Raw genomic sequence first — 50,639 nt, 5'->3', positions numbered from 1 at the left:
CTGCACTGGTCACGCTACCGACGGCGCAGCCAGGCCCGAGCCCGCCGATCCCACTACAAACGCCGAGGCCACACCCTCCAGATGCGGTTGCAGTACTAGGGCGCGTCCGTCTTCCTCGTGTGCAACTGCCGTGCCACCTCGGCGATCGAGCCCGAAAGGGACGGATACACGGTGAAGGCGTTCGCGATCTGTTCGACCGTCAGATTGTTGTCGACGGCGATCGAGATGGGGTGGATGAGTTCCGAGGCGCGCGGCGCGACGACGACTCCGCCGACGACGATCCCCGTGCCCGGCCGACAGAAGATCTTGACGAATCCGTCGCGGATGCCCTGCATCTTGGCGCGCGGATTGCGCAGCAGCGGCAGCTTGACGACCCTCGCGTCGATCTTGCCCGAGTCGACGTCGGCCTGCGTGTAGCCGACGGTGGCGATCTCGGGGTCGGTGAAGACGTTGGAGGAGACGGTCTTGAGGTTCAGCGGGGCCACCGCGTCGCCGAGGAAGTGGTACATGGCGATGCGCCCCTGCATGGCGGCGACGGAGGCGAGCGCGAACACGCCGGTCACGTCACCGGCGGCGTAGACGCCCGGAGCCGTGGTGCGGGACACCTTGTCGGTCCAGATGTGCCCGGAGTCGCGGACCTTGACGCCCGCCTCCTCCAGTCCGAGGCCCTCGCTGTTGGGGATGGCGCCGACGGCCATCAGGCAGTGCGTGCCGGTGATGACCCGCCCGTCGGCGAGGGTGACCTCGACGCCGTCGCCGACCCGCTTGGCGGACTGGGCGCGGGAGCGGGCCATGACGTTCATGCCGCGGCGCCGGAAGACGTCCTCGAGGACGGCGGCGGCGTCGGGGTCCTCGCCCGGCAGCACACGGTCCCGGGAGGAGACGAGGGTGACCTTGGACCCGAGCGCCTGGTACGCGCCGGCGAACTCGGCACCGGTCACGCCCGAGCCGACCACGATGAGCTCCTCGGGCAGCTCACGCAGGTCGTAGACCTGGGTCCAGTTGAGGATGCGCTCGCCGTCGGGCTGGGCGTCGGGCAGCTCGCGGGGGTGACCGCCGGTGGCGATGAGCACGGCGTCCGCGACGAGGGTCTCCTCGCTGCCGTCGGCCGCCCGCACCACGACCTTGCGCGAACCGTCGAGGGCCTGCATGCCCTCCAGCCGGCCGCGGCCGCGCAGGACGCGGGCGCCCGCGCGCGTGACGGAGGCGGTGATGTCGTGCGACTGCGCGAGCGCGAGCCGCTTCACCCGCCGGTTGACCTTGTCGAGGTCCACGCCGACGACCCGGGCCGACTGCTCCAGCGGCGGGGTGTCGTCGGCGACGATGATCCCCAGCTCCTCGTAGGAGGAGTCGAAGGTGGTCATCACCTCGGCCGTGGCGATGAGAGTCTTCGACGGCACGCAGTCGGTCAGCACCGACGCCCCACCCAGACCGTCGGAGTCGACGACGGTCACCTCCGCGCCGAGCTGAGCGGCCACCAGCGCCGCTTCGTAGCCGCCGGGTCCGCCACCGATGATCACGATCCGAGTCACGTACTCCATTGTCCCGCACGCTCCGGTGCCGTACGTCGCCGGGGGGCCGGGCGGCGGTACGCCCGGTGCCGCGGGGGCGGTGGACGACGCGAGGGACGTGCGCGGGGGGCTGCCGTACCCTCGTCGCATGTCGCTCTACGCCGCGTACGCCGGCAACCTCGACGCGCGGCTGATGACCCGCCGCGCCCCGCACTCGCCGCTGCGCGCGACCGGCTGGCTGAACGGCTGGCGGCTGACCTTCGGCGGGGAGCAGCTGGGCTGGGAGGGCGCCCTGGCGACGATCGTGGAGGACCCCACCGCCCAGGTCTTCGTCGCGCTGTACGACCTCGCCCCCATGGACGAGGAGCCGCTGGACCGGTGGGAGGGCGTGGGCCTAGGCATCTACCGACGGCTCCGGATCCGCGTCCACACCCTGGACGGCGAGGAGCGCGGCTGGACGTACGTCCTGAACGGCTACGAGGGCGGTCTGCCGTCCGCCCGCTATCTGGGCGAGGTCGCCGACGCCGCCGAGTCCGCGGGCGCGCCCCACGACTACGTGATGGAGCTGCGGAAACGGCCGTGCTGACGAGCGCGTGAGGCCCTCGCCTCGAGAGGCCCTCACCTCGTACGTCCCGCCCTCGCGTACGGCACCGTTGGAAACGACAAGACAACGATCGCCGTCCCGTGGGCTCCGTCATCTACGCGCGTAGGCCCTGACCGGCTACGCTCGTCCGCGTGAACGCATCTCTTCTCCCGGACGACATCCAGGGCGACCCCTACGCCGCCGCCGACGCGGCCGCCACGCGCCTGCGCGAACTCACCGGCGCCGAGACCCACGACGTCGCCCTCGTGATGGGCTCCGGCTGGGCGCCGGCCGTCGACGCGCTGGGCGCGCCCGACGCCGAGTTCCACGTGACCGAGCTGCCCGGGTTCCCGCCGCCGGTGGTCGAGGGGCACGGCGGCAGGATCCGCTCGTACCGCATCGGTGACAAGCGCGCGCTGGTCTTCCTGGGCCGTACGCACTACTACGAGGGCCGTGGCGTGGCCGCCGTCGCGCACGGCATCCGTACCGCGGTCGCGGCCGGCAGCAAGACGATCGTGCTGACCAACGGCTGCGGCGGTCTGCGCGAGGGCATGCGTCCCGGACAGCCGGTCCTGATCAGCGACCACATCAACCTCACGGCGGCCTCCCCGATCGTCGGCGCGAACTTCGTCGACCTCACCGACCTGTACTCGCCGCGGCTGCGGGCGCTGTGCAAGGAGATCGACGCCACGCTGGAGGAGGGCGTCTACGCCCAGTTCCCCGGCCCGCACTACGAGACGCCGGCCGAGATCCGCATGGCGCGGGTCATCGGGGCGGACCTGGTGGGCATGTCGACCGTCCTGGAGGCGATCGCCGCGCGCGAGGCGGGCGCGGAGGTCCTGGGCATCTCCCTGGTGACGAACCTGGCGGCCGGTATGACGGGCGAGCCCCTCAGCCACGAGGAGGTCCTCCAGGCCGGCCGCGACAGCGCGGCCCGGATGGGGTCCCTGCTGGCGCGGGTGCTGGACCGGCTGTAAGGGGCCCGCGCCTTCGGCCCCGCCGGGGACGGGGAAGGGCAGGGGTGGTGGGGGCGAGGAGACGCCCGGCACCCGCACCGCACGCACACTCTGAGAGGTTGACCCACGTGCACGACGACGATCTGACCGCTCGCGCCCACGCCTGGCTCGCCGAGGACCCAGACCCGGACACCCGCGGGGAACTCGCCGCGCTCCTCGCCGCCGGCGACCGCGCCGAGCTCGCCGCCCGGTTCGGCGGCACCCTCCAGTTCGGCACCGCCGGTCTGCGCGGCGCGCTCGGCGCCGGCCCGACGCGCATGAACCGGGCCGTCGTCATCCGCGCCGCCGCGGGCCTCGCCGCGTACCTCGTGGCGAAGGGCCGGCGTGACGGCCTCGTCGTCATCGGCTACGACGCCCGCCACAAGTCCGCCGAGTTCGCCCGGGACACCGCCGCCGTGATGACGGGCGCCGGACTGCGCGCGGCCGTCCTGCCCCGCCCGCTGCCCACCCCCGTCCTCGCCTTCGCCGTACGGCACCTGGGCGCGGTCGCCGGCGTCGAGGTCACCGCCAGCCACAACCCGCCCCGCGACAACGGCTACAAGGTGTACCTGGGCGACGGCTCGCAGATCGTCCCGCCCGCCGACGCGGAGATCGCGGCCGAGATCGCCGCCGTCCGCTCGCTGGCCGACGTCCCCCGCCCGGACTCCGGCTGGGAGACCCTCGACGACACCGTCCTCGACGCCTACCTGGCCCGCACGGACGCCGTCCTCTCCCCCGGCTCCCCCCGCACCGCCCGTACCGTCTACACGGCGATGCACGGCGTCGGCAAGGACGTCCTGCTGGCCGCCTTCGCACGGGCCGGGTTCCCCGCGCCCGACCTCGTCGCCGAGCAGGCCGAGCCCGACCCGGACTTCCCGACGGTCGCCTTCCCCAATCCGGAGGAGCCCGGCGCCATGGACCTGGCCTTCGCCAAGGCCCGTGAGACCGGCCCCGACCTGGTCGTCGCCAACGACCCGGATGCCGACCGCTGCGCCGTGGCGGTGCGCGACGGCGACGCGTGGCGCATGCTGCGCGGCGACGAGGTCGGCGTGCTCCTCGCCGCCCACCTGGTGGACCGCGGCGCCCGCGGCACCTTCGCCGAGTCGATCGTCTCCTCGTCCCTGCTGGGCCGGATCGCGGAGAAGGCCGGGCTGCCGTACGAGGAGACCCTCACCGGCTTCAAGTGGATCGCCCGCGCCGACGGCCTGCGCTACGGCTACGAGGAGGCCCTCGGCTACTGCGTCGACCCCGAGGGCGTGCGCGACAAGGACGGCATCACGGCCGCCCTGCTCGTCACCGAGCTGGCCTCCGTCCTGAAGGAACGCGGCCGCACCCTGCTCGACCTCCTCGACGACCTCGCCGTCGAGCACGGTCTGCACGCCACCGACCAGCTCTCGGTGCGGGTGGAGGACCTGGCGGTGATCGCCCGCGCCATGGAGCGACTGCGCGAGCGGCCCCCGACCGGGCTCGCCGGCCTGCCGGTCGTCCGCGCCGAGGACCTCACACGGGGCACGGACGGACTCCCGCCGACGGATGGCCTGCGCTACACGCTCGACGGCGCCCGTGTGATCGTCCGGCCCAGCGGCACGGAGCCGAAGCTGAAGTGCTACCTGGAGGTCGTGGTCCCGGTCGCGAAGCACGCCGACCTCCCCGCGGCCCGCGCCGAGGCGAACAAGCTGCTCACGGCCGTCAAGCGGGACCTGTCGGCCGCGGCCGGCATCTGACCCGCGCCCGCGCTCCCGGTCCGCACCCGCTGGTGCGCGGGTGGGGGCGGCGGTCGCGTGACCGGCGTGCTTCGGCTCCCGCGTGGCCCCTCTGTGGCCGAGCGGTCCTGGTTCACGGGGAGTTGGTGTGCCGCATGCTTCTCGGCTGCCCGGCTCGCGCCCGCGCGTCCCACCCTGGACGGGAGTGCGGATGTGCTCCTTCCCCCCTTGGACGCCTCCGCCTCGCCGGCGTCCCGCGCCCCCCTGCCCGGCGCAGGCGGGACACCGGGCAACGGCCCGGCACGGGGTTCAGCCCGCCGCGGACAGCTGAACCCGGTGCCGGGTTCGCCCCCGGCGGGCGGGCCGGCTCACACGCGCATGAGGTAGCTGAAGCCCGTGTCCGGGCCGACGCAGGACTGCAGCGTGAGGTCGCCCCAGTAGAGCCCGTGGGACGGGGTGCCCCGGCCGGGGCTGACGTAGGTGGCGTACACCCGGTACCGGAGCGTGCCGCGCGGTGTCGTGGCCGACACGATCGTGCCCACGGGGAGCCGGGCGAAGCGTGCGAAGCCGCAGTGGTCGTGGCCGACGACGACGGCGGTGCGCAGCGCGTAGCCGTCCTCCGTGCCCAGGTCGGGCCCCGCCCACTGGACGGCGTCGCGGCACGCGTCCACCGCGTCCTGCCCGCCGCGGACGACCCGCGCCGACCAGGAGCCGATGTGCAGGGTGGTCGAACCGTCCCCGCCGCGCCCGCCGGACGTCTCCGAGCCGGTCGTGGCGGACGCCTCGGGCGTCGGCTCCGGCGACGGCCGGGCCGGCCCGTCGGTGGGGCCCGGCGACACCGACGCGGGTGCCGTACGCGGCGGGCCCGTCGGCGCGCCCCCGGGTGACGCGGCGGCCGTGTCAGGGGACGGCGGACGCGCGGGGGCGAGGCCGTCGGCCGGGGTCGTGGGGGTGCGCTCGGGTGGGACGGTGCGGGCCGGTGTCCCGGGGGGAGCGGTTCCGGGCGGAGCGGTTCCCGTCGGGCCCCGAGTGCCCGGTACGGCGGGTGGGGCGGAGGGGGCGGCCGCGGGCGGCCCCGCCGACCGCTCGGCACCCGCGCCGGGGACGGCACAGCCCGCCAGGGCCACGGACACGACGACGCCCAGGGTGGCGGCGGCCGTCGCCCGGCGGCGGCGCACGATGCCTGTCATCCGGTGCCCCTACCCGAAGCGCCCGGTGACGTAGTCCGTCGTGCGCGGGTCCTGGGGACTGTGGAACATGGCGGCCGTGGGGCCGTGCTCGACGATGGCACCGGGGGTGCCCTGCTCGGCGAGGAAGAACGCGCACTGGTCGGAGACGCGGGCCGCCTGCTGCATGTTGTGGGTGACGATCACGATGGTGACCTCTTCGGAGAGTTCGTGGATCGTCTCCTCGATGCGCCGCGTCGAGGTCGGGTCCAGGGCCGAGCACGGTTCGTCCATGAGCAGCACCCGCGGTCGTACGGCCAGCGAACGCGCGATGCACAGACGCTGCTGCTGACCGCCGGAGAGCGCGCCGCCGGGCTGCCGCAGCCGGTCGCGGACCTCCTTCCACAGACCCGCCTTCGTCAGGCACTCCTCGACGAGTCGGTCCTTGTCCTCGCGGCCCGCCTTGATGCCGCCCAGCTTCAGACCGGCGGTGACGTTGTCGTAGATCGACATCGCCGGGAAGGGGTTCGGCTTCTGGAAGACCATGCCGATCTGGCGGCGGGCGTGGGTGATGCGGCGGCCGCGGTCGTAGATGTCTTCGCCGTCGAGCAGCACCCGGCCCGCGAGGGAGGCGGAGCCGATGAGTTCGTGCATGCGGTTGAGGATCCGCAGGAAGGTGGACTTGCCGCAGCCGGACGGGCCGATGAGTGCGGTGACCTGGCGGGCGGGCATGGTGAGCGACACGCGTTCCAGGACCTTGTGGTCACCGAACCAGGCGGAGAGGGAGTCGGCTTCCAGGGTGGCGGGGTCGCCCTGGCCGGCTCCGGCGAGCGGGCCCGCCGTCACGCGGTCCAGCTTGATCGTGGGGTCGGGGGCCGCGTCGACGAGCGTGTCGGTCGTGTCGGACATGATGGGGTGAACTCCTCGTCGGTCATCATCGGTCATCGTCGGTCAGAGCAGGTTGGGCAGCAGACGGGTGACGGCGCCGGAGACGGCGAGGCCGAGGGCGGCCAGTACGGGGACACCGACGATCCACGTCTGCCAGCGGCCCCAGGCGCGGGAGGCGGCCATGGTGAGCAGGGCCGCGCCGAGCAGTGCCTGCGACCAGAGGAAGACGGGGAGCCATGCGGCGCTCTCGGTGCCCATGGCCTGCTCGGAGTCGTCGATCCAGCCCGCGGCCAGCGGCCTCGGGGGGCTGGGCTGCGCGTCGCTCGTCAGGGTCGCGTCGACCCGGACGGTGCCGGAGGGGGTGTAGGGGCCGCCGTCGGCGGTGATGAGCGTGAGCCGGCCCTGGCCCTGCTGGAGCGTGGCCGGCAGGGGGTCGCCCTCGCGCCGGATGCCGGAGACCCTGTAGGTGGCGGTGCCCTGACCGGTCGTCACGCGGATCTCGGCGCCGACGGGGAGTCGGTGCAGATCGTTGAACGGGCTGCCGTACCCCCACTGGCGGCCCATGATCACGCTGGTGCCGGACTGTCCCGGCAGCGGGGTGTCCCGGCGGTGGCCGGGGCCGGACATCAGCACCCCGGAGGCGGTGCCCTCCCCGACGACCTCCCGCAGGCCGAGGGCCGGAATGCGCAGCAGGGCGACGGGCGCGCCCGGCTCCAGCATCTCCCCCTCGTACGTCCGCTGGCCCACGGGTGCGATGCCCAGGGCGAGCTGACGGCGCAGTTCGTCGTAGGAGGTCTGCTGGTCGCGCGCGTGCTGGAGGTGGCCCACGACGGTGAGGTCGGCGGCGAAGCCGAGCAGCAGGGCGGCGAGCACGCACAGCGCGGTCCCGGCGAACGCGAAGCCGGGGCGCTCCGCCCGCGGTGGCCGCGAGACGGGTTCGGGCCCGGGTGAGGGCACCGGCACCGGTGGCGCCTCGGCCGGCGGGGGCGGGGTCAGCACGGTCACGGGGAGCGCTCCTGTGAAGAGGTGTGGGGTGGTGGAACGGAGGCGCGGGCGGCGGGGTGCAGACCGCCGCCCGCGCTCCCGACCGTCACGCGCGGGGTTCGCCGAAGGTCAGCAGTCCGTTGCGGCGGCCGAACCGTACGAAGCCGACGCCCGCGGCGAAGAGGACGACGGCGCCGATGCCGGAGAACAGCGCGATCTGGCTGCCGGTGGCGGCGAGGCCGCCCTGGGCGGAGGTCCCGCCGGAGCCGGTCGCGGAGCCGGTGTCGCCCGCGGTGGTGCCGGACGTGGTGCCGGTGGAGTCGCCCGAGGCGTCGTCGGTCGGATCGGCGGAGGCCTCGTCCGTGGGGTCGTCCGTGGGGTCGTCGGTGGGGTCGTCCGTCGGGTCGTCGCTCGTGGTCGGTGACGGCGAACCGGTCGACGGTTCGGGGACGGTGAAGGCGGCCGTGGTGAAGTTCGCTCCCGTGCCGCCGTTCACCTGGCAGTCGTTGCCGGCCGCGGTGAACGTCCAGGCCGCCCGGCCGGCGACCGCGTCGTCGGGCACGGTGAGGGACGGCCAGGTCACCACTCCGCTCGCGTCCGCCGTGGCGGCCGGGAAGGCGGCGTCGTTGCCGCTCATCGTCAGCGCGTACGACGTGGCGGGCGTGCATCCCCGGACGATCAGCTTGACCGTCTGGCCCCGCTGGAGCTCCGGTTCGGCGGGGAGCCGCTGGTCGGAGGCGTCGCGGATCTCGTAGTCGGCGGGGTACACGAGCACGGTGGCGGCCTCGGACTCCGATGCGCCCCACTCGGCGGTGTCGGCGGGGGTGAAGCGGGCCGTGACGTCGTGCCGCCCCTCGGCCAGGGTCGCGGTGGTGAACTCGGCCTCGCCGTCGGCGACGGTGGCCTGGCCGAGCGTCGTCCCGCCCTCCAGGAAGGTGACGGTGCCGGCCGCCTCGGCCGGCGAGACGGTCGCCGTGAGCGTGACCTCCTGACCGGGCTCGGCGTCGGCGGGGACCGCCGCCACGGTGAGGCCGGTGGCGCTCGCGCCCTCACCGACCACCCAGGTGTCGCCGGTCACGGTGATCTTCTGGGACCAGTACGGATCGCCCGGGACGATCGACTCGGGCGGTACGGCCCAGTCGAAGTTGTCCACGCACCGGACGCGCAGTTCGTAGGTGCCGTCGCCCGTGACGACGTTCGCCAGGCTGTTCACCGACAGTCCCGGGTTGTCCGCCGCGGCCAGGGAGATCGCCGAGGTCGGCGCGGTGTAGGGCCCCTGGTGGGTGATCCCGCTCAGCGCCGTCGCCTCGCTGCCGTCGGCCTTGACCACGTACAGGTTGAGGACGCTGTTCCAGTTGATCTCCTCGAGGGTGACGTCGGGGCACGTGCCGGGGATCGCGAGGGAGCCGCCCAGGGGCTGCGGGTCGCTCAGTCGGCCGGTGCCGGGTGTCAGGGTGAACTCGCCGACGGAGGCCGCCCGGGCGGGCTGGGGCCGGGACACGGCCAGGGCCAGCAGGCCCACGACGAGCAGGGCGCAGGCGGCCAGGACGGCGGCCGTTCTTCGGAAGGGATGGAGCACTGTCATTTCGCGGCCCCCCGGGGTCGGTTGACGGGTCTACAGGGACAGCGCGTGGGGCCGGGCACCCCTGGAGGTGCCCGGCCGTTGCGCGGGGATCAGACGGCGGTCACGGACTACCGCTCGCCGGTCAGGGTCGTGGCACCGCAGTTGCTCACGGTGCCGAAGCCGTAGTTGGTGATGGTGGAGGTGGCGGCGCAGACCTTCGAGGCGGAGCCGACGAAGGTCTCGGCGATCACCGAGTTGCCGAGCTTCGTGGTCGGCACGACGTTGTAGACGTCACGGAGGAAGTCGGTGGCGAAACCCGTGTTGAGCGCGAGGGCCGTGCCCGAGCCGGTGGTGGGGGCCAGGCCGTTGACGCTGCGCAGACGCGACTCGCCACGGCGGTTCGGGACGTCCGAGAAGCCCTTGCCCTGGGCGATCCACTGGGCGATCGAGTACGGCATCAGCTGGCTGCCGTTGGCGATGGCCGTGCCGTCGTGCTCCTGGATGCCCTGGGTGACGCAGGAGCCGACCTGGGCCTCGGTGATGCCGATGGCCGACAGCCAGAAGGTCCGGGTGCCCGAGCCGGTCTGCGGCAGCAGCGGCTGCACCGTGACCGTGGCGCCCGAGGCGTCGGTGTAGGTGCAGTTGGTGTAGATGCTCGCCAGCTGCGCCTTCGTCAGGTTCGTGGGCACCGTGCTGCCCAGGTCGGTGGCGTAGGTGACACCGTCCTTGGCGTAGGGGATGAAGGTGAGGTCCGCGGTGCTGGTGTCGGCCGGGCCGCGCGAGGAGCGGGCGAAGTCGACGCAGTTGGTGCCGGCGGTGAGGTCGTTGTTGAGCGCGGTGATGCCGGCCGAGGAGCCGTTCGGGCGGTTGATCGTGCAGTTCGGGGACGTCGCCGGGTCCTTGGTGGTGATCGTGGTGGAGCCGGTGGCGTTGTAGGACGCGATGATCTTGCCGTTGGCGTTCGTGACGACGTCGCCCAGGCCGTTCAGGACGTACTGCGTGGTGTCGGAACCCACACCCGCCAGCTGACGGTATTCGGTGGTCGAGCCCGGGTCCGCGGAAGCCGGAGCGGCCAGGATGCCGAGACCGAGAGCCGCGGCACCGAATGCGGCGCCGACCTTGACGCGGGACATGACGCTCATTTCTGAACCCCTCGTTCTTGTTTTCGAAGACTGGATGTTCAGGCTGAATCCGGATTGTCTTGCCGCCGACCCGTCGATCGGCCACCGATTACATTTCCAGGATTTCCGCACGATGACCAACGAATTGCCCATGAGGGAAAGGTTAAGGGGAGATTTCCTGGGTGCCCCCTAGAGAGACCGCCGTTGGGCGAGGTGCAGCATCACCGGACCGGAAAGTCCGGCCGATCCACCCAGGAACAGAACGATGAGAAGAACCCAGCGGATGATTCCCAGAATCTCTCCCGGGGTGGTTCCGCTTCCGGAATTCGCGACGTTCTGCCCGGGTCCAGGGGAGGCTGGGGAGGAGCCGTCCGAGGGGGCGGACGCCGGTGTGGTGGAGCCGGCGTCGCCGCCCGCCGCGCCGTCGGACACCTCCGCGGCGCCGGCGCCGGAGGACGCTGCCCCGGCGGCGGCTCCGGAGCCGGATCCCCCGGTGCCGTCCGGGTCCGACGCGTCGGACGACGGGTCGGTACCGGTGCCGCCGCGTTCCAGGGCGAGGGCCGCGGTCTCGGCCTGCTCACGCTGCTCCGCCGGCAGCGGCGCGTATCCCGGGGGCAGTTCGCCCGCGGACAGGCCCGGTGTCTGGCCCGCGCCGGCGGCGTACCTGATGAACTCCGCGTAGGCCTCGCGCGCCTCGGCGTCCTGGTTCACCGAGGCCGCGGCGTAGGCCACGGCGGTCAGCGGGTACGCCTGCCCCTCGGCCAGCGCCGGATCGGGTTCGAGCACCGACGCGTCCACGGACGACGGCCGCATGGTGCCGACGGCGGCCGTCAGCGTGCCGGTCGAGGGCCGTACGAAGGTGCCGTCCGCGTTGCGCAGGGCCGCCGTCCGCAGTCCGTAGCGTTCCGCTGAGGCGGTGTCGACGATCGCCATCACGGCGTGCCGGCCCGACCAGGGCACCTCGTTGACGAGCTTGGGCGGGGCGTTGTTCCCCGGCTCCCACTTGACGACGTTGTTGTTGTTCCCCCGGCGGGTGCGCAGCGCGCCGTCGTGCAGGTCCGCCGTGTACGGGTCCAGGTCCGTCACGGCGTAGGTGAGGGGCGGCTCCCCGTTGGCGAGGGCCGGTGACGTGGTGGGATCCACCTTGGGGAAATCGGTCAGCGACGCGGCCTCCGCCAGATTCAGGTCCTGGTAATAGCGGTTCACCTTCATTCCCCAGGGGTCCGCCGTCCCGGAGAGGAAGTCCCGGGCGTCCTCGTCCGACTGGAGCCAGTTCCAGACGAGCCGCGTGGTGTCGGAACTCTGCAGGGGAACCATGAGGCTCGTCGGCTGCCCGCTCAACGCCGGGAATTCAGGGTTCAGCTCCTTGAATTCCGGATCCTGGTGGAAGAAGGCGGGATTTCCGTCGAGGTAATCCGGAGCGTCGCCCAGTGTCACGTCCTTCGTGTAGGAGTGGGTGAGCATCTTGGCGACGAGCCGTGGCGTCAGTTTCATGTCCTGGACCAGGCCGGACGCGCTTTCCATGAAGAACGCGATCGCCAGCCCGGACACGGCCACCGGCGCGTGCACGACCTGCGCGCCGCCCTCCGTCGGGGCGACCGGGTCGACGGTGAGCCCGAGGACGGGCGTCTCGGCGGTCGTGGCCAGCACCTGGCTCCTGGCCGGCTCCTCCCCCGACTGGGTGAAGGCGAAGGTGCTTCCCGTGGACGAGCACAGTCTCGGCTGCCAGGAGGTGATGGCGTCGGTGGCCAGTTCGGAGCCCGCCGTGGGCCGCTCCGGCTGCCCCTGCGGGCAGAACTCGTCGACGGGCAGGAAGTCCAGCCGGACGGCCATCCGCTGGGCCCAGTTCGTCGCGGACAGGGGCGAGCCGTCGATCTTCCCGTCCTCGCCCGCTCCCGTGACGTCCGTGCCGTCGCTGTTGTGCGTGCCCCGGGGCACCACGACCAGCCAGCACGACCGCGGTGCGGGGGTGTCCCCGGCAGCCGCCGTGTTCACGCCGCACCCCAGGTGGGGCGCCTGGATCCCGTCCTGCACCTCGAAGGTCACCTCGCCCGTGCCGCCCGCGAAGGTGCGGTTGGCGGGCTGCTCGTTGGTGTCCAGCGGGCCGAAGTAGGTCTTGTCCGTGGCGGACGTGGTGGGCGGGAGGTCGCCCGCGGGGCGGAACGGCACGAACGCGTTCGGACCCGTGTACTGCGTCTCCTGGGGGTCGGCCGCCGCGGAGAGCGACCGGCCGTCCACGCCGGTGCCCGGAAGCGGAACGCCGGATCCGCCGTAGACGCACTGCTCCCGCGTGGGCCCGCTCGGGTCGTCGCCCCAGCACTGCATGATCTGGAGGAAGTCGGTCCAGAACACCGTGTCGTTCGTCGTCGGCGCGCCCCCCTCCCAGCTGATCCGCACCCCCTGCGTCCGCAGGTTCCTCGTCTGGTGGACGGTCACCTTCAGCCCGGAGAAGTCGTCGTATCTGCCCTTCTTCCCCGTCACCGTCACCGCGGAGTCCTCCGCCGCGCCGTCCGCCGCCGCGGCGGGCGTCGTGGCGGGCGGCAGCGGGAGCAGGGCCAGCACGACAGCGGCCAGCAGCGCGCCCACGGCGACCACGACGCGCGGCCGGAACCGGGTGGCGGCGCGCGACCGGAGCCGGGTGGCGGCGCGCGACCGGAGCCGGGTGGGGGCGGTCATGCCGCACCTCCGTTCCGGCGCGCGCGGTTGGCCATGACACGCCCGACCAGCGGCGGTCCCACGACCACGCCGAGCAGGAGGACGGCCGACAGCGCCATCAGCGCGGTGCGCAGGCCGAGGGAGTCGCCGGACGCGAGGGAGACCGGGACGGCGGCGACGGAGGTGTCGCCGGTGGCCTGGTCACCGCTGAGCACCTCACCGGTGTCCGGGTCGACGACGCCGCCCCCGGTCGTCGACGCCGCCGTGCCCCCGGTACCGCCGCCGGTCGTGGTGGCGCCGCCGGTCGCGCTCGCCGAGCCCGTCCCGCCCGTCGCGGCGGTGCCGCCGGACGCCCCGGAGCCGCCGGTCGAACCGGACCCCGTCGAGCCGGAACCGCCGCCGCTCCCGTTCGTCGCGGTGGACTGCCGGGCGCCGCCGGTGCCGGTGGCGCACTGGTCCGCGCCCTTCTTGTCGCAGGCCTGCGGATACGGGGCCTTCTGGGCCAGGAGGTTCTTGCCGTCACTGGAGAACGTCGGGTTGTTGCACTTCTTGATGTCGATGTTCTCCGCGACGGCACCGGGGATCCTGCGCACCTGCTCCATGGCCGCCTCCACCAGGTTGATCGGCAGCGGCGAGTAGCCGAGCCGGTCGGCCTGCTGCTGGCCCTCGCAGAGGAAGTAGTTGCTGAACGCGCTCAGCGTGCTGCCCTTGGCCTGGGTGAAGCCCATCTCCTCCTTGGTCGGGATGATCATGTAGCTGTAGCTGGAGAGGGGGTAGGTGCGCCGGTCGTCGAACGCGTAGACCCCGTCCAGGTTCTGGGTCAGGTAGTTCGCGGAGCGCGGGTCGTCGTTGATCCTGGCCCGGGTCAGGGCGACGGCCACGCTGGAGGCGGTCGGCTCGACGTAGTAGCCGGACTTGTTGAGGACCTTGGCCACCGGGAAGCCGGCGTTCGTGGCGTACGAGTACTCGACGTAGGTGATGGCGCCCTCGGCCTGGGGCTGCTTGGTGTAGCCGGCGACGCCGAGCGAGCCGGACTGGGCGACGAAGCCGGAGCCGGGGATGTTGGGGAAGTACGAGGTCAGGCCGCAGGGGGTGGGCTTGCCGGCCCGGCGGCAGTAGTCGTTCCACAGGCTGCCGTGCTGCTTGGACATCCACAGGGTGAACTGCGCGGTGGTGCCGGAGCCGTCGGAGCGGATGACCGGGACGATACGCCGGGCCGGAAGGGCGAGCTTGGGGTTGTCCGCCTTGATCTCCGGCGCGTTCCACATCGTGAGCCTGCCGGTGAAGATCTTGGTGAGGACATCGCCGGACAGCCGGAGGTTGGTGACCCGCTTGCCGCCGATCTTCAGGTTGTACATGAACGACGTACCGCCGGCCACGATGGGCATGTACGCGAACTTGCGCTGTGGCGGGGTGTCCGTCGCGCCGAACTCGGTGAGGCCGTAGGGGATCTCGGACACACCGAAGTCCGACGTGCCGTTGGCGAACTGGGTACGGCCGACCGTCGAGCCGACCGAGGAGTAGTTCACGGTCATGCCCTGCTGGCGGACGTTGCGGCGCCACTGCTCGATGGCGTTGGCACTCCAGGTCGAGCCCGAGCCGCTGATCTTCACATGGGTGGCGGCGGCGGCACCTGGCGGATGAAGGGCCAGCAGCGCACACACCAGGGCGACGACCAGCGCCGACGCCTGGTACACACGCACGGCGCGCGGACGACGGACAGGTGCGGGGATCACGTGGTGCTCCTCGTCGATGCGGAACCGGTCGGTGCGGAACCGGTCGATACGGGGTCGGTCGATTCGGGGCCGGCCGGCAGGGGGCCGGCCGTCGCGCGCGCGGCGAAGCGCCGGGCGTCCCGGCGGGACGCCCGGACCCGGCGGTGTTCCTGACGGCGGGTCAGCCGGCCCGGTCCGCGTCCGCCGAGGATGCGGGCGATCACGAACAGGACGAGCACCAGCACCAGCAGGACCGCCGCGGTGCCGAAGCCGCGGGCGATGTACGAGGGCTCGGGGGACTTGACGAGTTCGAAGGCCGCCAGCGGCAGCGACACCATCGGGTCCCGGAGCGGATCGGTGTTGAGCTCCGCGGTGAAACCGGCGGTCAGCAGGACCGGCGAGGTCTCGCCCACACCGCGTGCGGTGCCCAGGATGACGGCCGTGGTCAGCCCGGACCGGGAGGTGGGCAGCACCACGTGCCAGACGGTGCGCCACCGCGAGGTGCCGAGCGCGTACGACGCCTCGCGCAGGGTGCCGGGAACCAGCCTGATCACCACGTCCGAGGCGCGGATGATGATCGGCAGCATCATCACGGAGATCGCGAGCGCGGCGGCGAGGCCGGACCGGTCGAAGCCGAGGCCCAGGATGAAGGTCGCGTAGATGAACAGACCCGCCACGATGGACGGCAGCGCGGTCATCGCCTCGACGATGGTGCGGACGAACCGGCTGAAGCCACCGGGGACCTCGTTGAGGAAGACCGCGCACACCAGTCCGGCCGGAATGCAGATCACCAGGGCGATGGAGATCTGCCACAGCGTGCCGACGATCGCGTGCAGGATGCCCCCCACGCCGAGCGGCTCGACCGGACCCGCGTCGGCCATGGACTCGGTGTAGAAGTTCAGGTGCGGCAGCGCCTCGCGCCCCTCGTACAGGGTGTAGACGACGACGAAGGCCAGCGCGGTCAGCATCACCAGCCCGAGACTCTGGACCACCACGGCGGCCACCCGGTCGCGGACCGCGGGACCGTCCTCGTCGAAGGAGACCAGCAGGGCGTACAGGCCGACGAAGAGCGCGTAGGCGATGACGACGAAACCCGGCGCTCCGTTGAACGGCAGCAGCCGGTCGAACATGAGCCAGGTGACGGCGAGGGACGCGGCGCCCGCGCCGGTCATGGCGTAGACGTCGGTGGCGCGCAGGGTGGACAGGTTCCGGCGCGACTGTCCGCGCGGCGCGCGATCGCCGGTCCGGCGTCCCGGCAGGGTCGTGCCCCCGGCCGGCGGTTCCGGCGGAAGGCTCGCGCCTGCGGGCGGTTCCGGCGGAAGGCTCGTGCCCGAGGGCGGTTCCGGCGGAAGGCTCGTGCCCGCGGCCGGTTGTGCCGGCGGAGCGGCGGGGCCGGGCGTGGCCCCCGGCCCCGGATCGCCGCCGGGCGGGCTCTGTGGAACGGTGACGGTCATCGGGCTCGGTCTCCTCAGGAGTCGCTCGCCGCGCCGGAACGGCTGCGGGCGACGATCGACGACGCGGCGAAGTTGACGACGAGGGTCATCAGGAAGAGCGCGAGGCCGGCGGCCATCAGCGCGGACATGCCGAGTTCGGAGGCCTCGCCGTAGCGCAGGGCGATCAGGGAGGAGACCGAGCTGGTGCCGTTCTGCAGGATGTGCGGCTGGATCACGAACACCGGCGAGATGATCAGGTACACGGCGATGGTCTCGCCGAGGGCCCGGCCCAGGCCCAGCATCGTGCCGCCGATCATGCCGCCTTTGCCGAACGGCAGGACGACGCTGCGGATCATGCCCCAGCGGTGGGCGCCGAGCGCGTACGCTCCCTCCCGCTCCCCGACCGGGGCCTGTGAGAACACCTCCCGCACCACCGAGCAGATGATCGGCGCGACCATCAACGACACGACGATGCCCGCGATGAAGGTGGAGGAGGTGAAGACCGTCGCGGTGGCGAGCGGGTCGGTGGGATCGGCGCCGTCGACCTCGAAGAGCGGGATCCAGGCGAAGTAGGTCGAGATCCAGCGCGACACGGTGACCACGTGCCCCTGGAAGAAGAACAGGCCCCACAGGCCGTAGACCACCGACGGCACCGCGGCCATCAGGTCCACGACGCTGATGAGGGTCTGGCGGATGCGGGGCGGCGCGTACTCGGAGATGTACAGCGCGGTGCCGATGGCCAGCGGTACCGCGAACGCGATGGCGACCAGGGCGATCAGCACGGTTCCGACGATGACCGCCGCGATGCCGAAGTTCCCGCCTTCGGGCTCCCACGCCTCGGTGGTGACGAAGTGCCACTCGGCGACCGACAACGCCTGCCAGGCCCGGTACGTCAGGAAGCCGCCGACGAGCAGCATGATCGCGAGGACCAGGGTGCCACCGCCGCGCAAGATCCCCCGGAATAGGCGGTCCGCCACACCCTGGTCGGGATGCAGGCGTCTCGGCGGGTCGTCCGCCGGCCTCACAGGTCGCTCAGAAGTTCGCGTGGTCACATGGGATGACGCTCCAGAGGCGCGATGGACGTCCGCGCACGCGCAGATGAACGGGGCACCCCCGAGAGGCAACTTCCGACGTCGACGCGAACGCGGCGACGGGTGGAGGGACGGCGGAAGGGGCCGGGGCGGCGGGCCCCGGCCCCTGCCGGGCCGACGGTCGGTCAGCTCGGCCCGCTCACGCGATGTCGCCCCACGAGATCACGCCACCCGATCCGAGCTCCGCCAGCAGCGCCCGGAAACGCTCATAGGCGGCCTGGCAGGTCGAGTGCCGCTCATAGGCACGGGAGGACACCGCCACGGTGCCGCCGACGGGATCGCGCAGGCGCCACACCCACCCGCTGCCCTCCGATGTGTGATGAACGGCCCCCGCCAATTCCGCCACACCGGAGCACAGCCGCTCGAACGCGGCACGGCACTCACCGTAGTCCCGGTACGTCCTTCCGGCCACGGCGATCACCCGCCCATTCGTGGCGGTGAGCCGCCACGAGTAAGTGCCGTCTGCACCTATATCTATTTGACAGCGCGTACCGGGTACGGCCGCGCCCCCCATTCTTGCCGCCATCCATCCCCACTCCTGTTTCCCCATATCAGGAAGCCGCATGAGCCGACGCTGGTTCGTCGGGCATGCGGCACACGCAGGTTAGTGAGGCGGGCGAGACAGCACCTGATCGCATTCGGCAGGTTTCACATGGAAGTTGCCCCTCGTTCACACACTGGACGATCGGAAAACGACAGGAGCGGGCGAATTCGCCCACCCGAACCTCGACACGACAGGCGGGCCGGCGCTTCAGCACCCGGGAGGCGGTACGCGCAGGTGGTCGCCAGGCCCACTGAAATTAGGGTCGATTTTCCCCTTCGGCTCTCCACAGAATCCATCCACCCGATATTCGCGCGCATTCTCTTCGCAAGACAATGCGAGACAATCGAAGCCCACCCCCTTCCGCCGACACATTCCTAAATCTCGCGACAACGAGTACGCTGCCCACGTAAATTCGGGCCTACCGATGAGAAATCGACCGGCCGTGGCATTCACATTGGGGAATTCGCATGCGTATGAACTCAGCTGTCGCCGCAGCGTGTGGCGTCGTGACCCTGTCCGCCCTCGCCGTTCCGGCCGCGCACGCGGACGAGCAGTTCGGCGACACCGTGATCACCGGCGTGATCGTGAACGAGGGCCGGCCCGTGGTCGTGGGCACGAACGCGAGAACCGTCACCGTCGAGGTCACCGCGAGCGACCCGGCCGGTCTCGAGCGGATCGACGCCACCCTCTACCACGGCACGTTCGGCGCCCCGGACAGCACCGTGGCCTCGACGGCCGCCTGCGGGCCCACGACCGCCGCCACCTCCACGTGCACCCTGACCTTCTCCCTCACCCCCGGCACCGCCCCGGCCGACGACTCGCTGGCCGGCGACTGGAGCGTCAGCGCCTACGCGATCGCCGCCGACAGCGACGCCGTGTTCCTGGACGACGCGGCCGGCTTCTCCCTGCAGCGCGACACCCAGGTCACCGTCGACGCCACCCCCGAGCCGGTGAAGCGGGGCAGGATCCTCACCGTCACCGGCGGCGTACGGCACGCCGACTGGGCGACCGGCACGTCGGCCGCCGCCGAGGCCGGCCTTCCCGTGAAGCTCCAGTTCCGCCCGAAGGGCGGCACCGCCTACTGCGACGTCGCGTCCGTCCCGGTCGCGGCCGACGGCACCGTCTCCACCACCGTCCGCGCCCGTGCGGACGGCACCTACCGCTGGTCCTGGGCCGGCTCGGCCACCACCGCGCCCGCGGTCTCCGAGGGCGATGACGTCGACGTGCGCTGACCCCCGCACGGCGGCGCCGGGCGCCCGCGGGGGCACCCGGCGCCGAACGGGGCGTTCGACGGCAGGCGGCGGCACGAGGAGTCACACACGCCCCGGCAAGCGGGACACACCACCGGCCCGGTGCGCCCTCAGCCCACCGCCAGCAGAATCGCCAGCACCACGGCCCCGGCGACGGCCGGCCCCACGATCTCCCAGGCCCACCGGACGGTCACCTCGCCCTGCGCGCTCTCCGCCTTCTCCCCCGCCTCCAGCAGTTCCCGCAGTTCGTGCATGATCTTGTCGCTCTCGGCCCGCACCGGCCCCTCCGGCACACCCGCGCCGGCCGCGGAGCCACGCGAGGGCAGCCCGCCCCCGAGCCCGCCGAGACCACCGAGCCCCCCGGACGCCCGGCCGGCGCGACCGCCCCGGCCCTCCCGCTCCGCCGCGGCCCGGGCCTCCTGCTGGACCGCCTTCTTCCGGGCCCGCAGCGACACGGGGATCGCCCACAGCTGGAACTTCCGCCCGGAGCCGGTGACGACCTCGTTGGAGTACCCGGCCCGCAGCGACACGACCTGCCCCCACGGCAGCACGATCACCCGGAACGGGTTGCGCACCCGCAGCCGGTCCCCGTTGGCGTACACGGCCGGGCGCAGCGTGAACGCGACGATCAGCGGCACGAGCAGGATGAGCGCCGCGAGCGCCAGCCACGGCGTGCGCCCCTGCCCCGCGACGATCGCGTCGACGCCGAGCCAGCCGACGATCGCGAGCAGCAGCGCCCCGCCGACGAGGCCCGCGGGGGACCGGTAGACGCGGTCCCTGGACTCGGGGGCCGAGGGCCGCGGCGTGGGTGACTGGTCTTCCGGGCTCGTCATGGCACCGATTCTGCCGCACGCGTGCGGCGCCGGGCCGAGGCGCCCTCACCACGCCCTCCCACCGGGCCGTCCTCCGGGGTGTACAGCCGCTACGCGCGTAGATATGCTCGTCTGGTGACCATGCCCACCAACGCACCCACCGCAGCTCACGCCCTCACGGACGTCACCGCGTCCGACAGCACGCTGCGCCGCTTCCTCCACGGGCTGCCCGGCGTCGACGGGGTCGGCCTGGAGGCGCGCGCCGCATCGCTCGGTACCCGTTCCATCAAGACGACCGCGAAGGCCTACGCCATCGACCTCGCCATCTCGATGGTCGACCTGACGACGCTGGAAGGCGCGGACACCCCGGGCAAGGTCCGGGCGCTCGGCGCGAAGGCCGTCCGCCCCGACCCGACCGACCGGACGACGCCCTCGACGGCCGCGGTCTGCGTCTACCCCGACATGGTCGCCACCGCCAAGGCGGCCGTCGCGGGCTCCGGTGTCAAGGTCGCCTCCGTGGCCACGGCCTTCCCGGCCGGCCGCGCGGCCCTCGACGTGAAGCTCGCCGACGTCCGCGAGGCCGTCGCGGCGGGTGCCGACGAGATCGACATGGTCATCGACCGCGGCGCCTTCCTCGCGGGCCGCTACCTGAAGGTGTACGACGAGATCGTCGCCGTACGGGAGGCCTGCGCCGGATCCGCTCGGCTGAAGGTCATCTTCGAGACGGGCGAGCTGTCGACGTACGACAACATCCGACGGGCGAGCTGGCTCGGCATGCTGGCCGGCGCGGACTTCGTCAAGACGTCCACCGGCAAGGTCGCCGTCAACGCCACGCCCGCCAACACCCTGCTCATGCTGGAGGCCGTCCGCGACTTCCGTGCGCTGACCGGCGTCCAGGTCGGCGTGAAGCCCGCCGGCGGCATCCGCACCTCCAAGGACGCCGTCAAGTTCCTGGTCCTGGTCAACGAGACCGCGGGCGAGGACTGGCTGGACAACCACTGGTTCCGCTTCGGCGCCTCCTCCCTCCTGAACGACCTGCTGATGCAGCGTCAGAAGCTGGCCACCGGCCGCTACTCCGGCCCCGACTACGTGACGGTGGACTGATCACCATGGCATCGGCATTCGCATACGCCCCCGCACCCGAGTCCCGCTCGGTCGTCGACATCGCCCCCTCCTACGGGCTGTTCATCGACGGCGAGTTCACCGAGGCGGCCGACGGCAGGGTCTTCAAGACGGTCTCGCCGTCCACCGAGGAGGTCCTCTCCGAGGTCGCCCGGGCGGGCGCCGAGGACGTCGACCGCGCGGTCGAGGCGGCCCGCAGGGCGTTCGGGAAGTGGTCCGCGCTCCCCGGCGCCGAGCGCGCCAAGTACCTCTTCCGCATCGCCCGCATCATCCAGGAGCGCAGCCGCGAACTGGCCGTCCTGGAGACGCTGGACAACGGCAAGCCCATCAAGGAGACCCGCGACGCCGACCTCCCCCTGGTCGCCGCGCACTTCTTCTACTACGCGGGCTGGGCCGACAAGCTCGACCACGCCGGCTTCGGCCCGGCCCCCCGGCCCCTCGGCGTCGCCGGCCAGGTCATCCCCTGGAACTTCCCGCTGCTGATGCTGGCGTGGAAGATCGCCCCGGCGCTGGCGACGGGCAACACGGTCGTCCTGAAGCCGGCCGAGACCACTCCGCTGAGCGCCCTGTTCTTCGCGGACATCTGCCGCCGGGCGGGCCTGCCGAAGGGGGTCGTCAACATCCTCCCCGGTTACGGCGACACGGGCGCCGCACTCGTCGCCCACCCGGACGTGAACAAGGTGGCCTTCACCGGCTCCACGGCCGTCGGCAAGGAGATCGCGCGTACGGTCGCGGGCACCCGCAAGAAGCTCACCCTCGAACTGGGCGGCAAGGGCGCCAACATCGTCTTCGACGACGCCCCGGTCGACCAGGCCGTCGAGGGCATCGTGAGCGGCATCTTCTTCAACCAGGGCCAGGTCTGCTGCGCGGGCAGCCGCCTCCTGGTCCAGGAGTCGATCCACGACGAGCTGCTGGAGTCGCTCAAGCGCAGGCTCTCCACGCTCCGCCTCGGCGACCCGCTGGACAAGAACACGGACATCGGCGCGATCAACTCCGCCGAGCAGCTCGCGCGCATCACCGCGCTCGCCGAGCAGGGCGAGGCGGAGGGCGCCGAGCGCTGGTCCCCGGCCTGCGAACTGCCCTCCTCCGGCTACTGGTTCGCCCCGACGATCTTCACGAACGTCACCCAGGCGCACACCGTCGCCCGCGACGAGATCTTCGGCCCGGTCCTGTCGGTCCTCACCTTCCGCACCCCGGACGAGGCCGTCGCCAAGGCCAACAACACGCCGTACGGCCTGTCGGCGGGCATCTGGACGGAGAAGGGCTCCCGCATCCTCGCGGTGGCGAACAAGCTCCGGGCCGGTGTCGTCTGGTCCAACACGTTCAACAAGTTCGACCCGGCGTCGCCGTTCGGCGGCTACAAGGAGTCGGGTTTCGGCCGCGAGGGCGGCCGTCACGGCCTGGAGGCGTACCTCGATGTCTGACCGACTTTCCGTGCTGAAGACCTACAAGCTGTACGTCGGCGGGAAGTTCCCGCGTTCCGAGAGCGGCCGGGTGTACGAGGTGACAGACGCGAAGGGCAAGTGGCTGGCGAACGCCCCGCAGTCCTCCCGCAAGGACGCCCGGGACGCGGTGGTCGCCGCCCGCAAGGCGTTCGGCGCCTGGTCGGGCGCGACGGCGTACAACCGCGGCCAGGTCCTGTACCGCGTCGCCGAGATGCTGGAGGGCCGCAGGGGACAGTTCGTCCACGAGGTGGCCGCCGCCGAGGGCCTGTCGAAGTCGAAGGCCGCCGAGCAGGTCGAGGCGGCCGTGGACCGCTGGGTCTGGTACGCGGGCTGGACCGACAAGATCGCCCAGGTGGTCGGCGGCGGCAACCCGGTCGCGGGCCCGTTCTTCAACCTCTCCTCGCCCGAGCCGACCGGCGTGGTCGCCGTCCTGGCCCCGCGGGAGTCGTCGTTCCTGGGCCTGGTCTCGGTGCTCGCCCCGGTGATCGCGACCGGCAACACGGCGGTGCTGATCGCGTCCGAGCGGTCCCCGCTCCCGGCGCTCTCCCTCGGCGAGGTCCTGGCCACCTCCGACGTCCCCGGCGGCGTGGTCAACGTCCTCTCCGGCCGTACGGCGGAGATCGCGGCGCCCCTCGCCGCCCACCAGGACGTCAACGCGATCGACCTCGCGGGCGCCGACGAGGTGCTGGCGAAGGAGCTGGAGATCGCGGCCGCGGACAACCTGAAGCGGGTTCTGCGTCCACAGCCTGTGGACGACTGGTTCGCGACTCCCGGAACCGACCGCATGACGGCGTTCCTGGAGACGAAGACCGTCTGGCACCCGACGGGCTCGCTGGGCGCCTCGGGCTCGTCGTACTGAGCCGGTGAACCACTGAGACCAGGGCCGCGACTCCTCACCGCCCGGAGGTGCCGCGGCCCTTTTCATACTCCTCACCCAAGCGCGGTCCGCGTCGCACCTCCGTGCCGTGTGATGCGCGGGCGGCAATCGATTTTGACCGTCCCGTTCACGAATGCCTCATCCGTCGCCTTCCCCGACCACACGTAGGCCTCGCCAGGTCTGAGCGCCGCCAGCTTCTGCGGGTTGAGCCCCGACAATGCCGCGTTGACCTTCTGCAGGTGCTTCAGCCACGCCGGTGACGTGAACCTGTGCAGGACCATGTGGGTGGAAAGCTCGATGAGTTCGGACGGCACGGACGGCGGATCCTGACTGGCAACGAGCACCGACATGCCCTTGTGGCGCATCTCGCGCACGCTGGAAACGAGTCCCGTCACCAGGTCGCCGCTGTCGGCGTACTTGTGCGCCTCGTCGAAGACGACCAGCTTGTTGAAGGGACGACCGTCGTCGGTCGCCTCCGAGAACAGGTGCATCAGGACGACGAACAGGCTGAGCGCATCGCTCTTCTCGATGTCGTCGGAGCGCAGATCCACGACGATCAGGCGACCTGGCCGCGCGAGGTCCTTGATACGGGCAGAGTCGTCGATGAAGTCACCCGCGAGGTCGAGCCGTTCTCTGGCCCTTCTCTTCAGGTGTTCGTCGAGGGTCGACTCCTCAACCCCGCGGCGGACCGCCTCCAGGGTCAGGTCTGCCCTGTTCGCCTTGATGATTCTGCCGATCTGCCGGATGTAGCCGGACTGGTTGCCAACGGCTCCCATGAGGAACTTCCAGTGGGCGATCTTCAGTTCGGCGGCGGCGAAGGCCAGGGGGTGCACTTGGACACCCGGGTAGCGGGCCTGGCGCTCCTCCACGTACTCCTCGGGAACCAGCAGTACGACGTCCGAGAGGCCGGCAGTCCGTGCGCCGTACCTGCGGTGCAGGGCTTCCCGTTGCCCCTCGTCGTCGTTAGCATGGATCATGCTCAAGAACTCGGGCTCGTACTCCGAGGTCTCGCTGTAGTGGAAGACGACGCTGGCCAGGGGGCTCGCCAGCCGGTTGACTCCCGGCACCGGCAGATTCGCCATCTCCAGAACGGAGCCCAGGGTGTAACTCTTGCCACCGCCCTGCACACCGAAAAGACTGATCGCGTGGGTCTCGTTGAGGTCCACAGCGACGGTGCGGCCCGCGCTCACTCCGAGGAGACCGAACTGCGGGGACGGTCGCGAGACACCGAGGACGATGTCCGGGTCCTTGGTCTCCGGCCCATCAGATGCGGCGTCGGTGGAGTCGTCTGCGGCCCCGTTCCCCGGGGCGGGATCCCCAGTGCTGGTTTCCTCGGCCTCCGGCTCTGGCTCCAGCTCGATCTGCGCTACCTCGGCCCGGTCCACGGAGCCGCTGCCAGTAGTCAAAAGGCCATCGAATCCACATAGTTCGGACGGATCGTCGTCGGGATCCTCCGGCAGCGGGACGGGTTCCTCCGGAATGTCCCGACTACGTGCGCGCGGGCGCAACTGGACCGTGGCGGTGGCTGGGACAGGCTCCCTGTCGTGCTCGCTGAGATCCTCCAGTCCGGGCAGAACAGGCTCGCCCCCCTTCGCATGACCGGTGCCCGAGTCCTCCGCCGCAGGCCGGTACTCGGTCTCGATATCGTCGAGCAGTCGCACGGCGTGATCGCGACCGATCCGGTGGAAAACCACCCCTTCCTCGTGATCCGTGTCGAAGCCGTCCCTGGAGAGGTCGAACACGAGGCCGGTGCGGGTGAATTCCAGGCGGTATCCGTGATCGAGGCGGTCCAGCAGCCAGCGCGCCTCGGCCATCGCGCGCTCGCCGAAGAGGCCGTAACGGCCGGCCCGAGAGAGGTACTTCTCCAGCAGCGTGCGCAGCGCCACGTTCTGCAGCGGGCGGTCGGTACGCCCTCGTACCGGATCGAAACGCTCGGCGATGATCCGCTCGGTGTTCTCGGTCTGGCGGATGATGTGCTGGCGTTTCCCCTGGTAAGCGCCGAGGCCGCCGCCTGTGTGGCACTTGACCTCCAGCAGGCGGCACACGATGGTGCGCCGCTCTGCGTCGAGGTCGAACAGGGCGAGGTCGGTGCGCTGGAGCCGGACCTCGGTATCCCCGGCTGCCGCCCGGCCGCGCTCCTCCGCATACAGCTCGGGGTGGGAGTCGAGGGGGACGAGGATCTGGTCGCGCAGCGCGTCGCGGGCGCCGAGGTACCGGCGGGCGAGGGCCAGGCCGAGGACCTCGGTGCGATGGTTCTCGCCCAGCGCGGCCAGTTTGAACACGAGGCTGCCGGACAGTTCCCGCAGCTGGTCGAAGAAGGTCCGCACGTGCCGTTCGGGGATGCCGAGCGACCGGTCGGCGAGCACCGGGCCGAGCAGGGCTCGCATCTCGTCCAGTGAGCGGGAGGAGACGACGATCTGGTGGCCGAGTCCGCTGCGGGACGTGGTGGTGTGGTCGATGACGTACTCGGTGCGTCCGGGCCGCCCATGGTCAAAGTACTCGGCTCCGAGGGTGCGGTCCACGGTGACGACCCAGTCGCTCATCCGGTGGACGTCGTGCAGAAGGGCCCGGTCGTCCGGGGAGAGGCGGACCGTTATCTGCGGCAGCATTCCCAGCCGGTGTTCACCCGTGCTGGCCGCGACCAGAGCGGCGGACAGCGTCCGGGGCAGGGTCGCGAGCAGGTCCCCCGTTGTCTCGGCGCCCGTCAGCGGGTCGGTGACACCGTGCCGGGGCCGGCGGGTCCACTCGACGCTGTCGTCGTCCTCGCGGTAGTCGCCGCTCATCTCCTGGACAAGGCCGTGCACGGCGACGCGTCCGGTGCCGTCCTGGCCCGCCGCGATGTCGTGGCTCTCCCCGCCGAAAGGATTGAACAAGAAGGTGAGGTGGGCCGGGAAGTCGTCCGCCGCTTTGAGGAGTTCCTCCGCGTCCCGGATCACCACCGACAGTTTGGGCCGCAGAGCATCCCCCGGCGTGGCGAACGCCTCCGCGGCGGCGGAACGCGGGCCGCTCGCCGGAACCATCAGGTCGGTCAGCGCGGACCCGGTCCATGGGTCGTCGGGCGCGGTGGCGAAGAGCCGCACCGTGTAGTGCAGATGGGACAGATGGCGGCGTTCTTGGAGGGCGACCAGCATGTCGGCGAGGAGTTCGCCGTGGCCTGCACCGAGCGCGTTGATCACCAGGCTGTCGGCGTAGGGGTGGAGACGGATGTACTTCTCCACCCGGTCGGCGAGTTCTGTCCCGGTCACCCCACCCGCCGCTGCCGCCACGTCGACGCCGAGCGCGCCCGCCACCCGGGCCAGGGCCTCTCGGGGGTCGTCGGCCTCGCTGGGCAGGCACACCTGCCAGTAGTCCGTCAACGGGCTGCTGGCGAAGGCCAGTTCTCCCGAGTCCAGCGGTACGGCGAGTGGGTAGCCCAGAGGTGCCAGCTCCCGTTCCAGACTGCCGAGGCGTGCCTTGACCACACCCGCCGGGGCGTCGTGGAGCTGTTCGAGCCAGTGGTCCGCGAGGGCCGCCTGTCCGCTCCACCACAGCATGCGCAGCGGATGGGTGGGGGCGACCAGGACGACGGTGCGCCGACTGCCGTCGGTGTCGTGCAGGTGGACGGTGAGGGTGTCGGTGCGCAGCAGGCTGTGCAGCCGCGCCCGCCGCCGGTCGGTGTCGCGCGTGCCCGGCCGGTCCAGGGCCCGCAAGCAGGTGGTGAGGGCAGTGAGGTAGGCCTCCGCGTACGCCTCGACCGCAGGCCGCAGTGAGCGAGGGTCCGCGCCTTCCACGACCAGGACGTCGGACGCGCCGTCCGTGGCCTCCGGCAGGGCGAGCCTGCCGAAGAGTTCCGCTCGGGCACGGAGGTATTCGGAGAGAGGGCCCTCGCCCTCGGCCCGCGGACCGCCGTCCTCTCGCTCCCCAGGCTGCCCGGACCGCACGGAAAGCCGGGCGGCCCCGGCCGAGTCCACGTCGATCCGCGGCCCCTGAAGGGTGTCCGGGGCCCGCAGGATGTGCTGCTCCGCCTCGGCCAGAAGCCGTGGCAGATCGATGGTGACCAGTCCCGCGGGCCCGAAGGATGCGCGCAGTGAGCGAGTCTTCACGCTGGTGCCGCGTGGGCCCCAGCCGGTCTCGCGGCACTGTACCCGGGCCGGGTCGCGGCCTTCGGCGAGCGCGGTGAAACGCAGTCGGTTGATCGCCTGGGCGAGGCCGGGCGCATGGTGGCCGCGCGGGGTGGGCGGCTCGTCGAACTCGCCCTCGGGGACGACGTAGAAGCGGTCGCTCTCATACGGTCGGCGGCCGACGGTCTGCCCGCTGCCCGCAGCAGGCATGGGGTCGTCGTTCCCGTCCAGCGGGGTGACCCGGACGAAGTGCCAGCCTTCCTCCCAGTCCGGTGTCCGGCGCCCCTTGCGGAGTTTGATGCTCGCCTTGTGCTGCGGCTTGTTCCGGGCACCGGCCGGAATGGTCACCGTCAACCCGGTCGGGCTGGCGAGTGCGGCGCCCGCGTCGACGCCGTCCTCGTCTCCCGACTCGTCGCCGGTCTCGGCGTAGATCTCGACCTTGAAGCGCTTCAGGCCCGTGACACCCCGCTGGTCGCGGTCGACGGAGAAGGTGACGGGGAGGGAGGACAGGCCCCCGGGCAGGAGGTAGGGCTGGCCGAAGAGCCGGTCGAGGGCGGGGTGGTTGCGCTGGTCCTCCGCGTTCTCCCCGGCCTTGGGCAGCGCGGTCAGGTCGTCGACCTCGATGCGCACGGTCTGGTCGGCCGGGTCGTTCTCCTGCGGCCAGTGGTGGAAGGCGAGCGGCCAGTTGTCGGGATCGGCGGCGATGGCCCGGCACCAGTGCCCGGGGTCGGTCAGGCCGGTGTTCGCGGCGAAGTCGACGAGGCGGCGCAGGAAGCGCTGGTGCTCCTCGGAGTTGCGGGGCAGGCCGAGGGCGAGGACTCGTTGCCGGTCGGTGGCGGGACCGTCGGTGAGTTTCTCGACGGTGCGCCGGTTGCGCTGGATCTTGGTGACCAGGAGGGAGGGGTCGGTGAACAGTTGGAAGTCCGGGATGAGGCCCAGCAGATGGACGGCGGCTCCGGCGGCCTGCGGGTCGTGCTGGTTCTCGCGCAGGGTGAGCAGGTAGCGGGCGACGGCCCGGTCGGAGGCGTCGGACATCTCCGCGAGCAGCCGTTCGACGCTGGTGCGCAGCGGCTCCGGCACCTCCTTGAGCAGGTTGCGCCTCAGCCGTGCGTGTACCTCGTGGAGGGAGATCTCCTCGAAGGTCGCGACGGAGAAGGAGTCCTCCGCGCTGGCCTTGGTCCCGGGCGGTACGAACACCAGGAGCGCCGGCCTGAGGCGACCGTGTTCGTCGGGGTTGCGCAGTTCGACGAGCTTGGTGCTGGTGATGGACGTGTCGTCGCTGTCGGAGGGGCCGGTCGCGAGTACGTGCACCTGGGCGTCGGGGACTGCCTGACGCAGGCCGCGGGTGAGGCGGGCGGCGAGTTCGGTGTCGAGGCCGCCGACCCGCATGCAGTGGCCGGCCTCGCGCGTGCGCACGAGGTCGGCGAGGCCCGGCAGTGCGACGTGTTCGAGTGCCCGCCGCCAGTCGGTCTCGGTGATCTCCACCAGTCCGCGTGTCATGGTCCCGCCTGCCATCCCGCCGTCTCCCCCGTCTGTCTCTCGCCTGTCCTGCCGTTGCCGTCGATGTGGTCGTTCCTCCTACCTCCCGCCCGTGGTCACCATGCCGTCCTCGGTGATGGAGAACCTGGGGGTGATCACCTGCGTGAGGTAGGCATCCGACAGGTCGTCGTAGAAGCCGATCTCCCGCATCCGTGTGGTGAACGCTTCGGAGTTCGACCGAAGAGCGGCCTCCTCCTCCAGGCCCGCCGGACCGAAGCCGTCCCCCGTGGGAAGCCGGTCCACGTACAACCCGTACCTGTCGCGGAGCAGGGCGAGGAACTCGTCGAGTCGGAACGACACGGTGTGGTGGGTGTACGGAGAGGAGCCGCCACGGGGGTTCAGGCGCAGCAGCGCCACCTGGACCAGCACCTCCAACAACGCGCTGTCGAGGACGAAGCGGCGTCGGCCTCCGTGGGGCTGCGCGATGGCGGCGCCAGGGCGGTTCTTGAGCAGGAGGGAGTCGATGGCCTGGAAGATGTACTTGTGGTGGTAGGGGCCCCGGTAGGCCATCAGGACTTCGAGGTACTTCTCGAAGGGGGCGAGGCCCATGGACTCGTCCAGCAGGGGCCGGACCTCCTCGGGCTGCTCGCTGACGGGGGTGTCGTCGAGGATCGCGGTGAGCCGCGAGCCGAAGAACTCGTCGCGTGCCTTGCGGTAGTCGTTCGTGCCGAAGCGGAGGAGTTCGGGCACGGTGAAGTGCCCGAGCGAGGGGCGGCGCTCCTTGCCCTGACCGACGAGGTGTTCGGCGAACTCGTCCAGCTTGCGGACGGTGTAGGAGGCGCGGACGAAGTCGGGGATGCGACGCAGCCAGTGTTCGGCGCTGTGCTCGGCGAGCGCGGCGGCGGGGGTGCCGGGTACTCCGGCGACATCCACGAAGAGCCCGACGCGGAAGGGACATCCGGCCAGCGGATCCTGCGCGGTGGCGGAGGCCGGGCACCGGTCGTGGCCGCAAGCGGGATCGGCCGCCGACCGGGCCACGGCGACGGGCAGCAGCTTCATGGTCTTGAACTGGCCGAGAGCGAGGTGGAACGCGAAGAGTATCTTCAGGTACTCAACCATGGTGATGCGCGGCAGCAGATCCTTCAGGGACAGCAGCCGTACTACGTCGTCGGCGAGGAGATCGGCCTGTCCCACGCACAACGGGGGTGCCGAGTACCAGCCCTTGACGGTGTGCGGGCTGTCCGCCTTCACCTGGCTGTTGAGGTGCAGTACCGCCTGGGTCTCGATGTCTACGGGCGTCTTCTGCACGGCGGCGGAGGCAGCCGCGCCGAGTCCGGTGAAGAAGAACGTGCGAAGTTGCTCCAGCGCGAGGGCGCCCAGCGGGCCGCGCGCGTGCCGCAGCATCTCGTACAGCTGGGCGTCGGCACCGTACGGCCGCGAGTGCCGGCTGCTGCGGAACCTGTAGGTGAGTCCGTGCAGCGGGCGCAGGCCGGCCACCTCCTGGGTGGGCTTGCCCCGGTTGACCACGTCCAGGAGCTGGGTCTCCACCCAGCGCCGGGCCATCTCGGGGTGCTCCGCGAAGCCCTGGAAGCGGTCGGCGTTGACGGGGTCGGTGAACTCGTCCGCGAACTCCTTGACGAACAGATCCTTGCGACGCACCAGGCGGCTGGTGAGGCCCTTGTGGTTGAGCCGCATGAGGAAGCCGGTCAGCACCCGGTCCATCTGCACACGCTTGAAGTCCAGGTAGGAGACGCCGAGATGCTTGAACTCGGTGTCACGGCGGCGCAGTGCCATCAGTGTGCTCCTTCCGGGGACGGATCCGCGCCCGCGCCCGGGGGTGTCGTGGGCCGGGTGGCGGGGGCCAGGCGCAGGGCGCCGTCCGGGAGGCGGCGCAGCCGGTGGGGCGGTGAACCGGGTGCGTTCAGGAGGACCTCTTGGTAGGAGGTGGCGGCCAGCGCGTTCTTGAAGACGGCCAGAGCGAGGTTCTGGCCCTGGCGGTCCTCGACGCCGGGCTGGTGGCCTCGGTGCAGCCGGTCGAGCAGTTCGTACAGGTCGAGGCGGACGGTCAGCTGGGCGCGGTGGACGCGACCGTCCTCGGGGTGGTGGCGTACGACGAGTTCGCGGGGGCCGGTCTCGACGTACGGCGAGGCGGGCGGGCCGTCGACGCCAATGGTGAAGTGCTCGGCGGGGAACAGCCGGTGGCTGCGTACGGTGCCGCCGGCGACGGCCCGTACCTGGAGTGCGAGATCCTGGCCGTCGGCCTGGCCGAGTCCGCGCGGCATGCCCTCGCCACGGCTCACGGCCTCGACGATGCGGGCCAGTTCCTCCGGGCCGGGCTGTCCGTCGGCGAGCAGGCGCAGGAAGCGGTCGGCCGCCTGGTAGGGCAGGAGGCTGCGCCAGCGGGTGTCGTCGAGGCTCTCGAAGTAGAAGCGGCGCCGGGCTGCGGCAAGGTAGGAGCGGTGCGCGGTGATCTGGGCGCGTTCGGCCTGGTGGGTGCGGGGCAGGGCCTCGAAGGCATCGGTGAGGAGCCGTTCGTCGAGGTCGCCGCGCTGGTCGAAGGAGACCAGGGTGTGTCCCGCGGCGGGACCGGTGTAGTCGAGTCGCCGGTCCAGTTGAGGGTCGGGGACGGCGGCGACGTCGAGGTCGCGCAACTGGGCGAGCAGGCGGTCGCGTTCGTCCGCTCGCGGTGCGTCGGCCGGCTTCCGGCGGGGGCGGGAGGAGGTGGCGCTGCCGCTGTCCTTGGGGCCGCCGGTGTGGATACCGGTCCAGCTGGTGAAGTACAGGCTGTCGAGGATCTCCTGGGCCGCCTCGGGCTCCTCCCGTCCGTACAGGGAGTGGATCTCGGCGCAGTCGCGGCCGGAGGTGAGGGTGTAGGCGAGGGCCGATCTGAGGTCCCGCAGCGTGATGTGGAGGCGTCCGCGCAGGTGGGCCATGCGGTAGAGGGTGGCGAGGCGTTCGGTTACCTGAGCACCCGCGGTGGGGTGGGCGAAGGTGCGGGCATTGTGCAGGGCGTAGCAGCGCGGGGCGAGAGCGCAGGAGCCGCAGGCCTGCCAGTGCCGATCGTCGGTGAGGACGGCGACCATGCGGTGCATGATCGATCCGGTGCCGTCGGGGTCGGCGAGGACATCGCGGGCGTTGAGGTTGACGACGGCGACGCCGTGGGCGGCGCGGCCGGTGGTGAGGCTGTCCCGGACAGTCTCCGCGAGCAGTGGGTAGCGCTCCTGGTGCCGGGTGATGAAGTCGACGAGGCGGCCCTCGTTGACGGCGACGAGACGGGTGGCGTCGTCGGGCCAGTCCTCCGCGTCGGCGCCCCGGTACGGGGCGAGGAAGGTGTCGAGGACGGTGTCGTTGTCGGTGTCGCCCTCGTCCTGACTGCCGTCGTGGTTGGTGTGGAAGGAGCGGCCGTCGAGGGTGAAGTCGTCACCGTTGGCGCGTGCTGCGTCGAACCGGGCACCTCGGCGACGGGCCTCGTCCGCGAGGTGCTGAAGGAAGGCCGTCTTGCCGTCCCCGGCGTTCCCGGTGATGAGGACGAGGCGGTGGTGGCCCGCGAGGACGTCGGGGCGCAGCCGGTCGTCGAGGGCGGTGGCGACGTAAAGAGGGTAGGCGGCCGGGTCGAGACCGCGGGTTCCCGCGTTGGTGCGGGCGCTCTGGCTGTACAGGGTCTGGAGGTGGCCGACGAACGGGTTGGAACCGGCCGCCTCCACGTCGCCTTCGACTGGTGCAGGTTGCCGCGGTGCCTCCTGCTCCGGAGCGCGAGGCACGAGACGCACCTCGCGGACGGCAGCGAGGGCGGCGCGGAACTCGTCGGCGTCGCGGTAGCGCTCATAGCGGCGGGGAGCCAGGGCGCGCAGCAGGACGGCCGTGAAGTCCGGGTCGAGGTCGGCGAGTCCGGGCAGGCGGCGCGGGTCGAGGGGCGTCCCGCCGCGCGGCGGGGTGCCACGGCCCTGCCACGGGTAGCCACCGGTGAGCGCCTCGTAGGCGGAGATGCCGAGGGCGAACAGATCGAGGTCGGTGAGCTCCTCGCGACTGGGCCGCGTGAGGCTGGTGGCCTCGGGAGCGAGGTAGCGGGGAGAGCCTAGGGTCGGGGTGAGAGTGGAGTCCGCGGACACGGCGGCGTTGAAATCGAGGATGCGGGTTCCGTCGGCGGTCCACAGCAGGTTGCTGGGCTTGATGTCGCAGTGGAACACCCCGCCCGCGTGCAGGTGGGCGAGGCCGGCGAGGCAGTCGTCGAGAAGCTTGCGCACGTCGGCGGGGCCCAGTGGGCGGCCCTGGTCGAGGACGCGTTTGAGGTCCTGTCCCTCGGCGAACTCCATACGCAGGTAGGGGAAGTCGCCCTTAGGCAGGAACTCAGCGTCGATGAGCCGCACCAGGTTGGGGTGCGGGGCGATCCGGCGCAGGATGCGGTACTCGCTCACCAGGCGCTCGCGTACGGACTCCCGGTCCCTGGTAATGATCTTCAGGACCTCGTCGGTGTCGTCGAGGGTGTTGAACACCCGGTAGACGACGCCGAACTGGCCGTGCCCGAGCGGGGAACGTACCCGGAACCTCTCGGTGAGGCGGAACCCCTCGGGCAGGGCGGCGTAACTGTGCGGATCGTCCCAGTCGAACGGGTCGTCGGACTCATCGCGTCCCTGGCGCGGGACCCGGGTACGGGCACGGCGGGTGTCGGCGCGGGCGAGCCGCTCGATGACCTCGCGGGCCGGCGGTCGGTCATCCGGTGCGGCGGACAGCAGCTCCCGGATGACCGACTTGAGTTCGGGGTCGAGTCGGTCGGCTTCGTCGAGACTGTCGAGCGGGGTGCCGCCCGCACCGAGGGCGGGCTCCTCACCGGTGTACAGCTCGTGGAAGAGCACCCCGGCCGCGTACAGGTCGGTGGCCGAAGAGAAGACCCCTGGCCGCTTATGGCACTCAGGGGCGAGGTACGCCGGCGACTGGTGCGCGTACGCCTCGATGCCCCGCGACTCCTCGCGCGGGCGCGGCGGGCCGGGGTGGGCGTAGTCGAAGCCGGTGAGCATGGCGGTGCCGTTGCGCCCGATGAGCACGGCGTCCGGGCTGAGGTAGCGGTGCACCACCCGGTGGGCGTGCGCGACGGCGAGACCGCCGAGCACCCCGTCCACGACCCGGCGTTTGGCGTCGGCGCCGAGTGTGCCCTGCCCGCGTGCGTCGAGCCTGACCCGCAGCGCCTCGGCAAGGACGTCCTTGAGGACCACGGCGTACCCGTCGCCCTCGTCCAGCGGGAAGGAGGTCTCGCACGGCACGATGTACGGGCTGGAGGGCAGCTTGCTCAGAGCCTGGACCGGGTTGCCGATGCGCGCGTACGCCGTGGACCGCTCACCGTCGGCCAGCAGCGGGTCGACGGCGTGCGCCTGAAGGATGCGCGTCCCCGACCGGGGCTGGTCGGCCAGCCGCACCCGGTACACCGAGACCCGGCGAGCCGGATCGCCGTCCTGGTCGGCGAGATCGGCGGGGGACGCCTCGTACAGCGCCTCCACGACCTCGTAGTGCCCGAACCGCCGCGCTCCCGACGGCGGCCGGGTCTCCGCCTGGAAGACACGGGCGATGTCCTCACGCAGCCCGGAGATGTCGTCGCTCGGACCCCTGCCGTGCCCGGACGGGCGGTGCCGCTCGATGAACGGCACCAGGTCGGCGAGCTGATGCGTGGTCACCTCGTCGCGGCCGTCGGGATCGTGCAGGGTGGCTCCTCGGTACGGCAGGATCACCAGCCCCTCGCACCACACCGACCCGAGCCGGCCGCTCGCCGCCCGGGACCGGGCCAGCAGATCGGCGGCCACCCGCGCGTGGTTGCGGATCTTGCGTGCCGGGCTGGGGAACGACATGCCTTGCGGATACCAGCGCCCGCCGCGCACCTGCACCCGACCGTGCACGCCCTTGGTGTCGGCCAGGTAGACCGCGTGATCGGCGACGATCGCCAGGTCCACCTCGAACATCGGCCGCCCCGGCCCGTACGGCAGCTCGAAGTTGGCCACGACGATCCAGTCGTCCGGCGCGTGCTCCCGCAGATGGCGCAGCACCATGCGCTCGCCCTCGTTGGCCGGCTCCCCGATCGGGATGATCCGCGCCATCGCCCGCCCCCGCTCCCCGTCCTCACCGTGCCGGTCCCGGCGCATGCGGCACCCGGGTATCCCCGCGTCACATGCGCCGACACTTGAGTCACGGAACACTCTAGGACGCCTCACTGACATCGCGCCCGGCTTCGATCACCCGGGGCCACCGGACGGTCACCCGAGGCCCTGGAAGCTCCGATGCTCTGAAGCTCAGAGAACCTCCCCTCTGCTGCGGGCGTTGGCACCGGCCACCCGCGCCCGCATCAGGGCCGTCGCCTGTTCGCGGACGTTCAGCGGCAGCACGTCGCCGGGACGCGCGGTCCACTCCGTACCACCACCTTCGGGGCGCAGCCACACGAACCCATCCTGGTGGTCCATGACGATCCCGGCCCTCTCCTGCCGCGTGTCGTGGGCGAGTTGCCCCACAGGGAGCCGCGTCCGCTCAAGCTCGGCGCGGTCAGGGCCGGGTGTGCGGGGGGTGTCCGTGGTGGGCGCGGTCGCGTCCGCCGCGCTGGTCTTGATACGTCCTCGGGATGCCACGGGCGTCTCCGTTCTCGCTGTGCGTACGTCCAGCGAAACGGTCGGCGATCGTCGGGGGACAGGGTGACGGTGTTCCCAGCAGGGTTGCGGAACAGCTCCCACCTGCCAGGTTTCACTGTTCGCGCTCATACTGTCACCGAACGCGATTACCGTGGAGGGGTGGTGGCGTTCCTCCAGGACCACGGAACGGCACGTGCCCGTCCGCACGGCACACGGTGAGGGAGTACCGATCATGACCCAGCCCGCCCGGGACCTCGACCCCGCGAGCTCCGCGCGCGACCTGTACGGGGTCGAGCTGCGCCGGCAACGGCAGTCCGCCAGGCTCTCGCTGGACCGGCTGTCGGACATCGTGAACTACAGCAAGACGCATCTGCACGGGGTGGAGACGGGGGAGCGGCTTCCGTTGCCGCCCATCTCGGAGAAGCTGGACGTGGCGTTCGGGACGGGGGAGTTGTTCCAGGGGCTGTGGGGGGCCGTCAAGCGGGAGCACACGCCTCGGCGGTTTGATCACTGTTTGGAGCTTGAGGCGCGGGCGGTACGGATTCAGTCGTTCAACGCGAGCCTTGTTCCTGGGCTGCTCCAGACTCCGGCGTACATGCGGGCGTTGTTCGCTGAAGGCGAGCCGGGCATCGACCCGGAAAGGATCGAAAGACTCACGGCTGCCCGCCTGAGCCGCCAGGAGATCTTGCGGCGGGACTGCCCGCCGGACTTCTGGTGGATCCTCAGCGAAGCCGCTCTACGGCAAGCTGTGGGCGGCCCGGCGGTGATGTGCGAGCAACTCGCGGCGCTGCTTCCTCTGGCGGAAACGCGCCACACAACGATCCAAATCGTCCCGTTCGCGGCGGGCGCGTGCTCCCTGATGCTCGGCACTCTCATCCTGCTGACACTTCCAGACAACTCGACCACCGTGTACCAGGAAGGTCCCAGGAACGGCGAGATCTTCGACGATCGGGAGACCGTCATTCAACGCGTGCGAGACTACGATCGCATGAAGGTCTGCGCGCTCTCACCCAAGGAGTCCGCAGCGTTGATCAAGGCGACAATGGAGACGTACGAGCCATGCGAGTCACCCCAGATCTGAGCACCGCCCGCTGGCGCAAGTCATCGTTCAGCGGAAACCAGGCAGGGGACGAATGCGTCGAGGTCTGCGACGACTTCCCCGGCGCGGTCCCCGTCCGTGACAGCAAGGACACGAGCGGCCCCGTCCTAATGCTTGACGGCGCGGCCTGGCAGCCGTTCGTCGACGGCGTCAAGGACGGCTCCCTGTAGGGGGTTACGCGAAACGGGCCCTGGAGTTGTTCCAGGACCCGTTCGGAACAGGGAATCCGGCGGGCCGCTCAGCCCGTCACGGCCTCCTCCAGCTTCGCGAGCCCCAGGTCCTCCATACGGTCCGCCTCGTCACGCTTCTTGTAGGCGGCCCGCACGGTGGCGGCGATGCGGTCGCGGTCGGACTGCGTGAGGACAGGAATAGGCAGCTCGCGGAGCAGCTTGGCGTGGTACTCCTGCTGCTTCCCCCCGACACTCATTGAACGCAGTACGCGGAAAGCGGCCTCCGAGCGGAAGAACGCAAACAGGTAAGCCCCCTGAACGTCCGGGTCTCCGCTGACGACCCGCACGAAATCCTGACTGAACGCGTTGTCCAGCCACGCCCCCGTGACCAGGACCGACCGGCCATACACCTCGTTCTCGCCCAACGTGCCATGAGCCGCGATCAAGACGGTCTCGTCCTCTTGCAGGATATCGTCCGGCGCCTGTTCCGCGCTGATCCAACGACCTTCCGGCCGAACCCAGAACGACTGGCGCTGCCCGACCAGCCGTACACCGTGGGCTGGGGCCGCCTCAATACGCTTGAACCGCTTTCCGGTCCGCAGCATGCCCCCCTCACAAACCTCCCCCAACGACACACACTCCCGCTCCCCCAACCGCTCCACGATCGCCCGAGCCCTTGGCTGGAAGTTGAGCGCCCGCAGACTCGTCGCCGTAACACCGGACTGCGCGAACCCCAGGTCCCGCCCCTGCTCATGCCACCGCAGATCCAGCAGATCTTCGATCCCTGCGGTATGGAACAGATCCCATGTCGCCGCCTCAAGCCCCGCCTGGAACTCCGCCCTCAACTCGGCCGCCCCCTGGACAAGTTCGTGGATCTCGTTCTCCACGGCGTCCCCGAAGCGCGGCACAGGAATCTCACCGACGTGATCAGGCGCGATGTGCTTGACGGCCGACCCGTAAATGCCACCCCTGACGAGCACTTCACCGAACCGGCTGGCCAGGAAGGCGTACAGGTACCCGGGCTGGATCTTGCTCTGGTCAGGTACGACCTTCATGACGTGTTCCGAGGACCAGAAGCCGTCCATGTCCGGGCGCGCGTACGAACGTCGCCCGGCGTTGAAGCCCGACCGCGAAATCAGCGTCATCCCGGGCTTGAGCTCCATGTAGCGCAAGCTGGGCGACTCCGCTTCCGCCTTGCTCAGCCGGGGAAGCGCGCCGAGGTCGGCGACAAGCATGTCCTTACTACCCACGAACGGCACACTGTGCTCAGGGTCGGTGAGGTACACCCGCCGTGACTGCGGACCGTCGAAGATGCCCCCCGCATACCCCGCGGTGAGGTCCTTCAACGCCTCCTTCTCCACCGGCAGCCGCTCAAGCAGCCGCTGAGTGACGAACGCCCCCGACAGATAAGGCTTCGCGATGAGTCGCAGCCCCTGCCTGTCGAACCACCCCCGCCGCGCCGGATTCCCCGCCTCCGCGACCTTCACGCCGACTCCCCCTTCGCCCAGGGGAGTTCATGCCCGTGCTCCTTCAGGAACTCGTGGTACGAGTCGATCACATTGGGCCGCACATCGAAGTCGTGCTCGGTCCGGTCCCGCAGTGCGAACAGGTCGTTGTCCAGGATCCGCTTACGCCGGTTGATCTTGCGGGGCACGACGACGTTCCCGACCCAGATGTCGTCGTTCTCCTCGTACTGCTGCCACTCGTACTCGCCGCGCGCGTCCCGCACGTACAGCCGGTTGCCGCGCCGGTCGTGGCCGACCTTCTCCACGACGGCCATGAACACCGGGTAGTCGGCGGCACCGTACAACCGCTCCTCCTGCTTCTCCTTCTCGGTCTTCTTCCGCAGGAACAGCATGGTGGTGAGGATGTTGACGCCGGCACCGAACACGAACGGTTCCACGGGGAGTTCGACGCTGGCCATCACCCAGCACTCGTCGAGAATGTACCGCCGTACCGCCTCGTCGTCGGGGCCGGGGTTGGACAGGATGCCGTTGGGCAGGACGATCCCGATGCGCCCGCCGGGCTTGACCCACTCCACGCACTTCTGCACGAAGAGCCGCTCGGGCGGGACGGAGGAGGCCGGCTTGCCACGCTTGAGCGAGCCGTCGCCCTTCTCCTTGTCCTTGGTCCAGTCGTAGGCGATGCTCGCCTGCTTCTCCCCGCCGAACTCGTCCGTCCGGAACAGCTCCAGCGTCGATCCGGTGACGGGGATGTCGGTGCCGAAGGGCGGGTTGGTGAGCAGGACGTCGACCTGTCCGATGCCGACTCGGTTCCGGCGTTCCATGGCGGGCCCGTGACCGGGCTTGTCCTGGCTGCCTCGAGGGAACCTGAGGGAGTCCACCTGGAAGGTGTTGCCCCTGATCTCCGTCAGCATCATCAGGCCGAAGGAGGCGGCGCGGGTGAGGAACGGGTCGAAGTCCATGCCGAAGACCCGGTCGTTGGCGTACCGCGCGAGTGCCGGGCGGTACGCCGTCTCCGCGTCGGCCTTCTCCTGCACGGACAGGCCGCGCCCGAAGTCGGGCAGCCCCTCCCGGTGCAGGACGTGCAGCAGCGTCTCGCGCAGGAAGCCGCCGGTACCGCAGCACGGGTCGAGAACGGTCTCGTCGAGCTGGGGGTCGAGCAGTTCGACCATGAAGCGGGTCGCGACGTTCGGGGTGAAGTACTGGCCCCGGTCGCCGCGCAGGTTGTCACCGACGAGTTCCTGGTAGGCGGTGCCCAGCGCGTCGAGGGAGGTGCCGAGCAGGGTGTACGTGGAGAGTTCACCGGCGATGAAGGTGAGGGCGGCCTTGTCGAGGGTGAGCCGGTCGTACTCGGTGAACTCGTCCGGGTGGTCCCTCTTGAACTCCTCGAAGAGGTCCTTCAGGCGCTGGGCTACGGCGGGGTTGCCCTCATCGCTCTTCGCCAGCTCCACGAGCTCGGTGGTGTCGACGTAGAAGCGGGGGTCCTGTCCCTCCCGGACCAGTTTCTCGTCGTGCAGCTTGGCGAACAGGACGTAGAGGAACTGCCAGAACGCGGCGTCCTTGGGCAGGCCCTCGTTGCCGTGGATGAAGTCGTGGCAGCGGCGGAAGGCGAACTTGAGCATGGTCTCGTCGGCGCTGCGCATGATGCCGAGCGAGGAGATGTTGCCCTTGGCGTCGAAGAGCGTGGCGTCACCGCGCGGCCAGTTGGCCAGCGGCAGGTAGACGTCCTCGAAGCGGTGCGGGTCGCGGCGGATGAAGTAGAGGTCCTTGTCGTCCGTCCACATGCCGTAGACGCACTCCGGCCCCGCCCCGTGCATCAGGTCGGCGACCTCGTCGACCTGGTCCTTGGCCCGCGCGAACGTGCGGATCTTGGAGACGGTACGGCTGTCACTGCGGGGCGGCTTGATGACGACGATCCGGCGGATGTCCTCCCGCTTGGGCTCCTCCCCCGGCTTGATCGAGCCGGGCTCGAAGATCGCGATGCTCGCCCGCTTCCACGACTTGCGGCCGTTCTTCTCGACCTGGATGCGGAAGTCGGCCCGCATGTCGCGCGGATCGATGCCGTACTGATGGACGAGCGCCCGAGCGATGCGCTGCCGGACCTCCTCCATCGGGGTGTGCTTGACGACCTTCTCGCCGGAGATGTAGTCGAAGATCTCGTCGTCCTGGAGCTTGCGCGGCCCCGCGCTCTCCTCCAACGCCGACCGCGCACGCCCCTTGCCGGACGCCTTGGACTTCGCCTTGGCCGACGACGCCGGCCTCCGCCCGTCATCCCCGGGAATGTCGAAACCCAGCTGTTCCTCACTCATTGCGCCCGCGCCCACCTTGTCCCGTATCACCACGCTTCACACCGCCCGCATCATCCGGCGGCACCGCCCAAGACTAGGGCAGCACGGAACCGATCACCCTACGTTCCGTGCCGACCACCTACCGTCACGCCCGCCCGTGACGCCCGTCACGTCAGTCGCCAGTGCTGCCGCTCTCCCTCAACTCCTTCGCGATGTCGACCAGCGCCCCGAGCTCCGGCACATGCCAGTGCCGGGTGCCCTGCACCTGCTGATCGTTGCCCATCGCCGTCCTTCGCATCAGACGCACCAGCGTGGAGGGGGCGTACGCCTTGCCGTCGGCAGCCCACACGAGCGGCTTGACCTTGTTGTTCTGCCAGGTGGCCCGAGCCCTGCGCGGGTCCTCCTCGATCCACCGCGGCAGCTGCCTGCGCTCCGGACCGGTGACCGGACGGAACTCCAGGACCGTCCCGTCCCGGAGGCGCTCCGCGTCGACGATCACGCGTACCGCGTTGGCCGTCCGGCCGCCGCCACCCGGCTCCTGGTCCAGCCTGGACTCCGCGTCACTGGGCGGCTCCTCGTCGCCGAGGACCCGAGCGTACAGACCCTCGGCCACCAGCTGGGCGCGGTCCTCGGCCTTGACCGCCGTACCGAGCTGGCTGTTACGTCCGTACGCGCCGTCGATGACGATCACCATCCAGGCGAGGGCGCGCCGCACCCGGCCCGGCACCTCGGCCAGACGTGCCTCCCACGCCGCGTCCGCCTCCTTGTCATCGCCGAGGTCCGCGACGCCCATCGCCCGGTAGAGGACATGGGTGATCAGCAGATCGCCGTAGGCGGCGGCACCCGCCAGGCGGCCGACGGCACTCTCCTTCTCCTGTTCCAGCGCCTCCCGCACCGCGCGCAGCATCTGGACGCACCGCCACACCCGATGCGCCGTCGGGTGTGGCCCGAAGAGTTGCCGGTAGGTCTGTGCCCCCCACAGGCCCGACGCATCCCGCTTGGCTTGGGCTGCGAGCCCCGGAGAGTCGACGGCGGCAAGGGCGGTGGCCGCCTCCTCCATGGTGCAGCCCTCGTCGTGGGCGGGCTCGGGCTCCCCTCGCTTGATCACGTACTGGAGGCCCAGCGAGAGCGCGAAGTCATGCCGGAGATCGAACTGTTCCGGCCTGCGCGACCGGAAGTCCCGCTCCTGGGTCGGATTCTGGGTATTGGCGGCCACGGTGACACGGTCACCGAAGTCCTCGGGGCAGTCCTCCAGGGAGATGATGCGCACCAGAAGTCGCCCGAGGGCGGCCTTGCCGGGCTTCTGCCGCATCGCACGGTGCACGGCGCTCACCGTCTGCGCCCCGTTGATGAGGCTTGCCCCCTCCAGCCGGAAGCCGGCACCGGCCCCCGCCACCGGGGCGCCCTTGCCGTGCTTGCGGATCCGGTCGCAGAGCAGCGTGATCCCGTTGCTCAAGTACCAGAAATGCTCGGGCTCCTTGACCAGGGTGGCGCGGATCTTGTCGTTGACGTCGCTGACGTCGAGCGCGTCGCGGATGTTGCGCGCCGTGAGGTGACGCCCGTGATCGTCGTACCACCCGGCGACCGCCTCGGCGGAGACCGTTCCGTAGTAGGCGGTGTAAGGGGAATCGATTTTCCCCACGCCGTCGACCTGCACGTCCAGGTCCACCTTCCGCTCCGCGTGATCGCCCAGGATCTCCCGGTGCAGAGCGCGCAGGTTGATGACCTTGAGTTCGACGAGGTCGTCGTCCAGGTTGTGCTTGTCGACCGCCTCGTCGAGGAAGTCCACGGTGTTCTGGTGCAGTTCGGTGCCGGTCACGAGCGCCAGCACCAGGGTCACCTTGGGCGATGGGCTGTTCAGCGCGGCGTCGATGGCCGCAGAATGCCGGTCGATCTTGCTACCGAAGCGGTGGAACTCCAGTTCAAGCAAGTAGTCGAGCCCCCGCATCAGCGCAGCGGCGTCGTGCTCACCGAATCCCGCCTCACCCTTGTCACTCCACTTCGCCTGCACAAGGGTGACGTGCTGCCGGTCGCCTCGCTGTTGCACCGCCACCGCATCGACGCCCTTGTCCGTGGAGCTGTCGATCACGGACCGGCCGGCCTCTTCGTCGGAGCATGCCGTCTCGATCTTGACGGCCAGCGCGGCCACCGCGCGACTGAGGAACATCTGCTCCTCGTCCGGCCGCCCGGCGACATCCTCCATGTCGACCAGCGGCCGGAAACGCTCGCTCAGCTTCCTGCGCAGGTTCCGGACCTGAACCGGGTACGGCACGCATTCCCCCTGTTCTCATGGGTTCGAGGCATCACACCGCCCCGAGGGGCGCCGACGAACGAGGCTATCTCGGCACCCGACACATGTTCCTTCTGTTTGATGGAACACACGGAATCCCGCGCAGCAACCATGCCCATGCAGGCACACAGTCACATGAATTGCCCACAAGAGTAATCTTGTGACACCATGTGCACATGGTTGAGATCGCCATCAGTGCCGCCCGCTCCCAGCTCGGCGACCTGGTTCGCCGCGCCGCCCACGGCCGGGAGACCATCGCCCTCACCGATCATGGCCACGTGGCCGCCCTTCTCGTATCACCGCAGGTGATAGAGGATTTCGAGGACGCTCTCGCACTCGCCGACTACCAGCGCCGCAAAGCGGAGGGAACGCTCGAACCCGGCATTCCGCACGAAGAGGTCGGGCGCATGCTGGGACTGCGATAAGTGACTTACCAGATCATCTGGGAGCCACGCGCAACAAACGCAGCCACACGCTTCCTCAAGGACGACCCCGCTGGGCTGGCCGCCGTCTACGAGGCCGTGGACGGCCTGGCCATCCAACCGCGCCCTGCGACATCCGTTCCGTACGGAACACAGAACATCCGCCGCCTGCACGTCGGCGACTACCGAGTGCTGTACATCATCGACGACGACGTGATCCACATTCTCGTCACCCACCTCGGCCGCACCGCCTGACACAACAGAGGGCCGCGTCTCCCACAATCACTCAAGGGAGGCACGGCCCTCTGCCGCAATCACCCTCGGTCAGCCGTCACCCAGCAACTTCGCGGCCTGGCCCACCACCGGAATGCTGCCGATCGACTGCGCCTGCGCCACCGGCGCCGTCAGCGTCCGGGAAGCGACGGGCTGGAAGTCGGCGAGCTGGGTGCCGACGCCGTTGTCGAGCGGGTCGACACCCGTGCCCGCGAGCGGGTTGGGCTTGAGGTCCGACAGCGGGCCGGTGACGTATCCGACGGTGCCGCCCAGCGCCTGCGCACCGGCCTGCGGGTCGATCTTGCCGAGCGAGGTGGGACGCGTGCGCAACACGTCCACGACCGGTTCGGCCTCGGCCGCCGCGGCCGCTCCCGTGCCCGCGCCCAGGGCCACTCCCGCCGTGGCGAGGGCGACCAGGGCGCGCCGTCCGGTCGGGGTCTGGGAGGAGTGCTGTCGGGCCATCGCGGTGCCCACTTTCTACTGCGTCGGGTAATCGGGTCGACACGAAGGGTAGTTGAGGTGTGACACCCGCATCAAAGCCGACCCGCGGGGTCGTTCCCCGCCCGGCGGATGCCTCACACTGGTGTCCCGTGAGTTCCCCACCGCCCCTGTCCGCGCGAGTCGTGCTGCTCTGCGGCCCCTCGGGCTCCGGAAAGTCCCTTCTCGCCGCCCGCTCCGGCCTGCCCGTGCTGCGGCTCGACGACTTCTACAAGGAGGGCGACGACCCGACGCTGCCGCAGGTGGCGGGGAGTTGCGACATCGACTGGGACCACCCCGGCTCGTGGGACGCGGACATCGCGATCGCCGCGATCACCGACCTGTGCCGCACGGGCCGTACGAACGTCCCGGTCTACGACATCGCGCTCAGCGCCCGCACCGGCGAGGAGGCCGTCGAGATCGGGCGGACCCCGCTGTTCATCGCGGAGGGCATCTTCGCCGCGGAGATCGTCGCCCGCTGCCGGGACCTGGGCGTGCTGGCCGACGCGCTGTGCCTGAGCCGCGGTGCGGTGACGACGTTCCGCCGCCGTTTCCTGCGGGACCTCGAGGAGGGCCGCAAGTCGGTGCCGTTCCTCCTGCGCCGCGGCTGGCGCCTGATGCGCGCCGAACGCTCCATCGTGGCCCGCCAGACCGCCCTCGGCGCGTACGCCTGCGACCGCGACGAGGCGCTGGGCCGCCTGGCGGCCGCGGCGACGGACGACGACAACGCCACGACGGCGCGTACGGCCGTCTGACGGGCGGACGCGGAAGAGCGGGACTGGATGGACCCCCCGGCCCTCCAGCCCCGCTCGTGTTCCCCCCGTGTTCCCCCGTGTTCCCCCGGGTGGTGCTTCCCCCGTGCTGTGCGCGGTACCGCTCCCCCGACGTCCCCCGTTGGGTCCCCCCGGTACCGCTCCCCCGTGTTTCCCCCGTGTTCCCCCGTTCACCGGCCTCCCGGGAGGAAGGCCGGCTTCCGTGCACCTCAGGCGACGAGCTCGCCGAAGGCGTCCTCCTCGTCACGGCCGAAGCTGAGGACCTCGTCCTCGCGCAGCCGGCGGAGCGACCGCCAGATGCTGGACTTCACCGTGCCGACACTGATGTCGAGGATCTCCGCGATCTCCGGGTCGGTGCGGCCCTCGTAGTAGCGCAGGACCAGCATCGTCCGCTGGAGTTCGGGCAGCCGGGCCAGCGCCTGCCACAGGACGGCGCGCAGTTCGGTGCCGCGCATCGCGTCCGTGTCGCCGGGCGTCTCCGGCAGTTCCTCGGTCGGGTACTCGTTCAGCTTGCGGCGGCGCCACGCGCTGATGTGCAGGTTGGTCATCGTGCGTCGCAGGTAGCCGCCGACGGCCGCCTTGTCACTGATCCGGTCCCACGCCCGGTAGGTCGAGAACAGCGCGCTCTGCAGCAGGTCCTCGGCCTCGAAGCGGTCGCCGGTGAGGTGGTAGGCGGTGGCGTACAGGGAGGCGCGGCGCTCCTGGACGTAGGCGGTGAACTCCGCCTCCGACAGCGAGCGGCGCTCCCCCGTGTCCTCCCTGTACGCGGCTCCCCCGTGAGCCGCCTGTTCCCCCGCGTCGACCACCGTCATGAAGGCGGTGTGCTGACGCCCGGTGCCGCGAGCGCACCCCCGCCCGCTCACGGCACCGGACTTCTCGGAACCCCGGTGCACGTCGTGCAGACGCGTGACGACTGCGACTGCGTTGGTGCTCATACCGTGCAGCGTGTTCATCTCGCGCCCCCCGTCGTGGACTTCCGGTGTCCGTGCTCGTTGCGTTCGGCCCGTCCGCCGCGGCTGTGTGCTCGGTGCCGCGTGCTGCCGTGCCTGTGCCGAAAATCCTGCCCATGGCACTTCATCGCCGTGTCCGCCGACTGTCACAGACCTGTCACAGGGGTCCGTCACGGTGGCGCCACAGCCCGCGCACAGACATCGGCGCTACGACGTTCCGGCACGGGTTGCACCGGCGCTCCGGACCGGTCCCCGACCCCGCGTACGCCGCGCGCGCCGCGGAAACCACGCCCCTCTGGCATCCGAGCCCCGGCCCACAGGTCGAACGACGGCACCTCCATGGGCCAGAATGAGCCCGTGCCTTCCCTGTTGCTGATCGAGGACGACGACGCCATCCGTACGGCCCTGGAGCTCTCACTGACGCGCCAGGGACACCGTGTGGCGACCGCTGCGAGCGGTGAGGACGGTCTGAAGCTGCTGCGCGAACAGCGGCCGGATCTGATCGTGCTGGACGTGATGCTGCCCGGCATCGACGGATTCGAGGTGTGCCGGCGCATCCGGCGCACCGACCAGCTGCCGATCATCCTGCTCACCGCGCGCAGCGACGACATCGACGTGGTCGTCGGGCTGGAGTCCGGCGCCGACGACTACGTCGTCAAACCGGTGCAGGGCCGGGTGCTGGACGCCCGGATCCGGGCGGTGCTGCGGCGCGGGGAGCGCGAGTCGAACGACTCGGCGACCTTCGGCAGCCTCGTCATCGACCGCGCCGCGATGACGGTGACGAAGAACGGCGAGGACCTCCAGCTCACCCCGACCGAGCTGCGGCTGCTGCTCGAACTGAGCCGGCGCCCCGGTCAGGCGCTGTCCCGGCAGCAGCTGCTGCGCCTGGTCTGGGAGCACGACTACCTCGGCGACTCCCGGCTGGTGGACGCCTGCGTCCAGCGGCTGCGCGCCAAGGTCGAGGACGTGCCGTCGTCCCCCACCCTGATCCGTACCGTGCGCGGGGTCGGCTACCGCCTGGACGCCCCTCAGTGACACAGCGGCAAGGGGGGATCCGCGGCTGGTCCGCGGCGCGCAAGGGGCATCTCTCACGGCTGCGCCTCACCAGCCTGCGGCTGCGGCTCGTCGTGGTCTTCGGGCTGGTGGCGCTGACCGCGGCCGTGTCCGCGTCCGGCATCGCGTACTGGCTCAACCGCGAGGCCGTGCTGACCCGCACCCAGGGCTCGGTCCTGCGCGACTTCGAGCAGGAGATGCAGAACCGGGCCGGCTCGCTCACGGAGCACCCCTCGCAGGACGAGTTGCAGCACACGGCCGGCCAGATGGCCACCAGCAGCCAGCGTTTCAGCGTGCTGCTGGTCGCCGAGGACACCACCGGCAGGACGGTCTACGGCAGTTCCGGGGGGCTGAACGGCTTCTCCCTGGAGGACGTGCCCGCGTCGCTGCGCACGGCGGTGAACAAGCAGCAGAAGACGACCGCGGGCAACACCTCGCCGTACCACCTGTACTGGCAGCGGGTGGTCGACCACGGGACGCCGTACCTGGTGGCCGGGACGAAGGTGATCGGGGGCGGCCCGACCGGCTACATGCGCAAGTCGCTGGAGCCGGAGGCCAAGGACCTCAACTCGCTGGCCTGGTCCCTGGGCATCGCCACCGGTCTGGCGCTGATCGGCGCCGCGCTGCTCGCGCAGGCCGCCGCCACGACCGTGCTGAAGCCGGTGCACCGGCTGGGGGTGGCCGCCCGCCGTCTGGGCGAGGGCAAGCTGGACACCCGGCTGCGGGTCTCCGGGACGGACGAACTGGCCGATCTGTCCCGCACGTTCAACCGCACCGCCGAGTCGCTGGAGAAACGGGTGGCGGACATGGCGGCCCGGGACGAGGCCTCCCGCCGCTTCGTCGCGGACATGAGCCACGAACTGCGCACCCCGCTCACCGCCATCACCGCCGTCACCGAGGTGCTGGAGGAGGAACTGGACGCGGAGTCCGGCGGTATCGACCCGATGATCGAGCCGGCCGTCCGCCTGGTGGTCTCCGAGACCCGGCGGCTGAACGACCTGGTCGAGAACCTGATGGAGGTCACCCGCTTCGACGCCGGCACGGCGCGCCTGGTCCTGGACGACGTCGACGTCGCCGACCAGATCACCGCCTGCATCGACGCGCGCGCCTGGCTGGACGCCGTCGAACTGGACGCCGAGCGCGGCATCCACGCCCGCCTCGATCCGCGCCGCCTGGACGTGATCCTCGCCAACCTCATCGGCAACGCCCTCAAGCACGGCGGCTCGCCGGTGCGGGTGTCCGTGCGGGAGTCGGCCGACGAGGTCGTCATCGCCGTACGCGACCACGGCCCCGGCATCCCCGAGGAGGTCCTGCCCCACGTCTTCGACCGCTTCTACAAGGCGAGCGCCTCCCGCCCCCGCTCCGAGGGCAGCGGGCTCGGCCTCTCCATCGCCCTGGAGAACGCCCACATCCACGGCGGCGAGATCAGCGCCGCCAACTCCCCCGAGTCGGGCGCGGTCTTCACCCTCCGCCTGCCCCGGGACATCTCGGACCTGGCGGAACAGGGCGAGCAGAAGGACAAGGGGGACACCTGATGACCGCTCACACCACGCCCGTACGCCGCCTTCTCGCCCTCCCCGCCCTCCCCGTCCTCGCCGCCCTGCTCACCGGCTGCGGCATCCGCGCGACGGAGGTGCCGACCGACTTCGGCCCGGCCCCCTCCCGGGTCCGCTGCTCCCTCTCCGCGCCGGAGGTGACCACCCAGGCCTCCGGGGGCGTCCCCGTACGGGTGTTCCTCCTGTGCGGTTCCTCCCTGGTCGCCGTGGACCGCACGGTCCCGGTCCCCGACGGCACGGCCGACTCCGCGCGCCGCGTCCTGGTCGCGCAGGGCCTGCTGGACGAACTGGCGCAGTCCCCCTCGGCCGCGGAGAAGGAGGCCGGCTACACCACGGACGTGCGGGGCGGAACGGCGGTGAGCGGCCCGGCCGCCGAGGACCCGGACGACACCCTGCGCCTGAGCACCTCCCCGGACGGCCTGACCTCGTACGCCCTGGCCCAGATCGTCTGCACCTTCTCCGACTCGGCGGCGGCGGAGGGCGACGGCTCGGTGGTCCTGGGCGGTCCCACGGCCGCTCCCCGCCGCTACCAGTGCACGGACGAGGTCCGCTCCCGCCCGGGCACGGCGGAACCCCCGTCGACGGAGGTCACGGGCGGCTGACGGGGCCTGGCGGGTCCGGCTGGTCCGGCAGCCCGGCTGGTCCGGCGGATCCGGCTGGTTCGGCGGCCCGGCTGGTTCGGCGGCCCGGCTGGTTCGGCAGGCTGGCGGGTCCGGCCGGTTCGGCGTGTTCGACCGGCCCGGCGGGCCGGCACGGTTCCGTCCGGCCGTCGGTGTGGCGCAGGCCTCGGTGCGGCTGCCGCGGTGCCGGAACCGATCCCGCCGCCTCCCGCGTCTAGGGGGACGTGCAGCGTCAAGGCTCCATCGGCGGCAGCGCCGCGTTCCGCGTTCGTGCGACCGGGAGTGTTCTCCTGGTCGTCCACCTCGTGTTCGTCGCCTGGTGCACGCTGCGCCCACTGGACGTTCCCTGGATGAGCCCCTCCAACCTGCGCCCGTTCGCCGGCATCCGCGCCGACCTGGAGCTGGGCTGGCCGCAGGCGGCCTGCCGGATCGGCGGGGGACTCGCCCTGCTGGCGCCGCTGGGCGTCCTCCTCCCCCTGGCCCACGGCAGGCTCCACGTCTCACCGCTCGCCTCCCTGGTCCGCACGGTCACGGCGGGCGCCCTGCTGTCGCTGGCCATCGAGCTCCTCCAGACCGGGGTGCCCGGCCAGGTGGTCGACGTGGACTCCCTCCTGCTCAACACCACGGGCGTGGCCCTGGCGCACACCGCCGTGGTCCCGGCGACCCGCGCCCGCCTGCGCCACCGGGCCGAGCGCCGTGCGGACCGGACGGACCTCCAGGAGGAGCCGGCTCAGGGGCGGACCCCGACGATTCCCAGGGTCGGGATCGCCCCGTAGGGCGACGTTTCGCCCGCTTCGTCTCCGTAACGTGGACATCAGACGGGGCAGCCGCCGAAGGCCGCCCCGGACCGACTCACGAAGGAGCCGCAGATGTCCAGCAGCCTCGCCCGCCCCACCCACGGCCGCATGATCGGCGGAGTGTGCGCCGCGCTGGCCCGGCGCTTCGGCACCTCCGCGACGACGATGCGCACGATCTTCCTGCTGTCCTGTCTGCTGCCGGGCCCGCAGTTCCTGCTCTACATAGCGCTGTGGATCTTCCTGCCGTCCGAGGACAAGGCCCGCACGGCCTGGTAGGCGCCGCGCACGGAAAAAGCCGTCGGGCGCACCCGGAGGACCCGGATGCGCCCGACGGCGCCGCGACGCGCGGGACTCAGCCCAGCGGGATCCCGTTCACCCCTACCCCGTTGGTGGGCAGGCCCTTGAGGACGGGCAGACCGCCGAGCAGATCGGCGGCCGGCGCGGTCGGCTGCTCGGTGAGCGCCTGCTGGGCGATCGGCTGCACGGCGGCCAGGCCGGTGCCGAGTGCCGGCTGGGCCTGCTGGACCGCGTCACCGGCTCCCGGCAGCGCCTTGGCGAGGTTCTCCGCCGGCAGCGACTGGGTGATGCCGCCCAGTGCCTGGGTGGCGTCCGGGACGGCCGGGGCCGCAGTGGCGGCGCCCGCACCGGCGGCGGCGAAAGCGGCACCGAGCGCGGCGACGCCGAGGGTCTTGGCAGCAGACTGCTTCATGATAAATGCGTCCTCGAATATCGGGGAACTGAGCGGTCCACGACCGTAAACACGAA

39 protein-coding genes are annotated in these 50,639 nt (G+C 71.1%); 17 read left to right on the top strand and 22 right to left on the bottom strand.

Features of this window, described 5'->3' with window-relative positions:
- Positions 1–95: 95 nt before the first annotated feature.
- Positions 96–1,541, bottom strand: coding sequence for an NAD(P)H-quinone dehydrogenase (locus tag ACFV9M_RS18315; RefSeq protein ID WP_385064158.1), 1,446 nt, complete (start codon positions 1,539–1,541; stop codon positions 96–98).
- Positions 1,542–1,659: 118 nt separating this feature from the next.
- Between ACFV9M_RS18315 and ACFV9M_RS18310 the strand changes: the two genes are divergently transcribed.
- The 3 genes from ACFV9M_RS18310 to ACFV9M_RS18300 all read left to right on the top strand — a co-directional run bounded on the left by ACFV9M_RS18310 (position 1,660) and on the right by ACFV9M_RS18300 (position 4,813).
- The gene (locus ACFV9M_RS18310) at positions 1,660–2,097 is read left to right on the top strand and encodes a gamma-glutamylcyclotransferase (RefSeq protein WP_385064156.1); all 438 of its coding nucleotides are present in this window, start codon (positions 1,660–1,662) and stop codon (positions 2,095–2,097) included.
- Between the two features lie 149 nt (positions 2,098–2,246).
- A complete protein-coding gene (locus tag ACFV9M_RS18305) occupies positions 2,247–3,071 on the top strand; it encodes a purine-nucleoside phosphorylase (RefSeq protein ID WP_385064154.1) in 825 nt (274 codons plus the stop codon).
- Positions 3,072–3,178: 107 nt separating this feature from the next.
- The gene (locus ACFV9M_RS18300; protein WP_385064181.1) at positions 3,179–4,813 is read left to right on the top strand and encodes a phospho-sugar mutase; all 1,635 of its coding nucleotides are present in this window, start codon (positions 3,179–3,181) and stop codon (positions 4,811–4,813) included.
- A gap of 347 nt (positions 4,814–5,160) precedes the next feature.
- Here ACFV9M_RS18300 and ACFV9M_RS18295 read toward each other — a convergent pair whose 3' ends face one another.
- From ACFV9M_RS18295 to ACFV9M_RS18250, 10 genes are all read right to left on the bottom strand, one after another.
- The gene (locus ACFV9M_RS18295) at positions 5,161–5,982 is read right to left on the bottom strand and encodes a hypothetical protein (protein WP_385064152.1); all 822 of its coding nucleotides are present in this window, start codon (positions 5,980–5,982) and stop codon (positions 5,161–5,163) included.
- Between the two features lie 9 nt (positions 5,983–5,991).
- Positions 5,992–6,867 (bottom strand): phosphate ABC transporter ATP-binding protein PstB, encoded by an 876-nt coding sequence (gene pstB / locus ACFV9M_RS18290; protein ID WP_385064150.1) that lies wholly within the window; start codon positions 6,865–6,867, stop codon positions 5,992–5,994.
- Positions 6,868–6,909: 42 nt separating this feature from the next.
- Positions 6,910–7,851: a sortase gene (locus tag ACFV9M_RS18285; RefSeq protein ID WP_385064148.1), complete on the bottom strand. Its 942-nt coding sequence runs from the start codon at positions 7,849–7,851 to the stop codon at positions 6,910–6,912.
- Between the two features lie 85 nt (positions 7,852–7,936).
- The gene (locus ACFV9M_RS18280) at positions 7,937–9,415 is read right to left on the bottom strand and encodes an Ig-like domain-containing protein (RefSeq protein WP_385064146.1); all 1,479 of its coding nucleotides are present in this window, start codon (positions 9,413–9,415) and stop codon (positions 7,937–7,939) included.
- 107 nt (positions 9,416–9,522) lie between these two features.
- Positions 9,523–10,536: a substrate-binding domain-containing protein gene (locus tag ACFV9M_RS18275; protein WP_385064144.1), complete on the bottom strand. Its 1,014-nt coding sequence runs from the start codon at positions 10,534–10,536 to the stop codon at positions 9,523–9,525.
- Positions 10,537–10,704: 168 nt separating this feature from the next.
- Complete coding sequence (locus ACFV9M_RS18270; protein WP_385064142.1) at positions 10,705–13,191, bottom strand: hypothetical protein; 2,487 nt, start codon at positions 13,189–13,191, stop codon at positions 10,705–10,707.
- Entirely contained in the window at positions 13,188–14,906 is a 1,719-nt protein-coding gene (pstS, locus tag ACFV9M_RS18265) for a phosphate ABC transporter substrate-binding protein PstS (protein WP_385064140.1), read from the bottom strand. The genes ACFV9M_RS18270 and pstS overlap by 4 nt, the downstream gene beginning before the upstream one ends.
- Positions 14,903–16,339, bottom strand: a complete 1,437-nt coding sequence (pstA, locus tag ACFV9M_RS18260) for a phosphate ABC transporter permease PstA (RefSeq protein ID WP_385064138.1) — start codon at positions 16,337–16,339, stop codon at positions 14,903–14,905. Before pstA ends, pstS begins: the two co-directional genes overlap by 4 nt.
- A 14-nt stretch (positions 16,340–16,353) precedes the next feature.
- Positions 16,354–17,343, bottom strand: a complete 990-nt coding sequence (gene pstC, locus ACFV9M_RS18255) for a phosphate ABC transporter permease subunit PstC (protein WP_385064136.1) — start codon at positions 17,341–17,343, stop codon at positions 16,354–16,356.
- Between the two features lie 205 nt (positions 17,344–17,548).
- Positions 17,549–17,830 carry a hypothetical protein gene (locus tag ACFV9M_RS18250; RefSeq protein ID WP_385064134.1) on the bottom strand — a complete coding sequence of 94 codons (282 nt, stop codon included), beginning with the start codon at positions 17,828–17,830 and terminating at the stop codon, positions 17,549–17,551.
- 629 nt (positions 17,831–18,459) lie between these two features.
- On the opposite strand from ACFV9M_RS18250, the gene ACFV9M_RS18245 reads away from it, so the two are divergent.
- On the top strand, positions 18,460–19,185 hold the full coding sequence (locus ACFV9M_RS18245) for a calcium-binding protein (protein ID WP_385064132.1): 726 nt from the start codon (positions 18,460–18,462) through the stop codon (positions 19,183–19,185).
- 128 nt (positions 19,186–19,313) lie between these two features.
- Here ACFV9M_RS18245 and ACFV9M_RS18240 read toward each other — a convergent pair whose 3' ends face one another.
- Positions 19,314–20,036, bottom strand: coding sequence for a PH domain-containing protein (locus tag ACFV9M_RS18240; RefSeq protein WP_385064130.1), 723 nt, complete (start codon positions 20,034–20,036; stop codon positions 19,314–19,316).
- Between the two features lie 120 nt (positions 20,037–20,156).
- On the opposite strand from ACFV9M_RS18240, the gene deoC reads away from it, so the two are divergent.
- The 3 genes from deoC to ACFV9M_RS18225 are packed head-to-tail and all read left to right on the top strand — an operon-like array spanning position 20,157 to position 23,441.
- Positions 20,157–21,119, top strand: a complete 963-nt coding sequence (gene deoC, locus ACFV9M_RS18235) for a deoxyribose-phosphate aldolase (RefSeq protein WP_385064180.1) — start codon at positions 20,157–20,159, stop codon at positions 21,117–21,119.
- Between the two features lie 5 nt (positions 21,120–21,124).
- Positions 21,125–22,561 carry an aldehyde dehydrogenase family protein gene (locus tag ACFV9M_RS18230; protein ID WP_385064128.1) on the top strand — a complete coding sequence of 479 codons (1,437 nt, stop codon included), beginning with the start codon at positions 21,125–21,127 and terminating at the stop codon, positions 22,559–22,561.
- Positions 22,554–23,441 carry an aldehyde dehydrogenase family protein gene (locus ACFV9M_RS18225; protein ID WP_385064126.1) on the top strand — a complete coding sequence of 296 codons (888 nt, stop codon included), beginning with the start codon at positions 22,554–22,556 and terminating at the stop codon, positions 23,439–23,441. Before ACFV9M_RS18230 ends, ACFV9M_RS18225 begins: the two co-directional genes overlap by 8 nt.
- Positions 23,442–23,512: 71 nt before the next feature.
- On the opposite strand, the gene ACFV9M_RS18220 is transcribed toward ACFV9M_RS18225, so the two are convergent.
- The 4 genes from ACFV9M_RS18220 to ACFV9M_RS18205 form a co-directional block, all read right to left on the bottom strand.
- A complete protein-coding gene (locus tag ACFV9M_RS18220) occupies positions 23,513–29,059 on the bottom strand; it encodes a hypothetical protein (RefSeq protein WP_385064124.1) in 5,547 nt (1,848 codons plus the stop codon).
- Between the two features lie 78 nt (positions 29,060–29,137).
- The gene (locus ACFV9M_RS18215; RefSeq protein WP_385064122.1) at positions 29,138–30,832 is read right to left on the bottom strand and encodes a hypothetical protein; all 1,695 of its coding nucleotides are present in this window, start codon (positions 30,830–30,832) and stop codon (positions 29,138–29,140) included.
- Entirely contained in the window at positions 30,832–35,121 is a 4,290-nt protein-coding gene (locus ACFV9M_RS18210; RefSeq protein ID WP_385064120.1) for a protein kinase, read from the bottom strand. Before ACFV9M_RS18210 ends, ACFV9M_RS18215 begins: the two co-directional genes overlap by 1 nt.
- Before the next feature lie 192 nt (positions 35,122–35,313).
- Entirely contained in the window at positions 35,314–35,643 is a 330-nt protein-coding gene (locus ACFV9M_RS18205) for a hypothetical protein (protein ID WP_385064118.1), read from the bottom strand.
- A 232-nt stretch (positions 35,644–35,875) separates the two neighbouring features.
- Between ACFV9M_RS18205 and ACFV9M_RS18200 the strand changes: the two genes are divergently transcribed.
- Both ACFV9M_RS18200 and ACFV9M_RS18195 read left to right on the top strand, forming a co-directional pair.
- On the top strand, positions 35,876–36,724 hold the full coding sequence (locus tag ACFV9M_RS18200) for a helix-turn-helix domain-containing protein (protein WP_385064116.1): 849 nt from the start codon (positions 35,876–35,878) through the stop codon (positions 36,722–36,724).
- Positions 36,703–36,912 (top strand): DUF397 domain-containing protein, encoded by a 210-nt coding sequence (locus ACFV9M_RS18195; protein ID WP_385064114.1) that lies wholly within the window; start codon positions 36,703–36,705, stop codon positions 36,910–36,912. The genes ACFV9M_RS18200 and ACFV9M_RS18195 overlap by 22 nt, the downstream gene beginning before the upstream one ends.
- Positions 36,913–36,980: 68 nt before the next feature.
- Here the strand turns inward: ACFV9M_RS18195 and ACFV9M_RS18190 are convergent, their stop codons facing one another.
- The 3 genes from ACFV9M_RS18190 to ACFV9M_RS18180 form a co-directional block, all read right to left on the bottom strand.
- On the bottom strand, positions 36,981–38,399 hold the full coding sequence (locus ACFV9M_RS18190; protein ID WP_385064112.1) for a restriction endonuclease subunit S: 1,419 nt from the start codon (positions 38,397–38,399) through the stop codon (positions 36,981–36,983).
- A complete protein-coding gene (locus ACFV9M_RS18185) occupies positions 38,396–40,684 on the bottom strand; it encodes a restriction endonuclease subunit M (protein ID WP_385064110.1) in 2,289 nt (762 codons plus the stop codon). The genes ACFV9M_RS18190 and ACFV9M_RS18185 overlap by 4 nt, the downstream gene beginning before the upstream one ends.
- Before the next feature lie 151 nt (positions 40,685–40,835).
- A complete protein-coding gene (locus tag ACFV9M_RS18180) occupies positions 40,836–42,935 on the bottom strand; it encodes an AIPR family protein (protein ID WP_385064107.1) in 2,100 nt (699 codons plus the stop codon).
- Between the two features lie 194 nt (positions 42,936–43,129).
- Between ACFV9M_RS18180 and ACFV9M_RS18175 the strand changes: the two genes are divergently transcribed.
- The gene (locus ACFV9M_RS18175) at positions 43,130–43,378 is read left to right on the top strand and encodes a type II toxin-antitoxin system Phd/YefM family antitoxin (protein ID WP_385064105.1); all 249 of its coding nucleotides are present in this window, start codon (positions 43,130–43,132) and stop codon (positions 43,376–43,378) included.
- A complete protein-coding gene (locus tag ACFV9M_RS18170; protein WP_385064103.1) occupies positions 43,379–43,630 on the top strand; it encodes a type II toxin-antitoxin system RelE/ParE family toxin in 252 nt (83 codons plus the stop codon). It begins immediately after the preceding gene.
- Positions 43,631–43,699: 69 nt separating this feature from the next.
- On the opposite strand, the gene ACFV9M_RS18165 is transcribed toward ACFV9M_RS18170, so the two are convergent.
- Entirely contained in the window at positions 43,700–44,110 is a 411-nt protein-coding gene (locus ACFV9M_RS18165; protein WP_385064101.1) for a hypothetical protein, read from the bottom strand.
- A gap of 59 nt (positions 44,111–44,169) precedes the next feature.
- Between ACFV9M_RS18165 and ACFV9M_RS18160 the strand changes: the two genes are divergently transcribed.
- Positions 44,170–44,880, top strand: coding sequence for a uridine kinase (locus ACFV9M_RS18160; protein WP_385064099.1), 711 nt, complete (start codon positions 44,170–44,172; stop codon positions 44,878–44,880).
- Between the two features lie 227 nt (positions 44,881–45,107).
- Here the strand turns inward: ACFV9M_RS18160 and ACFV9M_RS18155 are convergent, their stop codons facing one another.
- Positions 45,108–45,851, bottom strand: a complete 744-nt coding sequence (locus tag ACFV9M_RS18155; RefSeq protein ID WP_385064097.1) for a SigE family RNA polymerase sigma factor — start codon at positions 45,849–45,851, stop codon at positions 45,108–45,110.
- Positions 45,852–46,205: 354 nt separating this feature from the next.
- Here ACFV9M_RS18155 and afsQ1 point away from each other — a divergent pair, with 354 nt between their 5' ends.
- The 5 genes from afsQ1 (at position 46,206) to ACFV9M_RS18130 (ending at position 50,150) form a co-directional block, all read left to right on the top strand.
- Positions 46,206–46,883: a two-component system response regulator AfsQ1 gene (gene afsQ1 / locus ACFV9M_RS18150; protein WP_189933766.1), complete on the top strand. Its 678-nt coding sequence runs from the start codon at positions 46,206–46,208 to the stop codon at positions 46,881–46,883.
- Positions 46,880–48,436, top strand: a complete 1,557-nt coding sequence (locus tag ACFV9M_RS18145) for an ATP-binding protein (protein ID WP_385064095.1) — start codon at positions 46,880–46,882, stop codon at positions 48,434–48,436. Before afsQ1 ends, ACFV9M_RS18145 begins: the two co-directional genes overlap by 4 nt.
- Positions 48,436–49,059, top strand: a complete 624-nt coding sequence (locus ACFV9M_RS18140; protein WP_385064093.1) for a hypothetical protein — start codon at positions 48,436–48,438, stop codon at positions 49,057–49,059. The genes ACFV9M_RS18145 and ACFV9M_RS18140 overlap by 1 nt, the downstream gene beginning before the upstream one ends.
- A gap of 242 nt (positions 49,060–49,301) precedes the next feature.
- On the top strand, positions 49,302–49,853 hold the full coding sequence (locus tag ACFV9M_RS18135) for a VanZ family protein (protein ID WP_385064091.1): 552 nt from the start codon (positions 49,302–49,304) through the stop codon (positions 49,851–49,853).
- Between the two features lie 93 nt (positions 49,854–49,946).
- Positions 49,947–50,150 carry a PspC domain-containing protein gene (locus tag ACFV9M_RS18130; RefSeq protein WP_385064089.1) on the top strand — a complete coding sequence of 68 codons (204 nt, stop codon included), beginning with the start codon at positions 49,947–49,949 and terminating at the stop codon, positions 50,148–50,150.
- A gap of 76 nt (positions 50,151–50,226) precedes the next feature.
- Here the strand turns inward: ACFV9M_RS18130 and ACFV9M_RS18125 are convergent, their stop codons facing one another.
- Positions 50,227–50,583 (bottom strand): ATP-binding protein, encoded by a 357-nt coding sequence (locus tag ACFV9M_RS18125; protein WP_385064087.1) that lies wholly within the window; start codon positions 50,581–50,583, stop codon positions 50,227–50,229.
- Positions 50,584–50,639: the final 56 nt, after the last annotated feature.

The sequence above is a fragment of the Streptomyces sp. NPDC059895 genome, from assembly GCF_042731035.1.
GTDB lineage: Bacteria > Actinomycetota > Actinomycetes > Streptomycetales > Streptomycetaceae > Streptomyces.
Note: the sequence above shows the minus strand (reverse complement) of the source record. Positions and strands in the feature narration are given on the sequence as shown.

Coding starts and splice junctions, on each gene's coding strand:
- ACFV9M_RS18315 (WP_385064158.1), bottom strand. CDS start 1,541: ATGGAGTACGTGACTCGGATCGTGATCATCGGTGGCGGACCCGGCGGC.
- ACFV9M_RS18310 (WP_385064156.1), top strand. CDS start 1,660: ATGTCGCTCTACGCCGCGTACGCCGGCAACCTCGACGCGCGGCTGATG.
- ACFV9M_RS18295 (WP_385064152.1), bottom strand. CDS start 5,982: ATGACAGGCATCGTGCGCCGCCGCCGGGCGACGGCCGCCGCCACCCTG.
- pstB (WP_385064150.1), bottom strand. CDS start 6,867: ATGTCCGACACGACCGACACGCTCGTCGACGCGGCCCCCGACCCCACG.
- ACFV9M_RS18280 (WP_385064146.1), bottom strand. CDS start 9,415: ATGACAGTGCTCCATCCCTTCCGAAGAACGGCCGCCGTCCTGGCCGCC.
- ACFV9M_RS18275 (WP_385064144.1), bottom strand. CDS start 10,536: ATGAGCGTCATGTCCCGCGTCAAGGTCGGCGCCGCATTCGGTGCCGCG.
- ACFV9M_RS18270 (WP_385064142.1), bottom strand. CDS start 13,191: ATGACCGCCCCCACCCGGCTCCGGTCGCGCGCCGCCACCCGGCTCCGG.
- pstA (WP_385064138.1), bottom strand. CDS start 16,339: ATGACCGTCACCGTTCCACAGAGCCCGCCCGGCGGCGATCCGGGGCCG.
- ACFV9M_RS18240 (WP_385064130.1), bottom strand. CDS start 20,036: ATGACGAGCCCGGAAGACCAGTCACCCACGCCGCGGCCCTCGGCCCCC.
- deoC (WP_385064180.1), top strand. CDS start 20,157: ATGCCCACCAACGCACCCACCGCAGCTCACGCCCTCACGGACGTCACC.
- ACFV9M_RS18230 (WP_385064128.1), top strand. CDS start 21,125: ATGGCATCGGCATTCGCATACGCCCCCGCACCCGAGTCCCGCTCGGTC.
- ACFV9M_RS18225 (WP_385064126.1), top strand. CDS start 22,554: ATGTCTGACCGACTTTCCGTGCTGAAGACCTACAAGCTGTACGTCGGC.
- ACFV9M_RS18220 (WP_385064124.1), bottom strand. CDS start 29,059: ATGACACGCGGACTGGTGGAGATCACCGAGACCGACTGGCGGCGGGCA.
- ACFV9M_RS18215 (WP_385064122.1), bottom strand. CDS start 30,832: ATGGCACTGCGCCGCCGTGACACCGAGTTCAAGCATCTCGGCGTCTCC.
- ACFV9M_RS18210 (WP_385064120.1), bottom strand. CDS start 35,121: ATGGCGCGGATCATCCCGATCGGGGAGCCGGCCAACGAGGGCGAGCGC.
- ACFV9M_RS18200 (WP_385064116.1), top strand. CDS start 35,876: ATGACCCAGCCCGCCCGGGACCTCGACCCCGCGAGCTCCGCGCGCGAC.
- ACFV9M_RS18195 (WP_385064114.1), top strand. CDS start 36,703: ATGCGAGTCACCCCAGATCTGAGCACCGCCCGCTGGCGCAAGTCATCG.
- ACFV9M_RS18185 (WP_385064110.1), bottom strand. CDS start 40,684: ATGAGTGAGGAACAGCTGGGTTTCGACATTCCCGGGGATGACGGGCGG.
- ACFV9M_RS18175 (WP_385064105.1), top strand. CDS start 43,130: ATGGTTGAGATCGCCATCAGTGCCGCCCGCTCCCAGCTCGGCGACCTG.
- ACFV9M_RS18165 (WP_385064101.1), bottom strand. CDS start 44,110: ATGGCCCGACAGCACTCCTCCCAGACCCCGACCGGACGGCGCGCCCTG.
- ACFV9M_RS18155 (WP_385064097.1), bottom strand. CDS start 45,851: ATGAACACGCTGCACGGTATGAGCACCAACGCAGTCGCAGTCGTCACG.
- ACFV9M_RS18140 (WP_385064093.1), top strand. CDS start 48,436: ATGACCGCTCACACCACGCCCGTACGCCGCCTTCTCGCCCTCCCCGCC.
- ACFV9M_RS18130 (WP_385064089.1), top strand. CDS start 49,947: ATGTCCAGCAGCCTCGCCCGCCCCACCCACGGCCGCATGATCGGCGGA.
- ACFV9M_RS18125 (WP_385064087.1), bottom strand. CDS start 50,583: ATGAAGCAGTCTGCTGCCAAGACCCTCGGCGTCGCCGCGCTCGGTGCC.